The organism is Kribbella sindirgiensis (assembly GCF_004331435.1).
Taxonomy (GTDB): domain Bacteria; phylum Actinomycetota; class Actinomycetes; order Propionibacteriales; family Kribbellaceae; genus Kribbella; species Kribbella sindirgiensis.
Window position 1 is genome coordinate 169,828 of sequence record NZ_SJKA01000002.1, and the last position, 55,484, is coordinate 225,311.

A 55,484-nucleotide genomic window follows, 5' to 3' on the forward strand; every position below is an offset into this window, starting at 1 on the left:
CGTCGGACATGATCACGAGCAGGTCGTCCTTGCTCTTCACGTGCCGGTACAGCGCCATCGTCGAGTTGCCGAGCCGCTCGGCGACCCGCGCCATCGAGACGGCGGCGAGGCCTTCGGCGTCGGCGATCGCGATCGCCGACGCGACGATGTCGTCGAGCGTCAGTGACGGTTTCGGCCCGCGCCGCGGCGTCTCCCGCAGCCGCCACATCAGCGCGACGTCGGCCGGCAGCTCGTTGTTCTCCACCGGGTCAGTTTAGGCCTTGCCAACCCTTACTGCGTACCTGCTACGCTATTTAGCGTATTGGATACGCAGTAAGGAGGGGACGATGATCGTCAAGGCGACCGGCTTGCGGAAGTCGTACGGTGCGACCGAGGTACTGACCGGGGTCGACCTGAGCGTCGCGGAGGGATCGGTGCTCGCGTTACTGGGCCCGAACGGCGCCGGCAAGACCACCACGGTGCGGATCCTGACCACACTGACCCGCCCGGATTCCGGTACGGCGACGATCGCGGGGTACGACGTACTTCGCGAACCGGCCCGGGTCCGCGGCGTGATCAGCCTGACCGGGCAGTACGCCGCGGTCGACGAGAACCAGACCGGGCGGGAGAACCTGGTGATGGTCGGCCGGCTCATGCACCTCGGCCGGCGGACCGCGCGGCGGCGTACGACGGAGTTGCTGGAACAGTTCGGGCTCACCGACGCGATGGGCCGGCACGTGAAGACGTACTCCGGCGGCATGCGGCGCAAGCTCGACCTGGCGATGAGCCTGATCGCGCGGCCACGGGTGATCTTCCTCGACGAGCCGACGACCGGGCTCGACCCGGCCAGCCGGTTCGCGATGTGGGACGCGATCGCGGAACTGGTCCGCGACGGTACGACGATCCTGCTCACCACGCAGTACCTGGAGGAGGCGGACCGGCTCGCCGACCGGATCGTGCTGCTCGACCACGGCCGGATCGTCGCCAGTGGTACTGCGGACGCGCTGAAGACCCAGATCGGTGGCGAGCGGATCGAACTGCGCTTCACCGACGAGGTGCAGCTGCTGAAGGCTGCCGGCGTACTGAACGGAGTGGTCGACCAACTGGTGCTGAACGTGCCGTCGGACGGTACGGCGGCGCATCTGCACCAGGTCCTCGACGTACTGCGTGACAACGGGCTGATGCCGGAGCGGGTCTCGTCCCACCGGCCCACGCTCGACGACGTGTTCCTCGCACTGACCGCCTGAGAGGTTGCTGATGTCACACCAAGGAGTCGTCGCCGCCTGCTCGGACGTGGTGACCATGATCGACCGCAGCGTGCGGCTCGCACGGCGCAACGTCGACACGTTGTTCGTGTCGCTCCTGCTGCCGTTGCTGATGATGGCGTTGTTCGTCTACGTGTTCGGCGGCGCCATCAACACGGGGACCGAGTACGTGAACTACGTCGTACCGGGGATCCTGCTGCTCACCACCGGGTACGGCGCCTCGTCGACGGCGATGGTGGTCGCCGACGACATGCACAACGGGATGATCGACCGGCTGCGCTCGCTGCCCATCCACAGCTTCGCCGTACTGACCGGCCATGTCGTCGCGAGCGTGGCGCGCAACGCGACGTCGACGGCGATCGTCATCGTGGCCTCGCTCGCCATGGGGTTCCGCCCCAACGGCGGCGTGGTGGACTGGCTGGCGGCGATCGGGCTGCTGTTGCTGTACGTCGTCGCGCTGTCCTGGCTCGCGGCGGGACTCGGCGTGATCGCCAAGTCGGTGGAGTCGGCCAGCGCGCTCAGCTTCTTCATGCTGTTCCTGCCGTACCTGAGCAGCGCGTTCGTACAGCCGGAGACGATGCCGTCCTGGTTGCGGCCGATCAGCGAGCACCAACCGATCACACCGGTGATCGAGACCGTCCGCAGCCTGCTGATCGGAACGCCGATGGAGAACAACGGCCGAGTCGCACTCGCGTGGTGTTGTGGTCTGCTCCTGTTCTCCGTCGTCCTGGCGACTTCGCTGTATCGGAGACGTTCGAACCGCTGAACGCACTTCTGGTGCCGTTCGACGAAAAGCTGCCGAGAGTGACCCCTTCGTCGGGTTAACGTCAAAGTCCCCCCCAACGTGTGGTGGTCCCACTCCCCCCGGGACCCACACGGACGAGCGCCCCGGTCATCGATCGGGGCGCTTTGTTTTCCCCGAAATTCTTTTTGGGAGACGTGTCGAATCCGGCCCCTCTGGTCCGACGTATCAGTAAGAGCGACCAAAGGAGAGGGTCAGAATGAACATCACCACCGACATCCGGAACATGATCGTCACCATGCTGGCCTAGGGGAGCCCGGTCTGGTACGTGGCCGGCATGGTCAACATGCGCAGCCACGACGTGTACGTGATCGGCTGCGAGGCCGGTTACCCCGACAAGGCCAAGCTGCGCCGAGCCGTCTGGGCCGCGCGCAACCGCGTTCCCCAAGCCGCCTGACTTCCTGTCAGGTCGCTCCAGCCGCTGTCTGCCCCCGTGGCGGACAGCGGCTTTGTTCTGTCTAAGGTGACTGTGTGGAGGACGTCAGCGTGGTGGACTACCACACGGCCGGGGAGCCGTTCCGGATCGTGACCTCGGTCGACATCCCGGGAACATCCGTGGCCGACCGTCGCGTCACAGCGCAGTCCTCGGAGGCGATCGACGCCGTACGGCGGTTGCTGGTGAACGAGCCGCGTGGTCATGCGGACATGTACGGCGGGTTCGTCGTACCGGGTGACGACGACGGCGCCGACTTCGGCGTGGTGTTCTGGCACAAGGACGGGTACTCGACCGCGTGCGGGCACGGGACGATCGCGCTGGCGACCTGGGCCGTCGAAACCGGTCTGGTCCAGGCCGGTGACGTCGTCATCGACGTACCGTCGGGACGGGTGACAGCCCACGTCAGTAGCTCTGGAGTTGCCTTCCGCAACGTCCCGTCGTACGTGCTGAGCCGCGGCGTCCAGGTGTCGACTTCGCGCGGCGACGTGCTGGCGGACATCAGTTACGGCGGAGCGTTCTACGCCTCGGTCCCCGCTTCCTCGGTCGGTCTGTCGGTCACGCCCTCGTCGTACGCCGACCTGATCGCGATCGGCCGCGAGATCAAGTGGGCTCTGGACGCGGTCGCCGTCCACCCGACCGATCCGCGGCTCAGCGGTCTGTACGGCACGATCCTGTACGACGATCTCGGGCCCGCTCACCAACGCAATCTGGCGGTGTTCGCCGATGGAGAGGCCGACCGCTCCCCCTGCGGCTCAGGTACGTCGGCGCGCCTGGCTTTGCTGCACGACGAGGGCCGTCTGCACACGGGACAGGTCCTGCGCCACGACTCCATCGTCGGGACGACGTTCCTCGGCCGCGTCGTCTCCGAGACACCCGAAGGCGTGGTCACCGAGGTGCACGGCAGCGCGTACCGCACCGGGACGGCGACGTTCACCGTGGATCCGCGCGACCCGTTGGGCACCGGATTCACGCTGCGCTGATCTCAGATTGCGACTCCGCACCGCGGCGCCGGCCGCTAGGTTGGTGCTCATGATCTTCATCACCGCGAAGTTCCGCGTACGGCCCGAGCACGCCGACGACTGGCCGACCATCACCGCCGACTTCACCACCGCGACCCGCGCCGAACCAGGCTGCCTGTGGTTCGACTGGTCCCGCTCCGTCGACGACCCGAACGAGTACGTCCTCGTCGAAGCCTTCGCCGACGACGACGCCGCCACCCACCACGTCACCTCGGCGCACTTCAAGGCCGCCCAGGACCACCTCCCACCCCACCTGGTCGAGACCCCCCGCATCGTCAACTTCAAACTCCCCCAGGACAACTGGTCCGAACTCGGCGAACTCGCCGTCAAGTAACCGGATGAACGGACAGATCGTCTGGGACGCCACTGTGACCGGCTGGCGCCGGTTGGCCCAACTGCCGTCAGCAGCTCTGAAGAGCGAGCCCGACTGCTGCGGATGGTCGGCGGCGCTCCAATGACAGCCGAATAACTGAGAGCTGACTCGGTACTGGGAACAACCCCCCGGGGGCGGAGGACAGGTTATGTATTGTTCGCACGCCCCAGCGCCTGTCCCCAGTCACCGCATCGCGCGTCGCAAGTGAGGGTTTGACACCGCGGGTAGGAGCTGTCACTGTCCTGCGGTGCGGGAAGGGTAAGTATTCACAGCGGTGGCGGCTCCACTCGCCACGAGCGCTCGCGGTCGTCGTACTGGCGCGTGCGTTCCCACTCCGGTTTGCCTTGCTGCTCGGGTGCATCGTCCTCACCGCGATCTGGCCGGCGATCTTCGCGGCACTGGTCGCACACCTGATCACCGTCCTGCCGGCAGTGGCGGAGACGGGCCGCGCGCTCGCCGGGATCGCTCTGGTGCTGGCAGCGCAAGAGGTGACGCGCGCCGTGTACGAGGTAGCGCGCTGGGCGCTGTACCGGCGGTACGAGGAGTACTTGATCGGCCGCGTGATCCGAGCCGCTCTCGACGCAAGCACCTTGGACATCTTCGAACGCCCCGACTTGGCCGCCAAGACTGACCGTGCCGTCCGCATCGCGGGCCTCGAGCCCGGGGACCTGGTCGACGGCTTGACCATGAAGTGGCCCCTGCAAGCTCAGGGCATCGCGGCCGGAGTGTTGGTGGCGACGGTGTCCGTCCCGGCCGCCGCACTCCTTCTCGTGCTCTGGCTCCTCGTCGGCAACAGGCTGCAGGCGAACATGCGCCGCTCAGATCAGTTCTCCTGGGAGGACGCCGTACATGCCGCGAGCTACACGCACCGGATCGGACTGCGTCCGGAGTGGGCGAAAGAGGTTCGCATCTTCGGTCTCACCGGTTGGTTGTCGGATCGCTACGGCCGCCAGGCGGCTCGCATTCTCGCGGAGCTCGCCAAGGCCCGCAACGTCGGACAGCGCTCGCTGACCATGCTCTTCACCTTGGTTGTCGTGGCCAATGCGACCGTGGTCGCTGGAGCCCTGAGCGGAGATCTCGGCTTAGGCGCCATCGTCCTGCTGCTGCAAGGCATGCTCGGCATGAGCCTTCTCGCCGATCAATCCGGAGACGATCTCATCGAGTACGGCGCCAGCCGTGTCCCGGTCGTACTCGAACTGGAACGTCTCGTCGCCGACCACGCCACCCCGCACCCGGGCACCGCCAGTGCGTCAGGACGTCCGACGGAATCGATCGTGTTCGAGGAGGTGACCTTCGGCTACCCCGGATCCGGCAAGGTCATCTTCGATCGGCTGAACCTCGAGATCCGGGCGGGTACGTCGCTTGGCGTCGTCGGCCTGAACGGGGCCGGGAAGACAACGTTGATCAAGCTCCTCACCGGCCTCGAAGTACCGCAGAGTGGCCGCATCCTCGTCGACGGAACCGATCTCCGCGAACTCGATCAGGAATCCTGGCGGAAGTCCGTGGCGGCGATCTTCCAGGACTTCATCCGCTACGAGCTGTCCGCGCGGGACAACATCGGTCTCGGAGCAGTTGAGCAGTTGGCGCAGCCATCGACGGACGATCAGATCGAGCGCTCCGCCGTACGGGCCGGCGCCGACACCATCCTCGGCAGGCTCCCACAGGGCCTGGATACGACGCTCTCCCCGCGGCTCGACCACGGCGTCGACCTCTCGGGTGGACAGTGGCAGCGGATAGCTCTGGCCAGAACACTCATGGCGGTTCAAGGCGGCGCCCGCGTTCTCGTGCTCGACGAACCGACCGCTCAACTCGACGTGCGCGCGGAGTCGGACCTCTACAACAGGTTCCTCGACCTCACCTCCGGCTTGACCAGCGTCGTGATCAGCCATCGGTTCTCCACGATCCGTCGCTCCCGCCGGATCATCGTGCTCGACGGCGGGCAGGTCACCGAGGACGGCAGCCACGAACGGCTCCTCGCGGCCGGCGGAACCTACGCCCGCATGTTCCGCAAGCAGGCGATGCGATTCAGCTCCCATGCCGAGGAGAACATCGATGAGTGAGAACCTGCGCGTCATCACCACGATGCTGCAGATGGCCTGGCGCGCAGATCGCACAGCGGCGGTGCTTGCGTTCGCACTGGCCGCCCTGCAGGCCGTCACGCAGTCCGCCTACGGGCTGTGGCTGAAGTTCATCGTGGACGGCCCCCTTGCAATCGGCGCTGTTGGAGGTGTCATCTCCATCGCCGCCACAGTCGCCATCGCGTACGGCGGCCAGCGGGCCCAGTCTCGGCTGCGCGATCACACGCGGTACCTGATGAACGGGCAAATTCTCAACCTCGTCAGTGCTGCGCCGACACTGGAACTCCACGAGAACCCCGAGCATCTGAACGAGCTGTATGCGTTCCAGCGAGAGGGCTATCAGCTCAGCCAGGTCCTGCCGCGGATGATCGAACTCTGCGCAGTCACCGTGCAGATCATCACGACCGCGGTCCTCATGGTTCTGGTCGATCCGCTCCTCCTCGCACTCCCGTTGTTCGCGGTGCCGTCACTGCTCATTACCTTCAAGACCAGCCGCATCTTCCGCGAGAGTGGCGAGCGCGCGGCCGAACCCGGTCGGCTTGCTGAGCATCTTGTGGAGCTGACGGCCACCCCGGGCGGCGCGAAGGAGGTTCGCTTGTTCAGGTTGCAAGCGGAGATGCTGCGCAGGTTTCAGCGCGCACACCAGCAGATCCGACGCTTCCACGGGCAAGCCCAGCTCCAGGCCGCCGGCTGGAGTCTCGCCGGACGGTTGGTCTTCATCGCCGGTTACGCGGCTTCCATCGCCTTGGTGGTACGGCGCGTCGCCGTCGGCGAGGCAACTATCGGCGAAGCCGCGCTGATCGCGGTTCTGGCCGGTCAGGTACTCGGGCTGGTCAGCGGTTCCGGCGAGGTCCTGCAGCTCACGATCCGAGGTCTGGTCGCAGCCAACCGTTTCGTCCGCCTGCAAGACCTCTTCGGTCACGCGACGCACTCAGGTGACCGTCCCGTGCCGCAGCGGCTCGAGCACGGCATCTCACTCCGCGACGTTTCCTACCAGTACGACGGCGCAGCACAGCCTTCGCTCCGGAACATCGACCTGGACCTGCCCGCCGGCTCGACGGTCGCCATCGTCGGCGAGAACGGCGCCGGCAAGTCGACGCTGGTCAAACTCCTCGCCGGCCTTTACAACCCGACCACCGGCACGATCACGATCGACGCCGAAAATCTCGCCTCGATCGACCGCACCCACTGGCAGGACCGGATCTCCGCCGCGTTCCAGGATCACGCCCGCTTCGAACTCCTGGTCCGCGAGGCGGTGGCGCTAGGAGATCTCGAGAACGCTGACAACGATCCGAAGGTTCTTGACGCACTCGAGCGCGCTGCCGCCACCGACGTACTGACTGCCCTACCCCGCGGCCTCGACACCCAACTCGGCTCAGGCTGGCCCGCCGGCGTGGACCTGTCCGGAGGTCAGTGGCAGAAGCTAGCGATCGCCAGAGCAATGATGCGCCCAGCCCCCGCCTTGCTACTCCTCGACGAACCCTCAGCAGCCCTGGACCCCGAAACCGAACATCAACTCTTCGAAGCCTGGACGAACGCCGCACACGCTCTACGGGAACGCGCCGGCACTATCACCGTCCTGGTCTCCCACAGATTCTCCACAGTCCGCATGGCCGACACCATCGTCGTCCTGCACCACGGAAAGATCGCAGAACACGGCTCCCACAAAGACCTGCTCCAGAGCAACGGCCTCTACGCCGAACTCTTCAATCTCCAGGCCGCCGCCTACCGCTAAGCCAAACCCGCAGGTCAGCCCCACAAAAACGAAGGCCCGGACCTAATGGTCCGGGCCTTCTTTCGTAGTCCTGGGGTCGCTAAATCTCAACGCCCAGTTCTCGCTCCCAGCGCCTACCAGTCGCTCCCCGGAATCTAGCCGTTCGGCACGTAAACGGCGGATCACGCAGAGTGTCCGGGACGAGGCGGTTCGTCTCTACGCGTCGGGTCAGACGGCAGTGGAGGTAGCTGAGAGCCTGGCGATCGGGAAGACGACCGTCCTGAAGATCCTGAAGCAGGAGGGTGCGGTGGTGCGACGACAGGGTCAGCGTCGGCACTAGGCCGCCCGGTCGTCACCAACACAGGGTGAGCACTGAAAGCATCGACAGCGATGCTCTTCGTAGTTGGCGCGATGTGAAGTTGGACGCCCGCCGACACAACGGTTATGTTGTGTTGGTGATACCTGACTTCACAGCTTCGGGGCTCCTGCCGCCTGGGCTGCACCGTGCTTCGTGGTCTGAGCTGTGTGCGGGCCTCGGATGGAACGCCCGACGTCAGTCGCTCTTGGAAGGCCTCGGGCGCGCCGCATTGAACCTGCGCCAAGCCGGAGCGGTGGCCATGTGGGTGGACGGCAGCTTTGCGACCGGCGAGGAGGACCCGAACGATTGGGACGCCGCCTGGGATCCGATGCCAGCAGACTTGAATCAGGTGGATCCGATACTTCTCGACTCCAGTCCGGACGGTCGCCTCCGGCAGAAGGCCAAGTACGGCGGCGAGCTATTCGCACAGATCGAAGGGAAAACCGGCTTTCCGTTTCAACTATTTTTTCAACAAACTCGCGACGGAGAAGCCAAAGGAATTGTGTTGTTGAATCTCAGGACGGTGGCCCAATGATTCGTAATGAGCGGCAGTATCGAATCATCAGCTCTCAGCGGAAGCATCTTGCCGACGCACTCGACGAGTTGGTGGGCAGCACCTTGACTACTGTCGAGGATGGCACAGACATCGACCAAGCGGCCTGGAAAAGCAGGATCGCACGAGACTCCCTTGCTAGCGAGATAGCCTCGCTTGACGAGGAGCTGCAAGAGTACGAGCTGTTGCAACGGGGTGTCATGCACAGCCTTACAGTGTCATCAGTTCGCGATCTCCCAGATGCCCTTGTCCGGGCTCGCATCGCCAGCGGACTTACCCAGCGCGATCTCGCAGAACGCCTCGGGCTAAAGGAGCAGCAAATCCAGAAGTATGAGGCTAACAATTACGCGACCGCGTCACTTCGCAGAATCCAAGAAGTAATGGACGCGCTGGACGTCAGGTTGGCCGGCGGAATCGATCTTCCTCGAACCGCCACTCCTCTATCTCAACTAAAGACTCGTCTGCGGCAGCTTGGTTTCGATCGGCAGATGATCGACAGGCGCCTCATGCGCGACAGTAACGGTATTACAGGAGCTGCTGGAGTCGCACAGATCATTCAGCGTCTATCTCGGCTGCTCGATGTTCCGATGGCTGTATTGACATCCGACTCTGAACCGGCGCCGGCTCTAGCGACCGCTGGATGGTTCAAGACCTCACGTTCCGCAGCCCAGCCGGCCCTTGAGGCGTACTCGCGCTATGCCGAGGGACTCGCGAAGATCGTGGTCCGCGCCACGGAGGGTCTACAGATCCTTCCGAGGCCCGGCACGGCAAGAGAGATACGCGAAGGCATCGAGACTGCTCTTGATGAGTTCGATGTCGACGATGCCGAGCCCGCCATGTCGTCTGCGCTGCTCCTGAAGGCGACGCTGAGGTATGTCAACGGTCTCGGTATCCCTGTCATCGCTCTGCGCGATCCTGGTGCGTTTCATGGAGCGTGTTTCTTTCACGATGGCCGCCCCGTGATCGTGCTCAAACAGACCACAGACTCGCCGGCCAGATGGCTAGCCGACCTTCTACACGAACTCGACCACATCCGAAGTGAAACGGGAAGCGGTCTTCGTACATGGATTGAACTTGGTGAGATCAGCGCATGGAACGAAGCACCCGAAGAGCAGCATGCGAACGACTTTGCGGCCGATATCCTCTTCTCTGGTCGCGCCGAGCCGGTCGTTAATCAGTGTTTGAGGGCAGCAAACGGATCAGTTCAAAGGCTCAAGTCGGTTGTGCGCGACGTGGCTATGCAGGCCGAGGTCCCTCCGGATATCCTCGCCAATTACCTCGCTTACCGCCTCGGCGAACAGAGGATCAACTGGTGGGGTACGGCGTCGACCTTCCAAGAGTCGGCCAGTTCGTGGCGCATCGTCACCGATGAATTAATCCCACTACTAGATATTGGCTCCCTAGATGCCGTGGACCGAGAAATTCTGATTGATGCCCTTGCTAGTTAACAAGAAGCTACATCACTCAATAGACGAAGGACCGGAACAATGCGCGAGTTCGAAAGATCGAAACTGAACGATAGATACTGGACAGAGGTCGACCACGGCGACGAGACGCTGCCACTCCCCGCTGTTACTCTGCCGCCTCTCCCTCCAAAGTGGTCTGCCGAAAAGGCCGATGCGGCAAGGTCTGGTATTTGGAAGCAGCATGAGGAGATCGAAATCAAGTGCACGACCACGATCTGCGACGCCGATCTTCATTGCTTCAAATTGACAAAGAAGCTGACCAAGCAACTCGTACCGGGCGCCTGTCGCGATTGTGGTGTTCCCTTGGTCTCGCTCGCACGCACCGCTGAGCGGGACTTGAGCGACATCGACAGCACCTTTGCCGCGATGCAGTTGGAGTGCATTAGGCACTACTTCTGGCACGTGCCGTTCGGAGAGCGGGCTCTGAACTACGCTCTCCGCGCCGGCCGCGATCAACTCATGGAGCGGGTGGAGCCGCGAATTCGCTCAGGCATCGGACGGGCTGAGCATCCGCGGGAAGGACGACAGACGCCCGTAGCGCCTGATAAGGCCACCGCTCTGGACTACGCGATGCATGCCGTGGCTGCATGCTGTCGTAAGTGTGCCGAGTACTGGCATGGGATCCCGACTGGCCGCCCGCTCACTGATGACGAGGTTACCTACCTCGAGACGCTCGCAAAGCGCTACCTCGAGGTTCGGTTGCCTGACCTGCCCGCTGGTCCGACCAAGGTGCCGAGGCGACGAATCGGCGACAACGTTCACCTGCTCGCACCTGCGTCTCGGACCAACAGAGCCGACCAGATCCACCGGGGTCAAGCGTCCTGACCGCGAGCAGTCACGTAGCTGAGTACCTTCTGAGCCTCGCCTCTGGCATCTAGTTCACCCGACACTCGAATATCCGCAAGCTCAATAAGCAACGGGATCTCGCTCTCTACATCATGCCTAAGGATGGTTGGGTCTTCACCCCTCAGCCGAAGTCGTCGCAACTGTTCAGCGCTGGAGACGCGCACACCAACGAGCACGCACGAATCTCCACATTGGTCCCTGATACAGTCCAGCGCAGCTCGATGTCGGATGCCGTCCACGATACTTAACGTGGCTCTTGGCGCCATGCGAGCCAGCAGCAAGTTGACGAACCTCTCCCAACCTCCTCCTGTCAGCGTCTGGCCGGCGTCCTGCATACTCTGCCGCGACATCGGCATGCCCAGCCGACGGACCTCAGCGCGAACCACGTCACCAAATGACGCCAGCGTCGCGTGTGGGCACAGGTCTGCCAGTGCGCGGGCTAACGTGCTCTTACCGGACGCGATCTCACCCGTCAGGCAGACGAAGGAGCTCATATGAGTGTCAGCTGCTCATGCTCGTTGCTTGTTGAATGCACATCGAGTGGCACCCACCCGCGGCGATCGGCTTTTGCGATGGGCAGTGGCGGAAGCTCGACGGGGTTGTTAACTCCAATGAGGGTCGCATAGCGCTTGTCGGATCGCGCCTGCCAAAACTCCTCATCGGCGCAGATGGCGGTGCTGTAGTCTCGTCGAAGTCGATCCAGCTCGCGGTCGTGCAGCTCAACGAACTCCACCGAAGAAGCAATAAAAGCGCCGACAACTGGTCCGCCTGTCCGCTTTAGCAAGACAAGGTCACCGACCTTAATCTGCCGGTATGGGGCGATGGCGTGTGAGGAGAACCTCGACTCAATCGTCTTCTGGCCCTCGAAGATGTAGCTGAGAAATGGCTCAATCATCACAGCAAGATGAACATTCCGCTTCGACTCGCCAACGAAGGCGGACCACTCTTCGTGGGACCGAGCAGTTTCCAGAAACTGCTGCCAAGCCATACCAATCTTCACTGCCCCGACGTCCTTTCCTGATGCTCCTCTAGCTCTATTTCTAGAATATCATGAAGCTTCTTGGCAATCTCACGATCTATCGCAAGGCTACCTGCACGATTTAACACGGCACCCAGAGAGAATACGCCAGCATTTAGGTCGTCATTACACAGTCGGAGCAGTTGGCCGATATGTTCAACCGACACCAGGCCATAGACTCGGTTTCCACTCGTCCACATACCAACGCGCCCGCGATTGGGGTCGCGCCGGCTGACCGTCGTTAAGATATCCCCGGGAACAAGGGACTCTAGATCCGTTTGAGCGTCGCTCTGCCGCAGCTTGACCCGAACCGGTCCGAAGGTGACTTCTTCCCATTTCTCGGATCGCTGATCGCTCAACATCGGTATGTGCGTCGCCTCCGCCGTTCGACACAAGACCAAGAGGTCTCCTACTCGCCACGTTGCGGGGATCGTGAACCCTCCGAGCGCATGACGCAGCGATGTCGACTCAAAGTGCGGAGTGACGTATCGCACAGCACCGGACTCTACACTCACCAGGGCGAGTCCAAGCGCTGGCAACGCCGCGGTCAACCCGGTTCGCTCGGCCTCCACTCCTGGGCGCGTACCCATCGACGGCTGGCACAACAGTACGAGGCCACCGAGACGGCACGCGTCAGAAGCGACTCGCAGGAACTGAAGCGTTTCATCGAAGTACCATGGCGGATCGGCGATGACGGCGCAGGCATCTACGTGGAGTTGAGTAAGTTCGGCGACGTCCACACCGATTACGAGGCTCTGAGGTCCGACTCCGCGGTTGCGAAGGGCACCGATCATCGTCTGGTTTCGGTCAACAAGTATGTGCCGGTGCTGCGAGGTCAGTGCCGACCGCACGAAGGTACTTGGAGCGCCCAGGTGGACGATAGTCCCTTCCTCGCCAGCCAGCCTCAGAGCCCGACCCGCGAGCATGATTGTCGTTTGCTCGGCAAAGCGCCAATCCGCATCCAGGGGATGCTCTACGGGCAGATTGCTACCCTCAGCGGAAGGCTTCGCAATGTCGACAGGCGCCAGATTCACCACCTCCATCAAACCGCGACGCGCCAGCTCTTCGCGCCAAAGCTCAAGAAGTGTCGTTGGGTAGACACCAGGCGACACAGCAAAGACTTCCTCGATATCACGGATAACCACGTTGTCGAGTCCGGCCAGCCATGACGCAACCTCAGCACGAAATGTCTCATCTTGGAGATCGATTTGCATTCCACCCTCACTCGGCGTGAAGGTTGATCTCGGTCACCGGAAGCGATCGCTGCTTCTCCGAAAACCTTTCATGGACAATTCGGTTCCATTCCACTATGGCGGCATCTTGATCAATAAGTGCGCGCTGTTCGACCAGACCCACCCTACTGGAAACCACTCCGTAGTTTTCGATCCGTAGCGGGACCGTTCGTAGCGGCAGGTTAGGGTGAAGCGACATTAGGCGGTCGAGGAACCGCTCCATGCGACCTTCAATATCCACAAGCGTCGGCGTCGTGAACGTAACGTAAGCATAGAGGTCGATACCCAGAGACAGCAGTCTGCCGAACAGCTCGAACTGTCTCTGAAACAGAGATGGGTCCGCTTTCGTATTAAAGGCGAAGGAGGTTTCATCATAGCCCTTGAAGCAGCAGACCCGGCCATAGCTTCGATACTGTCTAATCAAGTCCAGCTGACTATCGTCCAGATAGCGCCAAAAGTAGTCATTGCTCAGGTTGTCATCAGACCAGAGATACGTTGAGTCCGCCAGGCCCGCATTGATGAGCGATTGCATCATCCATGGGACCCACTCCGGAACCAAGTCTGGTTGCCCGCCGGAGCAATCGATCATGCGCGGACGATTCGGCAGGCTCGCGTACATGTCGACCAATTCGTCTGAAGATACCCATTGTGACCGCGACTCGTTCGCAGACAGTAAGCTAAATGGCACAAAGCAATACCAACATCGCCAGTTGCACGCGGCGTTCTGGAACACCTGTGCCTCGATGCTGTCCTGGCCAGGCAAGCCGAGCCTCTGGAGCGCTGGGTCGATCGGTAGCGGGTTGTCTGGCCAACCATCCACTGTGGACCGCACAAAGTGCCGGATTCGGCCCAGGCCGCCGCAGTTGGAAGGTTCAGTTAGGTCATCTTCTTGGGCGCTGTCGCCGATGCGCGAGATCAGGATCCGGTTCGTCGCGACATCAATCGCCTTCTCACGAAGTCGTGTCGAGTACTCGTCCGTGTCGATGCTGTTCATACTTCCCCCGGTGATAGAACTTCTTCCCCAGTGAACAAGATGCACCCCGTCACGCTCAGTTGCCAACCCCACGGTCGCAATTGGTGATCGTCAAGAACGTGTCGTGACCTACATCAACGAGCCAGCACCAGTACCGGCTCGCCAACGCGCTTGGAGCCCTCAGGTCATCGGCTTCCAGTCGAGCCACGGTCGTGGCCCGTGCAGACCGTGCATCAAGCAACGCCGTCCACTGAGCCGCGATGGAGCACCTTCGGTAGTGTCGTGGCGTGACGGCTGATGGCGGTACAGAATCCACCCTGTGGAAAATCCACGGCGAGCGGCTGATAGACGACACGCGCCGGCTGCGGTTGAGCATCGCGTCGGTCGAGCTGCCCGATGGTGTCCGCTTCGAGCAGTACGTCCTGCGGATGCCCAAGGCCGCCATGATGGTGGTGCTGGATGACAAGCAAGAGAACGTGTTGATGATGTGGCGACACCGCTTCATCATCGACCGCTGGGTCTGGGAGCTGCCGGGCGGCTATGTCGATCCTGACGAGGATCCAGCCGTGACCGCAGCGCGGGAGGTCGAGGAGGAGACTGGGTGGCGCCCGCGGAACGTCAAACCGCTGGTGGCCCTGCAGCCCTCGGTAGGGACGACGGACGCCGAGAACCTGCTGTTCGTGTCGTACGGTGCCGACTACATCGGTGAGCCGGAGGACATCAACGAAGCGGAACGGATCGACTGGGTGCCGCTCGACTCGGTTCGCGAACGCATCGACACTGGCCAGATCATCGGCGCGGCGTCCCTTGTCGGTCTGCTGCACGTGCTCGCGTTCCAGGCCGGCTGACCTCGTCCAGGGGTGACACCCCGATCTCGATCATGCTCTCGAAGAGAGAGTCGACCGGTTTGACATTCTGGTACGGCGCTAGGTGCGTGCCGAGGTCCTGCAAATAGCTGGTGCCGCGCATTGATCGCACCGACGTGGCGAGTGTCGTTGCTTCCATGCCAAGGGCGCAGGACTCCTCGAGCCGACGTTGATCCGCCAGGATGGTAGCGAGCAAGGCCGTGTTGAACAGACGGCCACGTTCATACCCGTCGGTCATCTCGAGGGATCGGCGGGCGAAGGGTTCGGCATCCGCAGCTAGCCCGAGGTCGCGAAACGCGTGTGCGAACTTTGCCGCTAAGTACGCGTGGTCGAAGTAGGTGAGCCACTGTGGTCGCTCTTCAGCGTCCGACCTGTTGAACACGTCCTCCGCGCGGCTCAGCGCGGCCAGGCAACCGGTCTTGTCGCCCTGCAGCGCGAGACCATGGGCTTCCATGACGGCAGCCTCAGCCTGCAGGAGCCTCGAGCCAGATCGCTTCGCGCTGTGCTGAGCTGCGAGGGCCAGGTCGACAGCGCTGTCGGGCGCACCATGAAAGGCTGCTTGATGACTCATACCGGCCAACATCTCGCTGGCGAGCCGCTCATCGTCGGCTTCATGGCAGAGACGCAGCGCCTGACGTAGGTGAGTGTGGCCGTCTCCATGGTGGCCGGTGTCATACGCCATCCAGCCGGCCAAGTGGTGGAGTTCGGCGGCGGCCGCGAACAAGTCAGATCGGCCTCCGCCCGAGGTGCTCTCCTGCAACAGCGGTGTGACCGTCGAGTTCAGATACGAGGTCACAACCGAACGGCTGTGACCGCCGCCGTACCGGTTGTCGAGGCGACGGAAGACCTGGGTCATCTCGCGAATCTCGGTGCTGGCGTCTGGCCGTACACGGCTGAGGCGCCGGTTCGGGCTGGGCACTGTCCCTGCCAGCAGGCTGGCCCCTACCGCCGTGATGCCGGCGCCGGCCGACTTGATGAACTGCCTCCGATGCACTCCGTCTCCTTCGGCAGGTGATTGAGCCTGCACGATAGAGCGGCGGTCGGAGCGCGTGTATGCATCGATGCCATCCTGGCCGTCGTCGTAGTCGGCTTGCGCATGCGGCGCTGTCAGCTCGGCTTGCTCCCCAAAGGTGGCAGGCCGAGCTGTGAGACGAAACCACAGCAGCTGCTCGGGGATGTGCAGTGCCTGAGCCCAGCGATCGAGCTTGTCGAGGTCCCGCACCGGTGTCGCGCTGCGCTCTATCCGGCTGACCTGCCCCTGGGTCAGTCCGAGCCACTGGCCGACGAGCGCCTGCGTCGGTTCGGGCCGCAGCAGCTTGCGGTAGGCCACCAGCAGCTTGCCGAAGTGTCGCTCAGCCGCAGCCTCGGCAAGTGCGTCAGCCTCCCAAAAGTCGTCTGAGAGGCGCGGCGCTTCACGGGTGAGCTCGGGGGCGCGCCGCTGGCACGGTCCACACTGGTCACCGTTGTTGTCCGCCGCCACGTATGCACCGCATGAAGGACACAGCCGCCGCTGGGAGCGCGTCACAGGGCCAACACTACCCGTGACGACCTGCCGGTATGCATGGAACGCATATTCCCGGGCGCATATGTATCGCCGTCGTTTTCCACCACGCAACGTCATTGGATGGTTGTCCTCCGATAACCGACCCAATCGAACGGGGACGTGGGCTATGCATCACCTGATGTGGGGCTTATGGATCGCGGCAGCTGCCTGCTACATCGGCATCGTCCGCGACATCGCGCGGGAGGTGCGGGGCGAATGACGACGCTTGCTGATGTCCCGCGATCAACCGACCGCCGCGTGCGCGTCTGGTTTGGTGAGCATGTCATCGCGGACTACACCGCCGAGCCGGCGAAAGCTCTCCAATACCAGGCCGGGATGACGCGGCGCTTCGCCAGCCTTCGCATCACCATCGAGCCGGTCGCTCCCTTGAGAAGCCCAGATGCCGAAGACCGATGACGAACTCCCGTCTCAGCCGTTGGTGGGCGCGCGTCTGGCAGCGCCTCAACGACACCTTTCGCCGCTGGCGGGACGAGGGCTGAACGGCTTCTCGGAGGACTTCACCCGACCGCTGCTGCTGGGGTACATGCGCCGCGATCTGCTGGTCACGGACAGCCAGGTCGAGGAGCTCAAGCGGGAGATGGCCGCATACGCCGAAGTGGAACACTTCACGATGGGCCACATCTATGTCGAGCAGCCTGATAGCTGGCTCGCCGCATTCGAGGCACTGGCCCAGTCGATCAACCGCTACGACGTGACCGCCGTGGTACTGCCAAGCCTGCTGCACTTCGTAGGAATCGGCATGCCGACCGATCGACGCGGATGGTTCGAGGAAACCACTGGCGCTCGAGTCCTGGTGCTCAATCCATGAACCGGTGGGATTGGTGGGGAGTCGTCCTCAGCCCCTCTCATGTGCAGGGTGATCGCTGCACGCCCACCGGTCCCGTCATCCGGTCCTTGTCCGAGCCCTCTCCTCCCCTGTGGAGGGCTCGGCCAGGGGTCTCCAACAAGCCGGCTGGCGCGGGACGTGAAGCGAGTCCGTTCTGCGCCAGCCGTTCCAAATGCACCGAGGCCCGGACGGGGTCCTCGGTTCGGCTGGCCGGATGGCTAGGGCGCAGTGTGCCTGGGCGAGAAGCCGTCCGGTCAGCTTCCCTCTACCCATAACCATCACGAGTGAGGCAGGCGGAATATGTCCCAAGTCGAACAGATGAAGATGCAGCTGCACGGCTTGGCTGACCAGTCGAGGCAGGGCGCGGCCAGCTTGGCCGGGTTTAAGCAGCGCTTCGAGCAATCAAGCCAACAGGTGCAGGCCCTCATCCGCGGCACTGCGACGCGGGCCGACCAGGACATCGCGGCCATGTTGGAGGCCGCCGCGAAGTCGGTCGACCAAGCCGTCCAGTCCTTGCAGATCGCCGAAGCCGGATGCCGCAGCTACGCCGACCAGATTTAGCCGGCCGAGGCCGTAGGCATGCCCTCCGAGCTGCAACGCGTCGCGCAGGAACTGCTCGACGCGTTGAATCAGATCGAGCGCATCGTGCCCTACCTGCATGACCGGGCACAGAAGTACCGCGAGGCCGCAGGATGGGTTGGCAGTACCAGTAACAATCCGAGCGCCCGGATGGCGGCGATGCAGCTGGACGAAGCCGCCCGCCGCTGCGAGGAAGCGGCGCACTTCCTGTCTCAAGCACGCCAGCCAGGTATCCAATGGGTCCAGCAGATGGTCAGCGGCATCCGAACTACCGAACCAAGCGGCGGTTCGACAGGCGAACGGCCGCTCGGTCCAGGTGGCAGCACGCGGCCCGCGGAACGCCGGCCGGATGATCAGCACGAGAAGTCGGAAGCCGACAAGCCAGACAAGGCGACGGGCGATGGCGATGAGACGAGTCCGGAGGATGAAGTTCCGGACATCGATGACAAGGATGCCTGGCGACTGTTCGCCAAGCTGCCCGTTCGCCGCGATCAGCCCGGCCATCGTGAGAAGACCCGTGGCCTGTGGCGCAATGAGGACGGCACGGAAGATGAGTGGGTCAGTGGCTTCGACGAGTGGCGCGACAAGGCCGATCGGTTCGCCGTCGCCGAGAAGATTGGCGACGCGCCGCACCTGTTGCAGATCACCTCCCACGTCGAAATCAAGTTCGCCATGTTCATGCGCGAGCGAGGCCTACGACGGGCGACGCTGGTCGTCAACAAGCGGCCCTGCCCCGGTGAAGCCGGCTGTGATGAGATGCTGAAGGACTTCCTGCCCAACGGCGCCAAACTCACCCTCTTTGGACCGAACAACTTCAAAGAGACCTACCCCAAGTCGCCGAAGCCCGAAGGGACAGAGCCGGTATGACGTATTCGCTGAAGGCCTACTACAAGCACGAGCATACCGACGGCGGTCTGCTGGTGACCTCGGCCGCCGATGTCGATGCACTAGTCGACGCCATGCTGGCGGAGCCGTTTGAGAACTCGGTCGCCACGCTCTACATCCAAGAGCGACCGCGCAACGATCGCGGTTACCCCGATCACGAGCTGCGCGTCGGGCTCTACCCCGAGGGCAAAGTCGGCAGCCTGCGCTACGCCGGCAATGTCGACGGCGTGATCGGTGCCTGGTACGCGGTGGGACAGCAGAGCCAGCGTGAGGAAGTCTTCTATTACTACACCGGGCACGACGAGGGGTATCCGCAAGACTCCGAGCTGCCCATCGAGGACATCCGCAGGGCGATCAAAGGCTTCTTGGAGAGCGGCGGTGAACGTCCAGCTTCATTCGATTGGGCCGAGTGGCGGTCCGACGTCGGCTGATAGGCCCGTCTGATTGGATCAGGTGCCCCGGTCAGCACGATCGGGGCACCCGTCCCGTGTGGGTCTGGAGGGACGACACCACACGATGGGTGCCTTCTCACGGTAGGCGATGAGAGCCACGCCGATCGCCGGTCAAGCCGCTTGAACGGTAAGCATCGTTATCCACGCAGGGCTGATCGGCGGTGCGGAGTCCACGCAGTCAGCCGTCTGCAGCCAACAACGAGCTCTGGGGCTAGGCACGGGCCAAGTGCACCGCGTCCCGCCCAACTTGTCGGTGCTAACCCCTATGGTGTGGACCGAACGATTTGCACATGGGAGGTACGCGCGTGACCGAGGGACCGAACGAACCGGCCTACGAAGACAGGATCGACCTCAGCGAGGTGCGCAAGAGCGTTGACTCGCTCAATGTCGAGCCCGCTCAGCCGTACGACGGCCCGATCTCTTCGTTGATGAGTCCCTACGAGCCGCCGGCTGACCCACCGAGCCAGTCTGCGGCAGCCCAGGCGTCGAGCGAAGAGTAGCTGCTGATGCTGCCCACCAGCTGGCTGACGCTGGTGTTGTTCCTTCTGCTGGTTGCACCTGGCATGTTGTTCGACTTGCTGGCAGCGAAACGTCGAGTCGGCGCTCCGGAGTCGGCCTTCCGCGAGATTAGCCGCATCGCGCTCGGTTCGCTCGGCTTCAGCGCCATCGGCCTCGCGGTCGTCACGGTGCTGCACCTCAAGTGGGGTCGCGCCTTCGTCGCCCTCGACAAAGCGGTTACCGACAAGCCATACCTGACAAGTCAACTGCGCCATGTCGTTGTCACCGCCGTCGTAGCAACAGTGGTCGCCCTGCTCGCTGCACTGGCTCTGCACTGGTGGCTTGGGCGGGGGAAGGACAAGCCGCACCTCACACACGACTCGCTCTGGACGAAGGCCTTCCGTGAAGATCGGCCGACGAACACCGACCCTCATGTTTGGGTCAAGCTCAGCAGCGGCCCACGTTTCATCGGCAAGGTAGCCCACTACAGCGCGGACCTGGACCTCACGGATCGAGAGCTGATCCTCGCTCCGCCGCTCTACATGGAGATGCCTGGCCAAGCTGAGCTGATAGAGATAGGCAAGCAGGGCTGGCAGCGTCTGGTGATCCCCGGAAACGCGATTGAGGCTATCGGTGTGCAATACCGACCCACAACGGAGCCACCTGCCGCCAAGAGTGCAAGTCCGACCGAGCAGACGAGCTGATCGACGCCGTGAGCCAGCGCCGCTACCACACCGGCAAGGACTCGTCCCAAGGATGGCCCGGCGGCAAACCCGACTCGCTTCAGCAACGCTCTTTCACGCACCCATGACGGGAACAGCACAGGGACCCCTAGGAATTGACATCGCGAATGACTGAGCATCCGATCAATCTGGCGCAACTATACAAGTGGAATAGTTCCCTGTATTATGATAGGATGATAAGTCACGCATTTCGCCTGCGCGCTGGCGACGACCTGAAGAAGTCTGTCGAGCAGTACATAGCATCTCATTCGCTTCAGGCTGCCATTGTCGTCGCGTGTGTGGGAAGCCTCTCACATGCCGTGCTGCGACTTGCTGGAGCTAAGAACTACTTCAATTCTCCCGACGATTTTGAGATCGTCTCAGCGACGGGGACGGCGTCCACTGCCGGGATGCACATTCATCTCGCCGTATCCGACAAGGACGGCACGACGGTGGGTGGCCATCTAGCTGAAGGATGCCTCGTGCGAACAACCTGCGAAGTTGTATTACTGGAGTCACCCGGGCATCACTTCGAACGCGAAGACGACCCGGAGACCGGATTTACGGAGCTGGTTGTTAAGGCCATCGGCGAGCGTTAGCTCGGTTGAGAAACTGATTTGTCTAGCTGGTCCATCGCCAGCATCCAAGGACGTTTCTTCCGATCTGCTCGAGCGTGAACCTTTTGCTGTACCTCATTCGATACGATTCCAGACAGTGCGCCACTGCCGAAGCCCTCTAGTAACAAGAGGATGGGGTCTGCGTCAAACGGCATACCGCCGGCCGCCCCTGCAGCGGTGCCAATCAGTGATGACACCAGTGTGAAGACGCGAGCGTGACCAGTCCGCACGCCCCGCTGCCTTGCTAACTCTCTATCTAATTCGTGGCTCAGCGACTGTCCAGCATCTTTAAGGTGAGAAGCCTCAGCAATGTCGGCGAAGATCTGACGTGCCTCGGGTAGCGATCGGCGTACCTCGAGCAGCGCCTCACAGTAGTGTCGCGCCGAGGAGCTGATTGAGTCTGCGGGGATGGCAGTTTTCAACCTTTCAAACGCCGCCTCCGCCGGCGCGGCCCCTTCGAAAGGGGGTATGGCCTTGTCCAGCACACCACCTTTAATGAGAAGGCGAGCGGCCGAGTCAGGCACTTCTCTCGTGTTGACCCCGTCGTATAGCAGCGGGGTGACATAGTAACGCGCCATCGCCCAGCGAAATGCTACGTGCTTCAGCTTCGGTGCATGCTTCTCGACGATTCGAACGAACGTTTCCGGATTGCCATCACCATGGATCTCGTGGTCACCTCTTGCGTGAGACAGCGCAGCTGCAATTGCCCCTGTCCGCCCACCAACTACCACGCGGCGGAATGCTCCCGACTCCGCGAGGTCGGCCGTAAGAAGGTCCCGGTACGTGCTTGATAGCTCTGAGAAGCGAAAGATGCGGGCCCGCTTGGCGTGTTGATCAAGATACTCAGCTCGTCGCAAGCCCAACTCTGGTAGCTGGCGAAATCTGGCGAGGTCTACGAAGCTGCCCGGCCCAGATCGACGCTCTGGGACAATTAGCCCCTCTTCCAGAAGCGGAGACGCCCAGGTCATTGCCTGCGCCATTGCCTGGCCTTCCAGCATAAAGCGTGCAGGAATCGAGACCGCCTCGGCGAATGCCAGATACCCGATCAGGCGGAGGAATATAGATTCTGCCTTTGACAGCCCGATACCGCTGTCATCCGTGCCTCGATAGGCCGGATCCCCGTAGTTGAGGAGGACTAGGCCATCAATCGGCTCGCTCTCGCCAAGCTTGTCTGCATACACAGTCATCGATCACTCTCAGCAAGGTTTCCACCGTACAGAACTGCAGCGACCGCAGTGGCCAAATTGAGGCTAGAAACCCCGGGGCGCATCGGAATTGAGACCCGAGTATCGCAGATGCTAAGTAAGGCATCGCTGAGCCCGTATCGTTCCGTGCCAAACACCAGCACAGAATTGGCTGGAATGCTCGTATTCCACAGCTGCTCACCGATTGGATCGATGCCCACGATCGGCCGATCCTCCCTTTTCAGGGTCTTCATTTGAATTACCGGGAGAGCGTAGTGCAGACCGGCTGAACCGCGCACCGCCGTCACATGCCACGGATCGATTGCCTCGCCGATTGCGATCACGCCCGCGATGTCGCATGCCGCCGCGAGTCGTATCACTGCTCCAACGTTGCCCATATTTCGTGGATCTTCGAGACCGACAACTGGGCGGTCAGCGCGCCGGGCTATGTCTTGCTCGGAATATCGCGATTTGCTTGCGACAGCGACAATTCTGGTTCCGATCGGAGATCGGGTGGCTAGCCGGAATGTCTCGGGATCGACATGCACGCACTGACTTAGAATCGGGCCGGCAGTGTCGGGAGCGAGAGCAGCACCAAGTCGCTCGACCTGGGCAGGATCGTCGGAGATTACGGCAAGGATCCTTGCACCAAACCTCAGAGCGTGCTTAACCGCGTGAAATCCCTCAAGGACGACCAGGTCATCCTGCCGATAGGCGGCTTTGAATTGCTTGATCAGAGATGCATTGCGCTGTTGTGCTGTAGGTTCCGTGGCCACGCAGATTTCCGCCTTTGAGCGCGCGCTGAGTGAAGCGACAGTGTCACCGCTTATTGATTAGCATCCCGGCGGGTGACACCCCGGTCAAGATGCGTAGGGGCGAACTTGACTCCCTCTAAAGCGCCAGGCTCGGCAGTCATATGCCTGCAACTACAAACTGTCACCTGCCGCTCACTCATTGATCCGGGGCGCTTGCGGGACAACCGTTCTGTTCAGTGCTGCTCGCGCATCAAGGTCGTCCTCCACCCCAACCACAACGCCGAGTGCAAATGCAACAACGGCGTCGGCGAATAGACTGACGTCCGATCGAGCCGCTTGCATCTGCTCGCTTTGGATGCGCGTGCGCAGCAGAAAGCCGTCGAGCATGGCCTGAAGGGCCAAACCGAATCGTTCAATGGTCCAGCCGGGTCGCATTCTCACGCTAAACGCGGCGAAGAGGGAAGCATACCCTTGATGCCATGGAGCGAGCGCACGCTGCATGTCCTTGAGGATCGCGAATTTCAAGTCAGGGTGCTGATCTAGCAATGGGCCGATGTGCGCAAGAAGGAACGATCGAGGATACGACAGGAGGCTATTGAGCATCGCATCGCTAAACCGAGCGATTGCGTCTCCGACATCTATGGCATCTGCGATGGCTGCCATCTCCGCCTGTTGGAGCGCGGGATCAGCGTTAGGCGCATCCCGATAGAGCATCGTGTGAATCACGGCGTCGTTGACGAATGCTTCCTTTGTTGGCCAACGATTATTAAAGGCCTTTCGGCTAGCACCAAGGGCACCTTTCTCGCGAGCGAGAGCGATAACATCCTCGATGCGAAGCCATTCCAATGTGGCCGGAAAGTCGATTGCCCGGAGACGACGCGGCCTATCCTCTACCGACGCAACGAACATCGCGTCGATGAGTTGCGCGGCAGCATCAAGGAAGTGACGAGCGCTTGCGTCGTCGGTCGTCGCAGGCGGTCGCGGCGGTGTCATAGCCGCGTCGTCCCCATGGAAACGGAAGCGCTCAGCATGGGTCAGCGCCTTCTTCGGCCTGCGTCCAGATCGCGGAGATGAACGCCTGACGGTTCGCGTCAACATCGAAGCGCACCCATACCTTCGTCTTGGTGCCGACCATGTCGGATGTTTCCTGGCCCGACTTGAGACAGACGTTGTTGAGGATCTGCCCGGTCGACACGAGCACGACATCTGCGGAGTCGCGTGTCGGTCCAGCCTGCGTGCCAACGTCGACAGTTGGGTCAGGGAAGCAGCGGCCATCCACGACGACCTGACGCCTCGACCGGAGGTCCTTTGCTGCCTGCGAGTCTCGCGGCAGACTGGCACATGGTTTGACCTGGTCGACAATCTCCTGGCCGGCCAATGACGGCGTACTGCTCGACCCAGTTGAGGTGCTCGGCCCAGGAGTTGGGCCCCCACCTGGCCCCGAAGGCTCCTTGTCATCGAACAGGGCGATACCGCCCCAAATCAGTCCTGCGACCACGACCAATGCCGCTGCCGCCCATACGTACCACTTACGCCGCGACGCGGGCTCTGCCGGCTCAGGGCCGTTCGAGACTGGCGTATCGTCTCCAGACTTTCTGGTCGGCAGATCTTCGTCCAGCAGTGCCCGCAGTGTGCCGCGCTGTTCGCGCGCGTAGCTTGCCATCGCGGCCACCAGGACCGGGGACACCTTCTCCTCCAGCCGTTCCGCGGTCTTGGTGGCGGTTGCGCCGAGCCACAGCGCCGCCCGGAGCTTGGCTCGTTGTCGTGCGCTGCCTCTCGCGTAATCAGGAAGCTTCTTGGTTCGGCCCCTGTATTCCTGGATCGTCTCGAAGGTGTTCTCCGGGTCAGGGATGCGGAGTAGCTCGCCAGCTGCGGCGATCCGGAAGTCATGCTCGCGACCAGATTCCTCGTGCGTGAACTGCTCCTTGTTGGCCAGCGCCTCGCGTCGAGCTCGTTTCACCACTTCGGTCAGCACTGTTCGCAGGAGGACGATCTGCCCGCCGGTACTAAGCGGTTCATCAAGGCCGAGTTCGAGGCGCATCGCTTCGGCCAGCTCACGACATGATGCGAGGCGATCTTCGCTGATCCCGTCTGCGACCAATCGCTCGATGCATGCCGTTCCCTTTGGCAGATCAGACTCCGCATCTTCACGTGACTCGTCCATGTACCACCGCCCCAGCTCGCCTCACTGCCCCTTGCGCAGCGTAGCGATCTGGACCAGAAGTGACTAGCTGTCACAGGTCACGAATCGTGCTGAGCTGACCACGCCTCGCAAACGGTCGCTTGCATGAATCTTTAAGCAGTGTCATAACTAAAAGGGGGTCGGCCTTCACAACTTGGAGGCCACCATGTCGACTGAGTCGATACGCAGAGAAGTACTGGAGCTCTTCCGGAGCTTCTTCTATCGGGATGTCGCCGCGAGAATGCGGCAAGAAGGTATCGAGCCAACCACCTTGTCCGAGGTCATCTCGGTGTGGTTGGCCTGGGACGAGTCCGTCATCTCCACCTGCCTCGGTGACTACCGCAACTACCTGATCGGTGTCATCGCGATCATCGAGGCCTGGACCAGAGATCCCGACACACTGCTCGGTCACGAACTGAGCAGGCAGATCACCAGCGTCGCCGGTGATCTGGACGATCGGCGGATCGACGACATCCTCGATCCGCACCGCTTCGAGACCATCCGGTTCCGCCAGCTGTACCCGCACGCCGACAGTCCGACGCCGTAGCGTGTGCACGCCCTCTCGCACCACTTGTCCGCCTGCCCTCGCGCAGGATCCCACCCGGCCGGCCCCCCAGCCCCGTTCACCTGAACGGGGCTTCTTCACGTCTCGGAGTCGGTGTCGCTGACCTGTCGCGGGCGCGTCGCCAAGATGTCGGAGCCATGTCCCGAATCCGTCTCCGACCTGCGCATTCGCCGATCGGCAAGGACGGCTCGACGACTTTATTGGTCGTCTCGACAGGCGTTTGTTTCGGTGCTCTCATTCCGCCCGGTACATGGCTTGGGCAGATCGCTTGTCGGCCGGGCAACAGTCAACTAGCAGGAGAGTGTCATGGGTCAGGAAGTCGCGCGCTGGTTCGCCAACACCGAGGTCAAGCAGCACAGCAACGAGCTCGCTCGCATCGAGCGGCAAGAGGAGAAGGCCGCCGCTGAGGTCGGCGCGATCACGCGTACCACCGAGCGTGCCATGATGGCCGGCTTGCTCATTACGCGAACGCGGAACATGGCCGAGCAGGTCGCCCCGGATGCCGCCGAGAAGCTGGCCATGTTCGATATCGCCAGCACCGGCGCCCTCATGAGCGTCATCTCGAACGTCAGCAAGGGACGCTAGGCGATGGTCGAGTTCATCCTGTTCCTGTTCTGGCTCGTCATCGCCGCGCTCGCCGTGGTCGGCGCTGTCCAGACCTGGAATTGGCTCGCCAGCGATGAGCGCCGAGACGAGCTAGCCGAGCGGGAGCGTCAGGCCGAGCTGGAGATCCAGAACATCTCGTATCAGGCGCAGATGGCCATGCTCAACGAAGCACTCAAGCGATCGCGGCCCGACTTCGAACCGAGCCAGCCGTTGCACTTCGACGTGATCGAGGGCGAGGTAGCCCCGCCCGACGACGACAGCAACCGGCCGTCGTGAACAACGAACCGCAGCGGTGGTTGGACCGCCTCGTCAGTGCCTGCGTCAGCGTCTTCATGGGCGCGCTGGCGTTGTACGGGGCGGTCTGGCTGCTCAGCCAGGTCTGGACGGAGCTGCTGGTCATCGTCGTCGTGGTTGTGACCGCGGTCGTTGCGATAGCCGTCTGGCGGTTCCGGCAGTCGCGCTGGTGAGCCAAATTGTCCACTTCGGCTGAGCAGCTTTCGTATCCACTTAACAGAGAAGGCTCTGTTCCTTTCGGTGTTGTGGAATGAGTGATTCTTATTGAGCTTTGAATCAATTCAAGTACAACTAGTAGTACAGACTTTGAATTGATTCAAAGCATTCAATAGGCGAAAGGAGGGAACTTTATGAGTAAACGAAACCGCAAGCGCAGCAGGCAGCCGATAGGCAAGGATCGACGAATCTCTATCCGCTCGCAGTTACGCACCGAGCCGGACGTGCACAAGATCGCCAAGGCGGTAGTGGCGCTCGCGCTCGCCCAGGCAGAAGCCGAAGCGCAGAACCAGACAGCCCAACAAGCAGTAACGCCAGGACGTGAAGGACCCGATGATGCGCAGTCCTCGTCCTGAAATGAAGTGGGCCCGGCTGTTTCTGCCTCTCGGCCTGCAACCAGTCCAGGTCGTCAACGCCCTGAGCGCCATCGCGACCCTATACGGAGCTCCGCGCATCGTTCTGGAGACGGCCGGCGTCGCCGGTGAAGTGCAATGGCGGCTAGCCGCGCCAGCTCCCGCGCTGCGGGCACTTCAAGCACAGTTGCCGACGTACTTGCCAGGTGTGCAGCTCGTGTCAGATCAGCCGGCTAGAGCTCCTGGCCTCCAACACGCCGCCAAACTGGCGATTCAGGGCAACGCCGCTCGAGCCATCAACCTGTCCCGATCAGAGGCGACCTCGAGGGCCGTCTTGAACGTGCTCGCTCAGACGGGAACCAAAGAACAGCTCGTTCAACAGGTCATACTCGGTGAGCGCCTTCGGCCAACCGCCCCTGTTGTGCCCGCCAAGAGTCCAGCCGGGGCGGCCGAGCGTCGACGCCTACTTGCCGAGAAGACTGCTGTCCACGGCTTCGGCTGCACGGTGCGCATCGGCGTGACGGCCGCTAGTACCCCGCGGGCCCGCCAACTGATCGGCTCGTTGCTCTCAGCCCTCCGCGGTGCCGAGAGTCCCAAGGTAGCGATGCGGCTCAAGGCCGAGCGCACCTCAGCTATGGAAGCTCTCCGATCCCCTTGGCGATGGCCGCTCCAGCTGTCGGTCCGCGAACTGGCTGGTGTTATCGGCTGGCCTATCGGCGATCCTCCGATCGCCGGACTCCCAGCGCCTCATCCGCGGCCGATGCCGGCCCCTAAGGCGGTAGCCAAAGCCGGGCTCGTGCTGGGTGACAGCGCAGCTCCGGGTCCACCGCGGGTACTGGCATTGTCCGTCGAGGACAGCCTGCGCCACAGCCTGGTCGTCGGCCCAACCGGCACAGGGAAGTCGACGCTCATCGGCAGCATGGCCCTCCAATTTATGGCTGCCGGACACGGTGTTGTTGTCATCGATCCCAAGCGTTCACTTGTCGAAGACCTGCTCTGGCGAATCCCGAAGCAGCGGCGCCATGACGTCGTTCTGCTCGACGCTACTGACAGCGCGCCGATCGGCATCAACCCGCTCGTCGGCAAGAATCCCGAGCTGGCTGCCGATGCCCTGGTCCATCTGATCCACGAGCTGTACGCCGATAACTGGGGACCTCGCACCCAGGACATCCTGCACGCCAGCCTGCTCAGCCTGGCCCGACGCGGCGACGCTTCGCTACTGCACGTACCGCTGCTGCTGACGAACGCCGGCTTCCGCCGCTCGGTGACAGCCCGACTCGTGCGCAACGACCCGATGGGGCTCGGCAGCTTCTGGGCCTGGTACGAGTCGATCTCCGACGCCGAACGTCAGAGCGTCATCGCGCCAGTGATGAACAAGCTCCGCTCTGTGCTGTTGCGACCTGGACTCCGAGCGATCCTCGGCCAGGTCGAACCGCGGTTCGACATGAGCGACGTCTTCACGAAACAGCGCATCCTGCTTGTCAGCTTGAGCAAAGGTCAGCTTGGACCGGACGGTGCCAAGCTCCTCGGCTCGCTAGTCGTCAACCTGCTCTGGCAGGCCGCCATGCATCGGACCCCTGGAGCTGAGACGCGACCAGTCATGATGCTCATCGACGAGGTACAGGACTACCTGCGCATCCCGGGCGATCTCGGCGACGCCCTGGCCACAGCTCGCGGCTACGGTGTCGCCTTCACGCTCGCCACGCAGCACCTCGGTCAGCTTCCGCCACACCTCCGCAGCGCTGCTCTGGCCAATGCCCGTTCCAAAGTCATGTTCCAGCTCAGCCACGAGGATGCCGTCGTCATGGCCCGCGGTAGCGACCTTACGCCCGAAGACTTCACCGCACTCGGCCAGTTTCGGGCTTACGCCTCGCTCCTGTCGCACGGTTCGCCGACTGGCTGGGCCTCGCTCCAAACGAGACCGCTCCCCGCGCCATCCGGCACACCCGAGCGCATCCGCGAGCGCTCCAGGCGCCGATACGGCCAACCGCTCAGCGAGGTCGAGGCCAGTTGGGCCGACCTCGCCGGACAAGGTGCGCCACGCACTGAACCACTCGGTCGGGTGCGGACGGAGGACAACCGATGAGTCCTGATAACGAGCAGCAACCACGCCAACCGGAGCTACCGGTCGCACTACCTGTCGCGTGGTCGAGCGATCCCGTGAACCCGCAGGTCAACCGCCTGTTCGACTCATCCACGGAGACGAATAGGACGTCGTTCTCGACTCCGTCCCCAGCCGCCGGACCTCGCCGCCAAGTTGGCCGCCGTCAGCTTCATCGCCTTCAAGCATCGCTCAGTGATCGAGACCGCGAAGTCATCAACCTGATCGCCGTGCACCGCTACCTGACGACCCGCCAAGTTGAGGCCTTCTGCTTCCACGATCACGCAAGTCCCGTCTCAGGTGCTCGCTCGGCCCGACGCGTACTCCGCCGCCTCCAAGAGCAAGGACTACTAAAGCCGCTCGAGCGTCGCGTCGGCGGCATCCGCGCCGGTTCGGCCAGCTACGTCTGGCAACTCGGTTCCGTTGGTCATCGTTTGCTCCGTGCAGGCAGCAACGCCAAACGAACTCACGAGCCGTCGCCGCGCTTCCTGGCGCACTGCTTGGCCGTTGCCGATACCCACATATCGTTGCTGGCTACCGAGCGCAGCGGCGACGTCAGGTCGGTCTTCGTCGAATGTGAGCCAGAGTGCTGGCGTCCGTTCACAGGCCCCAGCGGTGAGCGGCGAGTACTGCAACCGGACCTGTTCCTGATCACCAAGCAAGACAGCTACCTCGACCGATGGTTCATCGAGGTCGACCTCGGCACTGAGAGCATCAACACGCTTCTTCGCAAGTGCGCACAGTATGAGGACTACCGCCGCACGGGAGTCGAACAATCCAGCGCAGGTGCCTTCCCCCTAGTTGTCTGGCAACTGCCGACGCAAGAGCGTATCTCCAGGCTGGCCGACGCCATAGCCCGCTCCACGACACCGCTGCCCGAACTGTTCCGTTTCGTCTTACCGGACGGGTTAGCACCACTGGTGATCAGGGGCGCCGCATGAACCACTTGCCTCGAAACACCATCCTCGTCGGCGACGCCCTCGACCAGCTCCGCCGCCTGCCCACTGAGTCCGTCGACATGGTCCTAACCAGCCCCCCGTACTACAACCTGCGCAACTACCAGGTAAGCGGGCAGCTCGGGCAAGAGCGGAACATCCACGAGTGGGTGAGCAACCTGGTCGCAATCGCCACCGAAGTCCGACGTGTCCTGGCGCCGACTGGGACCTTCTGGCTCAATGTGGCTGACCGCTACTCAATCCACGACCGCGAGGGCTCACCGATCAAGAGCCTCCTCCTGGGGCCGGCGCGACTGTCCACAGCACTCGCCGAGTCCGGCTGGCTGGTCAGGAATCAGATCATCTGGAGCAAGACCAACCCGATGCCGTCGAGCGTCCCAGACCGGCTGACGAATACCTACGAGGTCGTCTACCTGCTCACCAAGCACCGCAGCTACTTCTTCGACCTGGACGCCATCCGGATACCGCACAGGAGCAGGCCCAGCGCACCGCAGGCAACGGCGAAGGACGCCATCCCGAGGCAGTGGCGAGCTCGCACTACCGACAACATCCGCGGGCTGGTCGCGCTCAAGCAGCGGGGCATCGTCGGGCACCCGCTCGGCAAGAACCCGGGCGACGTCTGGCAACTGCCAACCTCGACGTACCGGGGAGCACACTTCGCCACCTTCCCAGAGCGACTAGCCGAACGGGCCATCCTCGCTGGCAGTCCGGAGGCGCGGTGCTCCAACTGCCTGAAGCCGCATCGGCGGGTGACCAGACGGCTCGGCGCTGCGGCTATCCGCGGGGCACTCATGGCGACGTGTACGTGCAACGCACCGAGTGAACCGGCCATCGTGCTCGACCCGTTCATGGGCGCCGGGACCACCGCTGTGAGCGCCGAGAAGCACGATCGCGACTGGCTCGGCGTCGAGCTGAACCCGGACTTCACCCAACTGGCGAACGAGCGTATCAACGCGGCAAGAGCATCCCCGGAGAGCAAGGCCGCATAGCGGCCGCACTCCAGAACCAACCAACTGACACGAAAGGAGGTGATGAATGAGTGAACACGAACCACCAACCCCACCGCCGTATCCAGACGGCCCTCGGCCAACTCCCGAAGGCGTCAACACGTACGGCACCGACGATCCCGCGCGACAAGCCGAGATCGAGGCAGCCCGGGCTGCTGCCAGCGAAGACCGCCGCGCGAAGCGAGCCAAGCTGGAACGCTACGTCAGCTACGGCCTCAACGAAGAGGACGCCCAGGCGCTCATCGAGCACGAGGACATCCTGGCGGCCCAACGCGAAGCAGGAGAAGCCAGCGAGACGGAGAAGCGCATCCATCCGCGCATCTACGTCCGCTCCCTGGTCGACTACACCGAAGGCCACGACATTGGGGACTGGATCGACGCCAGCCAAGACCTGGAGGACATCCATACGGATATCCGAAACATCCTGTCCCGCTCACTGCATGCCCACTGGACCGGGCAGCCGGCCGAGGAGTGGGCGATCCATGACCAGGACGGCTTCGGGCAGATCACGCTCTCGGAGTACGAGTCACTGGACGTCGTCTGCGCCCTCGGCAAGGGGATCGCCGAGCAGGGTCTCGCCTTCTCCGCGTGGGCCGAGATCAACGACGAACGCGACGTCTACACCCTGGCGCGATTCTCCGAGGCGTACCTCGGCCAGTTCGAGAACCGCGAGGCCTACGCCGACCACATCGTCGAGGAGCTGAACGGCGAAGACGAACTCGCCAAGCTCCCAGAGTGGCTGAGAGACGTCGTGCGCATCGACACCGAGCACATGGTGCACGAGATGGAGACCAGCGGCGATGTCCGCTTCGCCGATCACTCAGGCGGCGTCTGGGTGTTCAACGGCCGGGTGTGAGCCCTGTCGCTGTACCTTGACAACTAAATTCAGAAAAACGACTGGCGCTACGACCGATTAAGCTCTTCGCCGTCCGTCGTGTAGTTAGGGTCCGTACCACCTAGCTCGTCGTAGATCTTGTTCAGCATGATATCAATATGGCTGAGCTTCAGGTGAAGCAGACCAAATTCAGACTCGATCTTCTTGTCGAGATATTCTTTGATCTGTTGCGCTAGGTCGTCGGTATCAGATTGTCGCATATGTTTTCTATTATGCTACATCTACAGAATAAGGCAACGGGTAGCACCCCGCCCCGGCAATGGAACGGGGGTGCTACCGACAGTCAGGCTAGAGATAACCGCGCGCAGTCCTCACGGCGTCCTGAACCTCGTTGCCCGACGGATTACGCAGCGAGGTTCGCCATGCGTGATCATAGGAAGATCTGGATGCCACCACATCGACCTGACCGCTGCCGTGGTGGACAACATGGACGTGCGGATAATCGATGGTCGGCATACCACGGGAATCCTCGAAGTACTCCACGCCGTCTCCGGCGAGCATCCTCGAATGGAACTCATCCAAGCCGTTGGCTCGTCGCATTTAACCCCTCCAAGATTCGAGTCAACAAACATCCCCCAACTGCCGATCACACTAGGTGACACGTCCCGAGTCGTCTACAGGGGAAAGGCGCAATCTGAGTCCCTCTTCCTCGGTGCCGTGCAGCCGTCACCGTCATCTCACAGGAGATGGCCGGCTGCACCACCACCGAGGAGGTGAGCTCGCATGAGCGAGTTCAGCAACGGTGCCCCAGGCACCTACAAGACGATCGGGGTACAGATCCCCAACGACCTGCACTCGCAGGCCAGCATGATCGCCAAGCTCGACGACATCTCCCTGCGGGATGCCTGCATCCGGGGACTCCGGATCTACGTCGAGCAGAAGCAGGCCGAGCCGGACTTCAAGGCTCGGGTTGCCAAGGCGCTCGAGGACATCGAGCGCGAGGCCGCCGAACGGCGCGGTGCCATCGAATCGCTGTTTGGGTCGACGACTCAGGCAGCGGGCACCGCCGCCAAGAAGACGGCGGCAGCCAAGAAGGCTGCCCCGTCCCCCAAGCCGGAGAGCTAACCGCTCCTCGGTCCACCGTCCCGCTCCCCCAGCGGTAGAGCGGGACACCCCCTACGGGTAGGAGGCAGGAGCGCTGACGCGCCCGCCTCCTACCCAATAACCCCCAGAAAACAAAAGCAAGGGCAGGCTCTCCTGCGTTCGTCAATCTTCGTTGTAGAAACCGCCAATGCCGTTGAATTGATTCAAAGATGGGCTCATAATGAAAGGAATCGAATTAACCGGAGATGCGAAATGACACCAGAAAGAATTGAACAGCTTGCAGCAGTCCTCAAGCAGAAACGGCAAGAACTTGGCCTTTCGGCTAGCGAGGTCGCCCGGCAAACTGGTCTCGACGTCGGCACTATCAGCCGCATCGAACGCGGCCAGATTGCAGCACCACAAGCGGGCAACCTCAAAGAGATAGCCCGAGTACTACAGATCCCTGCAACCGACATCTTCGCCATCGCTGATCTGCTGCCTGAAGGAGAACTTCCCACCTTCAAGCCCTATCTGCGCGCCAAGTATGGCGACCTGCCTGACGACGCCATGGCCGAGCTTGAAGCCTCGTTCACCCGCATCGCGAAACAGCATGGCTACGACGGCAATGGCCCAGCGCCAGGAGAAGACGAAAACTAACCCGAGCACCTGCTCAACAGATAACCCCTAATCGAAAGGAGGACACCATGCACCAATACAACAACCCCGAGGCCCGGAGCGTGCTGGCGCGCCTCCGAGCTTTCATCCCGCAACGAGCCACTGACTTCGATGAAGCCAAGAAGATCGCCGAGCTCCAAGCCAACCGACTGCTCAGTCTCTTCAGCATCACCAGCGGCGCTGTCCCATCAGACATCGTCCGCTCACTGCCACGCATCCGTGTCGTGTTCGAGGATCTACCCGTCAGCGGCACCAGTCACTGGAGCGGCACGCACTGGATCATCACGCTCAACAAGGGCGAAGCGCCGGTGCGACAGCGGTTCACGCTCATGCACGAGTTCAAGCACATCATCGACCACGGCCGGGCCCACCTGCTGTACATCAGCAACAGCCGCTACACCGCAGCCGAACAGGCCGAGCGCGCCGCCGATCACTTCGCCGGCTGCGTCCTGATGCCAAAGCGGCTACTGAAGGGCGCCTGGACCAGAGGCCTTCAAACCTCCTCTGAACTTGCCCGGCACTTCGACGTCTCGATCCCAGCCGTTGAGGTTCGACTGTCGCAAACTCGGCTGAACGCCGATCGGGATACCACCACAGTCAGGCCTCTGACCGCACGACTTGCACGCGGTCGCAAACCGCTCTATCACCGCCAACTAGCGACACAAGGACTCTGCCCATGACGAGACGTATCGCAACCGCCGGACCTGTTCAGCTAGGGGCGTTGAAAACAGCGGTGACCTACGAACGCGTGAGCACCAAGGATCAGGCACAGCGCGGCGGCGGAGACGAAGGTTTCTCGATCCCGGCCCAGCGAGATGCCAACAACCGCAAAGCCGACAGCCTCGGCGCGACCGTTATCGCCGACTTCGTCGACGCCGGAGAGAGCGCTCGCTCAGCCAATCGACCAAAGCTCCAACTGATGCTGGAGTATCTGCGCGAACACCAGGTCGACTACGTCATCGTCCACAAGGTCGATCGCCTCGCTCGGAACCGAGAAGACGACGTCGAGATCAACCTGGCCATCAAGGCGGCAGGTGCCTCGCTCGTCTCCGCAACCGAGAACATCGACGAGACGCCGAGCGGCATGCTGTTACACGGCATCATGAGCACGATCGCTGAGTTCTACTCGCAGAACCTCGCCACCGAGTCACGCAAGGGCATGCTCCAGAAGGCCAAGGGTGGCGGCACCCCTGGCATGGCACCCTTCGGCTACCTCAACGTCCGGCAACGCACCGAGGACGGGCGCGAGATACGCACCGTCATCATTGATCCGGAGCGGGCTGCCATCGTGCCCGAACTGTTCGAGCGCTACGCCACGGGCGAGTGGACAGTGGTGATGCTGCGAGATGACCTCGCGGAACGCGGCATCACATCGCTCATCCGACCGAACAAACCACCGAAGCCGCTCGCCACATCGCACATCGACAGCATCCTCAAGAACCGCTACTACGTCGGCGTGGTCACCTTCGAGGGAATCGAGTACCCCGGTAACCACGAAGCGCTGATCAACGAAGATCTCTACCACCGCGTACAGGCAGTGCGGGCAAGCCGCATTCAAAGCCAGGAGAAGCCACGGGTCCGCACGCACTACCTCAAAGGCTCGATCTTCTGCGGTCGGTGCGGGGAGCCGTACAGCTTTGCCGTATCGAGGAACGGCCAAGGGAACTTGTACAGCTACTTCTACTGCCTCGGCCGGCAGAGCTTGAAGAACGGCTGCGACCAGCGTGCCATCCCCATCGAGCTGGCCGAAGACCTGATCGAGGCTCACTGGGAGACCGTGACACTGACCGAGAAGAAGTGCGATGAGATCCGACAGGTGATCTGGGACTACGTCGAGACCATGCTCCCGCTCTTCCACGGCAAGACCGAGGAAGCCCAGCGCCGGCTCGCTCAACTCGACAACCAGAGCCAGAAGGTGCTCCAGGCCCACTACGCCGATGCCATCTCTGTCGAGGTTCTGAAAGAAGAACAGGCGAACATCGCGCTGGCCAAGGCCACCGCCCAGAACATCTTGGAGCGCTACACCGCCGACGAAGCACGCATCAAGCAGCAACTGACCTACTGGGTCGGCCTCATGCACCAAGCATTCAGGCACTACCGTGCCGGCAACTCGGCCGTCCGGCGCCAGCTCAACCAAGGCGTGTTCGACAAGATCTGGCTCGACGACGATGAGGTGGTCGGCTTCGACTACACCCCGGCGTTCCGCCGCATGCTGGCCGACACGCTTCCGGCTGATCTTGCCGCCGAACAGGCAAGGGAGCAGAAGCGGCTGGTTAGAACACGCGACCTTTGGCTCGTCCCCGACTCTGAGTCTGTCCTAACAGAGGAAGACCTTGCCATCCCCAAAGATCTGCCACGGCGTGACCGACGCCACACGGTCCGTGCGCCCCTCAGCGCGTACCTGCGGCAGGAGAGGCCCCGTGGGCAGTTGTCTTGGGAAAGAAAGAACCCCGGTCCTTTTCAGGACCGAGGTTCTAACCATCATTTCTTGGTAGCGGGGGCAGGATTTGAACCTGCGACCTCTGGGTTATGAGCCCAGCGAGCTACCGAGCTGCTCCACCCCGCGTCGTTGTGTCTTTAGTTTAGAGGATCTGGGCTGAGCAACCAAATCGGTTCCTGGTGTGGCCCCGGACCTGCGAAAACCCGTGTCTGCCGGGGGCGTGGCGGCGTACCGTCCGAGTATGTCCCGACACGTCATTCGCCCGTTCGAGGAGGCGGATCTGCCGGCTGCGGCAGGCCTGCTCGCCGAGCGGCACTTGGAGCACCGCAAGCGTCACCCGCTGCTTCCCGCTGACTACGAGGACGCGCAGCTCGCGCTGGTCGAGGTGACGGCCGCGTGGGAGACCGAGGGCGCGTCCGGTGCCGTGCTGGTCGAAGGCGGCGAGATCACCGGCTATCTCCTGGCCGCCCCGAAGCAGTCCCCGGTCTGGGGTCCGAACATCTGGGTAGAGGCCGCCGGTCACGCCGTACGTGAGCCAGAACACATCCGCGATCTGTACGGCGCCGCCGCCGCGCAGTGGGTCGACGACGGCCGCATCGCGCACTACGTCCTGGTGCCCGACGACCCCGCGCTGCTCGACGCCTGGTTCCGGCTGGCGTTCGGTTCGCAGCATGCGCACGCCGTCCGTCCTGCGCCTGACTCCCCGCTGTCTCCGCCATCGGATCTCGTCGTACGTCGTGCCGTGCGCGCGGACATCCCTGTACTCGCGGAACTCGACCTCGAACTGCCCCGGCATCAGGGGTTGTCGCCGGTGTTCTCGTCGGGTGAGCTGCCGACGCTCGAGGAAGCCGTGGCGGACTGGGAGGAATCGATCGACGACCAGGACTACGCGACCTTCGTTGCCTCGTACAACGGTGAGGTCATCGGCTCGTCGGTCGGTTGCTCGCTGGACAAGTCGAGTGCGCACAGCGGGCTCGCGAAACCGGACAATGCGGGGTTCCTCGGGTTCGCGGCCGTGCTGCCGTCGGCCCGCGGACTCGGCGCCGGGCGGGCGCTGGGCGAGGCCGTGCTGCAGTGGTCGGCGGACACCGGGTACACGTCGGTCGTGACCGATTGGCGGGTGACGAACCTTTTGTCGTCGCGGGCCTGGCCGCGGCTCGGGTTCCGGCAGACGTTCCACCGGTTGCATCGGCTGATCGGGCACTGATCGGGCATTGATCGGGCATTGATCGGGCACTGACCGCGAGGTTGTCCACAGCTCCGAACTCGTCGGTTCAGACGAGGCACGATCACTGCACCTTCTTGGTCACGAAAGGCGTCTCGCAGCAGGCGGGGCGCCACCGTTTCCAGGAGGCAGCCATGTCGCGTTCATCGCTTCGTTCCCGAGCCGTGCCGTCCGCCCGCCGTATCGTGACCGGAAGCGCGGTTTTACTGGCCGCGCTCGGGCTCTCGGCGACAGTCCCTGCCTCAGCAACGGAGTTCACACCGTCGTCGACGTACTCCGCTGAACATCCATCGACCGAGCAAAGGGCTGGCACCTTGGACGGCTTCGTGATCGAGAACCTTCCCGACGGCCTCGGCACGCCGAGCGACTTCGAGTACGAGTGGGAGGACGTGTCGTTCCACAGCCGGGTCTGGGAGACCGGGCCGGATCCGGAGGGCGCGTTCAAGGTCGACCTGACCGTGAAGACGCTCCGCGGCGAGAGACTCACCGATCTCGAGGCCGTCAAGGACTTCCTGGTCGAGTACGAGGAGAAGGAGCCGGGCGACTGGCAGCTCGAACCGGTGAAGGTCGGCGGGTACGACGCGCTGTTCGCCGGCAACGAGGTGTTCTACTTCATCGAGCCTGGCGTCGCGGCCGAGGTCACGATCGATCACGAGCGCTTCACCGACGAGGACGTGCTCGACACCGCGGCCGGGTTCCACCCGGAGCCGACGACCTGATGCCATAGGCAACCAGCCGGCACGGCGCAGACGAACGGGGCGGCGACGCCGACTGATGTCGGTGTCGCCGCCCCGGGAACCACCCTGCGGCTCAGCCTGCCGGTGAGGTCGGTGGACTCGTCGGTGTCGTCGATGCCGGTGGGTTCGACGGATTCGGGGACGGCGTCGACGACGGTGTCGTCGTAGGTGTCTCCGCTGCCCCGGCAGCGGCTCGGTCGAGCGCGGCCTTCATCTGGTTGAGGTTCGTCTGATAGCCGGTCAGGTCGCCGTTCCTCAGCGCTGTCTGCGCCCGGGTCCAAGCGGCCTGAGCGTCGGCGATGGCCTGCTTGACCGTCTGGTTCGGCGTCTGTGTCGTCGGCGGTTTCTCGGTTCCTGGCGGCAGCTCGCCGGTGTCGACGCTGGTCTTGAAGACCTTGGTCAGGGCATCCTGCAACGTCCCGCCGTAGGCGACGCTGTCGCCGAAGGACACCAGGACGTACCGCAGGACCGGATAACTACCCTGCCCGCTGGTCCGCACCGAATAGACCGGCTGGACGTAGAGCAGACCACCGCCGAGCGGCAACGTCAGCAAGTTGCCGTACTGCGCTCTTGCCCCGCTGTTCGGCTGGTTGATGGGCAGCAACGCCTGTCTGATGCCTTCGTCGGTCTGGAACTTGTTGTAGACCTGCCCCGGACCAGGTATCTGCAGGTTCCCCGGCAATCGCAGCACCCGGAACTTGCCGTAGTCCGGCGAGGTGGCCTCGGCATCGACAGCCACGAACGCAGTCAGGTTCTCGCGTTCACCGTTCGGCACGTACACCGACGTCAGCGAGAACTTCGGCTCGGACTGATCGGGCATCCGCAACGAGAGATAGAAGGGAGGCTGGCTGATATGCGTCGCCGAGTCACCACCGGAGGAGACCGCGGTCGGGTCGTCCGGCACTCGCCACAGGTCGCTGTTCTGGTACCAGGTGCCGGCGTCCTGGACGTGGTACTTCGCGAGCAGGTCGCGCTGCACCTTGAACATGTCCTCCGGGTAGCGCAGGTGCGACATCAGGTCCGGCGAAATGTCCGAGCGCGGCTTGACCGTGCCCGGGAACGCCTTCATCCAGGTCTTCAGCACCGGGTCCTTGTCGTCCCAGGCGTACAGCTCGACCGAGCCGTCGTAGGCGTTGACGACAGCCTTGACCGAGTTGCGGATGTAATTGATCTTCTCGCTCGGTTGCTGAGCGATCGTCCCGCGGCCGGTCGTGGTGTCCCGGGTGCTGACGTCCAGGTCGACCTTCTCGGAGTACGGGTAGTTGTCCGAGGTGGTGTACCCGTCGACGATCCAGACCACCTGGCCGTCGACGATCGCCGGGTACGGGTCACCGTCCGGCGTCAGCCACGGGGCCGCCTTCTCGACCCGCTCGCGCGGGGTGCGGTCGTAGAGGATCTTCGAGGCAGAGTTCACGCGGCTGGACAGCAGGATGTTCGCATCCCGGAATTTCGTTGCGTAGAGCAACCGGTTGGCGAACGAGCCGACCGGGACGCCGCCCTTGCCGGCATAGGTGTTGAGCGTCGGGTCACCGCCCTTCTGCCCTTCCGGCGTGTCGAGCTCGACCTTTTGGCCGCCTTCGGGAGCGCCGACGATCGAGTAGTCCGGCGACTGCTCGCCGAAGTAGATCCGCGGTTCGTAGTCACCGAGATCGCCGGTCGGCGGCAGGTCCTTCTCGGTGAACACCGGAGTACCGCCCTGCGACTGGTTCCCGTTCGCGGCGACGACCCCGTAGCCGTGGGTGTAGACGGTGTGGTCGTTGTTCCAGTTGCGCTGACCGGCCGGCAGCCGGTCGACCTGGACCTCGCGGACCGCGATGACCGTGTCGTTGACCTTGCCCTTGATCTTGTACCGGTCGACGTCGAGATCCGTCGGGAACGAGTAGAAGCCACGGACCTGCTGGAGCTGCTCGAACGTCGGTCCGATCACCGTCGGGTCGATCAGCCGGATACCTGGCAGGACTTCGGCATCCGCCGTCAGGTCCTCCGGCTTCGCCGTACTCTTCGCCTGGTACTCGGTGACATCGGCGCCCTCGAGTCCGTACGCCTGACGCGTGGCCTCGATGTTCTTGGTGATGTACGGCGCTTCCTTCACGGGCTCGCTCGGTCGCACCCGCAACTGCTGGAGCGCGGCCGGCCAGAGCGCACCGAGGAGGATCGCCGAAAGGATCAGCACGACCGTACCCACCCCGGGAAGCAGCCAGGTCCGCCGGACCACGTTCGCGAAGAACAAGATCGCACACAGGACCGCGATGACGGCCAGGATCTCCTTGCTCGGCAGGATGGCGTGGTCACCGGTGTAGGAGACACCGGTGAAGAGCTTGGCGTCCGACGTCGTGAGACCGAACCGGTCCAGCCAGTAGCTGAAGGCCTTGAGCAGGACCAGCAGACCGAGCAGCACCGAGAACTGCACCTGCGCCGCGCCGGAGGCCTTCTGGCCCTTCGCGGACGGGCGGAAGCCGCCGTACAGGTAGTGCGTGATGATCGCGGCGACCAGCGACAGCAGGACGATCGAGTAGCCGAAGCCGAGCAGCACGCGCAGCCACGGGTAGTCGAAGACGAAGAACGCGATGTCCTTGTTGAAGTGCTTGTCGGTGACGCCGAAGGGGGTTCGGTTCCGCCAGGCCAGGAAGACCTTCCACTCCCCCGACGCTGCCGAGCCGCCGAAGACCAGCATCAGGGTCGCGACGACGCCGACCGCGATCTTGCCGTGCTGCTGCAGCAGTTCGCCGTACCGCTCGAATCCGGGACTCGGCGACGGGGCGAGGGCCACGCGGGGACGGGTGCGGAAAGCGACGATGATGTTCGCGACGACCGCGGCCGCCATCAGCAGACCGACGATCACGAACAGCAGCACGCGGGTGCCGAGCACAGTACTGAACACCGAGCCGAGGTCGACCGATCGGTACCAGAGCCGCTGGGTCCAGACGTCGGTGAAGATACTGAAGAGGATCAGCAGGACGATCAGCGTGGCGATCGTCGGCAGCAGAGCGCGGGGGCGCCCGCCTGTACGCCGGTTCCGGCGGGCCGGCGGCTCCTCGGGCATGTCATAGACGCCGTCGCTCATGGTCGCTTCTCCTCGTCGTCATTCATGCCGTCGACCCCAGGACCGTCGCCCGACCGGATGCCGGTCGAAGGTTCGAATGTCAAAGACAGTACTTCGCACAGCGTCGGGACCAAGTCGATACCGGTGAGCACCGCGCTGTCCTCGTCGTGGGCACGCAACCGGACGGCGCCGAACCGCGCGCCTTCCCGGAGCACCGCCGCGACCATCCGGACCTCGTGCCGGCGGGGATCACTCCCGGCCAGCCGGGCCAGTTCGGCGTCGGACTCGATGCTGGACAGGCCGGACTCGGACGCCGCCGGCAGCACGATCCGCTCGATCGCCAGTGCGCAGCCGGCGACGCCGTCCGGCCATTCGATCCGGCCGAGCGTGTCGGCCAGGCGGTCGTCCTCGACACCACCGGGAAGCTCGCCCTGGGCCACCGGGGTCAGCGGCTGCGATGCGTCCTCGGCGCCGAGTTCGGCGGCGAGGTTGGGTTCGGCGCGGAGCAGGTCCGCCGTCGGAACCAGCGCGAACAACTGCGCGGGCTGGTCCCAGCCCGCGCTGCTCACGTGCTTCTCGATCTCGACCACCGCGCGGCTGAGCGCGTCCGGTGGCAGCGTGCCTACGGAATCCATGCCGGCAGATCTTCCCCTCGGCTCACCAGTACGTACCTATCGCTCATTGGCTGCACGACGGGACCTCTCCCTTGCCGTCAGCGACCGCCTGCAGTGCGCTGATGGCGTCGGTCAGCGTGCTGATCTTCACCAGCTGGATACCTTTCACGCCCGCATGCAGCGCGGCCGCGCAGTTCGGCGCCGGGACCAGGAACACCGTCGCGCCGTCGTTCCGGGCGCCGGCGATCTTCTGCTGGATCCCGCCGATCGCGCCGACCTGGCCGAGCGCGTCGATCGTCCCGGTGCCGGCAACGTGCTTCCCGTTCAGCAGGGGGCCCGGGGTCAGCTTGTCGTAGATGGCCAGCGCGAACGCGGTGCCCGCGCTGGGGCCGCCGATGTCCTGACCGAGGTTGACCGTCACCTTGACCTGCGAGTCGACGCCGATCGTGATCCCCACCATCGGCCGGGTCTCGTCACCGGGCGTCGCGGCGGTCTTCAGCTCGACGGTCTGCTCGGCGGTGCCGCGGCGGATCAGGAAGACGACCTTCTCGCCGACCTTGTGCTTGCGGACGAACTCGCCGACCTGCGGGACCTGCGTCACCGTCTGCCCGTCGACGGCCAGCACGATGTCGCCGGCCTTCAGCTTGCCCTGGGCCGGCGAGTTGTCCGCGACCGTCGACACCTTCGTATGGAACGGAACCTTCGCCGCCTGCAGGGCGGCCGCGACCGCGCTGTCCTGCGAGCCGGTCATCTCAGCGGTGTTCTGCTGCTCGACCTCGTCGGCGCTCTGGTCCGGCGGATAGATGATCTCGCGCGGGAACAGGTCGTGGTGCGGGTCGAGCCAGTTCCGCATCGCCTGCGGCAGGGTCAGCTCCCGGTCCGGCGAGGTCACGGACACCGTCGTGAGGTCGAGCTGGCCCGTCGTCGGGAACGTGTCGTGGCCGGTGATCTCGACGACCGGCTTGTTCTTCGACGATCCCAGGGTGTCCTTGACCGGCCCGGGGCTGAACGAGACGAACGGCACCGGGAACGCGGTGACCAGCCCCAGCGAGACGACAAGCACGACGATCGAGGTGACCAATGTGGCGGTACGACGTGTCACGAACCCTGCCCTGCGATCTTGGAGCCGGAGCGACGGATCTCGGAAGAGACCGGCTGATGGTTACGACGACCCAGGCCGCGGCGACGTTCCGGAGTGGCCCGCGGGCCCGGCGCGGCGAGCGCGGCGTTGAAGCGGCGGAAGTCCTCGACCGAAGCGAAGGGGCCGCCGGACCGGCGGCGCTCACGGCTGCGCCACCCGCGCCACGCCGCCCAGCACATCGCCAGCAGCGTGGCGGCCAGCGGGAACGCCAGCCACGCCAAAACCTTCATCCGGCCACCTTCATGCGCCCAGCGTACGTGTCAGTGAGCGCCGACCCACTCGCTGCCACCGTCGCTGAAGCGCTGGTGTTTCCAAATCGGGACCTCGGCCTTGAGTTCGTCGATCAACTGCCGACAGGCAGTGAACGCCACATCTCGGTGCGAAGCCGCCACCGCGACGATCACCGCGGCGTCACCGATCACCAGATCCCCGGTCCGGTGCACGGCGGCCAGCGCGGTCACCGCGGGGTCGTCGCAGATACGCTGCGCAACCTTCCGCAGGTGCTCCAGCGCGTCCGGGTGCGCCTCGTAGCTCAAGCGGTCGACCGGCTTGTCCTGGTCGTGGTTGCGCACAGTGCCGATAAAAAGCGCAGTTCCGCCCGCCGTCGGGTCCGCGACAGCCGCGAGAACCTCGTCGCTGGACAACGCACTGTCGCGAATGTCCAGCAGTCTGATCGCGTCGCTCATCCGTTCCTCATTCCGGCCAGGTCCCCACGCTCACACCACACCATTCCATCCCCCGCACCGCAATTCTCCCTCCCACCCTCCCTTTCCAGGACATCCCCTCCCTTTCCGCTCACCGATCCGCTCGCCGATCGCTCGTCGGCACGGGGCGCTGCGGTGCGTGGTACGGCGTACACCGGGAGAGACTGTTGCCTTCCTCACCTACCTGCCGGACCGGGGTTCAGGCTCTGCCGGCGGCGAACAGCGACGGTTGTGCGTTCACCGAGCGAGGAACTGATCGACGGAACCAGTACGTTGGAGTTGTACGCCCCACCCGCACAGGAAGGCCCTCCGATGAGCGACGAACCGGACAACCCGGACAACCCGTTCAAGGGAACGCCGTTCGAGGCCATGTTCCAGCAGTTCTCCGGTGCGGCCGGCGCGGGCGGCGCCCCGGACCTGAACGCGATCTTCGCCCAGGTCCAGCAGATGCTGAGCGGGTCGACCGACGGCAAGCCGGTGAACTGGGACCTGGCCAAGGACATCGCCCGCAAGACCGTCTCCGCCGCCGGAGACCGATCGATGACATCCACCGACAGCGACCGGGTCGCGGACGCGGTCCGCCTCGCCGAGCACTGGCTGGACGACGCGACCACGCTCCCCGAGGTGTCCGCGACCTCCGCAGCCTGGAGCCGTGCCGAGTGGGTCGAGAACACGCTCCCGGTCTGGCAGACGATCGTCGATCCGGTCGCGGAGCACGTGGCCGGCGCGATGGGCAACGCGCTGCCCGCCGAGGCGCAGCAACTCGCCGGTCCGATGGCGGGGATGCTGCGGCAGTTGGGCGGTTCCGTCTTCGGAGCGCAGGTCGGTCAGGGGCTCGGCGAGCTCGCCGGCGAGGTCGTCAGCTCGTCCGACATCGGGCTCCCGCTCGGTCCGACCGGCCAGGCGATCCTGCTGCCGGACAACGTGGCGAAGTTCGCCGACGGGCTCGGGCTGACCGACGAGGACGTCCGGTTGTACCTCGCGCTGCGTGAGGTCGCACACCAGCGCCTGTACGCCGGGGTCCCGTGGCTGCGCCAGCATCTGCTGGCCGCGGTCGCCGACTACGCGGCCGGAATCGAGGTCGACACCGGCAAGATCGAGCGGGCGATGGCCGACATCGACCCGCAGAACCCGGAAGCCATGCAGGAAGCGCTGGCCGGCGGCTTGTTCGAGCCCGAGGACTCGGCGCAGCAGAAGGCAGCGCTCGTCCGGCTCGAGACCACGCTGGCGCTGGTCGAGGGCTGGGTCGACGACGTCGTGCGGCAAGCCACCAAGGACCGGATGCCCGCTGCGGTACAGCTCGCCGAGACGGTACGGCGTCGTCGGGCCGCCGGTGGCCCGGCCGAGCAGACGTTCGCGACTCTCGTCGGCCTCCAACTGCGGCCTCGCCGCCTGCGTGACGCGGCGAACCTGTGGGCCGCTGTCCGCGACGCCCGCGGCGTCGACGGTCGCGACAACCTCTGGTCCCACCCCGACCTGATGCCGAGCACCAGCGACCTGGACGACCCCATCGGCTTCGCCCAGCACGCCGGCGAGCTCTCCGACATCGACATCAGCGACTTCCTCACCGAAGAGACGTCCGACAAGCCCCAGGACGACGACGGCGACACCCCCACCAAGTAGGCAGTCGCCCTACCCCGCCTGAGAGTGTCCGGGCGGGGATGGGGAGACTTGCGGGATGCTTCATGGGGATGCGGTTGAGGTCTTGGAGCGGTGGCGTCCGCCCGATGCGGAGCAGGAGGAGCTGCGGGCGCACTACCTGCGGCACCTGGCGACGCACTCCGACGGGATGTGGCGGAGCTGCCGGCCAGAACATGTAACGTCCAGCGCGCTGGTCGTCGACGGCACGGGCAAGAACACCCTGCTCACCTTGCACAAGACAGTTGGCCGATGGCTTCAACTCGGCGGGCACTGCGAACCCGGCGACGCGACGCTGAGTGGTGCGGCACTGCGGGAAGCAACTGAGGAGTCAGGGCTCACGCGCCTGACAGTCAGCCGCGAACCGCTGCAGCTTTCACGACATCTGCTTGAGGCGGGTGGGTGTGCGGGTGCGTACCACCTCGACGTCCAGTTCCTCGTCACGGCGGCAGCGAGCACGGAGTACGTCGTGAGCGACGAATCCCACGACCTCGCCTGGTTCCCGCTCGACGACCTTCCTCCGGACACGGACGCCTCCGTCCAGGACCTGGCCTCTCGAGCACGCAGACACCTCGCGCACAACTGACCTCGCGGCTCCAGGGCTGAACCGCCTACTGGGCAGGCGATCCCGCTCCAGGTGGTGATCCTGTGGGCCGACCAGAGTTGGCCGGCCCACCTCCCCACAACAGGGCATTCCTCAACCCCTCAGCCCCGCCGCACCGCGTCCCCCGCGATCCCCGTGTCGTGCATCCCCGTGTCCCCGCTGTCCCCCATTGGTGCTCCCCCCGTACTGCGGATTCGTGCAGCGTGCGCAGTCCCCCGACTGCGGCACTTCCCCGTGGTTTTACTGTCCCCGTGGTTTTACTGTCCCCGTGATGTTGCTGTCCCCCGTGGCGATCCCCCGTGCTGATCCCCCGTGCGGTCCCGTCGGATGGTGCTCCCGGGCCGCATCCCCCGATGCGGGCCGGGTTTCTCGTCGGGTGCCGCCCCTGAACGGCATCGGCGATCGGTGATGTTCCCCGTTGCATGGTGAACGAGCGGATCCGGAGAAGGTGACGGATCAGGAGTGACGAAGTAGGGATCTTGTCGCATCCCAGCCTTCAAGCCCGGGATCCAGTCGCGCTAGGTCAGCATTCGATCGCAGACGGTGCCATCCGGGGCCGATCGCGACGGCGTGACGGCGGGGTTTGCGGGCCTCGAGGAGTTCGAGTGGGGTGTCGAAGGTCGGGGCGAGTTCGACGAGCCAGTCGGCGATCGGGAGCTTCACACCGACGGCCGCGAGTGAGCCGTCCTCGGCGGGCGTGACGGCGACGTCGGCATTGCTCAGCGCACGGAACAGTTTGCCGATCAGCAGCCCAGGCAGGTCCGGTACGTCGTGCGACACCGCGACCACCGCCGCGGCGGGCCCGGCGAGCTCCACCGCGTGCAGGACGGGCCTAGCGGGATCGACGGCGTACGTCGGTGTTCCGGGCCAGGTCAGCGCGCGTACCTCGGCCACAGCACGCTCGTCGCCGGAGACCGCGACCGCGACGTCGACCCGGTCGAGCGCGGCGATCACTTCGTACGTGTCCTCGGCCATCGCCAACCGCCACGCCCCTGGGTCCCTCCCCGGTGGAGCCCAGGTTCCAGCCTCCGGCACAACAACCACCACAACTCGCCGATCGGCCCCGTCCGCGGTTGTCATGCTGGGGAGCCCTCGTTGTCGTAGGTGGCGCGGGCGGTGGCTACTTCGGTCATGTGCGACTCGGCCCACGACTTGATGGCCGAGATGAGTGGCATCAACGTGCGCCCCAGCGGGGTCAGTTCGTAGTCGACGCGCACCGGGACGGACGGGGTGACCGAGCGGGTCAGGAGACCGTCGCGTTCCAAGGAGCGGAGGGTCTGGGTCAGCATCTTCTGGCTGACGCCGGCGATGCGGCGCGACAGATCGGAGTAACGCTGCGGACCATCTGCAAGAGCGCTCAACACCAAAGTCACCCACTTGTCGCTGATCCGGTCGAGGAGCTGCCGCGCGGGACAAGTCGCCAGGAACGCGTCGTACTCGCGCGCTGCCTCTTCGCGGCGCTGGGCTGCGGTGCGGGTGGGCATGGCTCTCCTCGTCGTGCGGTACGCACTCCGAAGTGCGTACTTCCCATCAGAGAGTAGCTCTCCAAGAGTGGTGCATGTTCCAGACACCACGAAGAGGAGAAAGATATGCGCGCACTCGTTGCCCGGCGGCTCGACGGGCCGGACGCGATCGAGTTGATCGAGACCGGCGTACCTGAGCCGGCTGCGGGTCAGGTACGGATCAAGGTGACCGCGGCCGCGGTCAACCCGGTGGACGTGGCGGTCAGCACTGGAAAGGCCGTCCAGTACGGGGTAACCCGTGCCCGCGACCAGTTCGGCCTCGGCTGGGACGTCGCGGGCACCATCGACGCGACCGGCCCCGGGAGCGACCTCGAGCCGGGTACGCCGGTGATCGGGCTGGCGGATCTGCTCGGGCGACCCCTCAAGACACATGCGGAGTACGTCGTCCTGAATGCCGAGGCGGTCGCGCCCGCGCCGAGGAACCTCGACCTCACCGCTGCGTCCACGATCGCCCTCAACGCCCTGACCGCGTTGCAGGCGCTCAAGGCCCTCCAGCTCACCCCCAGTGAGACAGTCCTCGTCACAGGCGCAGCCGGTGGGGTCGGAGGGTACGCCGTCGAGCTCGCCAAGCACTTCGGTCTGACCGTCATCGGCACCGCGGCAGCAGAAGACGAACACCTGGTACGGCGTCTTGGCGCGGATCACTTCGTGTCACGTGCAGAGGACCTGGCGGCTGCGGTAGACGCGATTGCGTCCGGAGGCACCGACGGTTTGGTGGACGCGGCTGTACTCGGCATCGGTGCACAGGAAGCGGTCCGCAACCGCGGCCGGCACGCGCACGTCCAGGCGGGTCCCACCCCGCCGCATCTCCGCGGCATCACCGTGCATCAGATCTTCGTACACGCGAACCGTTCGGAGTTGTCGGAGCTGATACAGCTGACCGAGGCAGGGGTCATCTCCACCCGGATCGCCGACACTTATCCACTGGAGGACGCGGCAACGGCCTACCGGCGATTGGCCAAGGGCGGCGTCCGCGGCCGCCTGGCCCTCATCCCCTAAGCGGAGACCTGCAGTTCCGGGGTGATCAGGCCGAGCCGAAGGGCGGTCATGATCGCGTTGGCGCGGTTGGTGGCGCCGAGCTTGTCGTACAGGCGCGAGACGTAGGTCTTGGCCTGTACGCCAGGCTGACGAACATCGTCCCCGCGATCGCCGGAACCGACCCCGCAACGAACGCGATCATCCCGGCCCCGACCAGCTGAGCACCGTCACCTGACGATGCCCGGGACTCGGAGCTATCGGATTGCTGTCGACCAGAGCCACCGTCCTTGGCCGCGAAAACTGTGCTGATGCGCCCGTCGGGCATCTCGACACCCCCTGGCGCCGCTCTGTGTCACCGTAATGCGCGTTGACTTCGCCTAAAGAGTGGCGGTGGAGCGGACTTCGTCAAGCGGGTGAACGGAGGACAGAAGCTGTCGTTCGGTCGACACCCTGTCGTCCGAACGGCTGACAGGGTCAGCCGAGGGTGGTGTGGAGGCGGAGGGCCACCTGTACGTCGAGGGCGCGGTCCGGGGACTGCCAGCCGTCGCCCAGTAGGGCGGTGATGCGGTCGAGGCGTTGCTGCACCGTGTTCGGGTGGATGTGGAGGGCGGTGGCTGCGCGGGTAGGGCTCTGGCCGGCGGCGAAGTACGCGTGGAGGGTGCCGATCAGGTCAGTGCCTCGCTGGGTGTCGTAGTCGAGGACCTTGCCGAGCACCTGGTGCACGTGGCTGCGTACGTCGACCTCGGTAGCGCCGACCAGGCCTGCCACACCCAGGTCGTCGGGCGTGGCCGCTTCGCAAAGGCGGTTCAAGCGGACCATGGTGGTGACGAGGCGAGACGCCTGCCGGTGTGCCTCGACCAAGGGCTCGCCCCAGGTCGCCGGGCCGGTGACAGCAATCGTCACGCCCGTGCGCTTGGCCAGCTCGGACAGGTCGCGTGCGGTGGACACAGCGCTGGTGCGAGCAAACAGCAGCACCAGGTCCCCGCCGTACGGACCAGACAGCACCAGTCTGTCTTCCAGTGGTGCGGACAGCCGAGCGCGTACGGCGGTGTGGTCGCCACGGCACACTGCGACGACCAGGCGATCGTGCCGGTAGTTGGGCGCGAGTAACCGGAGCCGATCGGTGAGAGCGCGCGGATCGGTGCTTCCACTCAGTACGTCGGCCAGCAGGTCGGCCTGTGCACGTTGGGATTGCTCAGCGGCCTGTCGGCGGAACAGCAGAACCAGTGCGGTCACAACGGCTGCTCGCTCGACGATGCGCTGGTCTGCACCGGACAGGTCGTCGGCACCGCCAATGACCAGCGCACCGAGCCGTTCGCGCTTCGCGGTCGCCGCCACGACCCAGCAGTCGCCGATGCGAGTCAGTCGACCGGACTCGGACTCCTGCCAGGGCACCGGCGTACCAGGGACGCTTCCGGCCACTGCCAGCTCGTTGCCGCTGGCATCGACCAGTACGACCCACATGTCGAGCAGCTCGGCCAGCGCGGCAGCGATGGCGTCCACATCCCCGCCGGACAACACGATCTCGGCAAACCGGTCATGGGCGGCGGCTGCGTGTTCGACGCCCGCGTGTGCGGCGGACAGCTGGTCCAACGCCGCAGCGGTCTCGGCCGCCGCCCGTACCTGAACCAGCGTCACCGCGGCCAGCGTGGCCAGTGAACCGAGCAGCGACACCTCGTCACGGCTGAACGGGCGTCGGGTCCGGTTGGACGCGAACAACACACCGACGAAGGCACCATCGACCACCAACGGCGTACCGCAGATCGCTACCAGCCCCTCCTCGCCCACCGCGTCGTCGATGGGTGTGGTGTGCCGGAAACGGTGGTCGGACGGGTAGTCCGCGGTCCAGTAAGGCTTGTAGGTCTCCGCGACCAGTCCGCCGAGTCCTGCGCCGAGGGGCAGCCGCAACTGCTGGAACGCGGCCGACACGGAGCCGTCGGTGGCCCGCATGTACGTGTCGCCGCGCGTCTCGTCGTACAGGGTCAGGTACGCGACGTCCGTGCCGACGAGTGTGCGGGCACGGTGGACGATGGTGTGTAGTACGCCGCCCGGGTCGCGGGCGGACGCCAGCTCGCGCGCCACGTCGACCAGTGCGGACAGTTCGGCCTCACGCTTCTTGCTGGCGTCCATGCCGGCCCGGATCCGCAGGGCGAGGTCGCGTGCCACCGCGTCCTCGCCCGCCGCCCGGGCCAGCTCGCTCCCGGACGCATCCTCGGCCAGCAGCCGCAGAAGCTCCTCCATGGTCCTACAGCGTAGTGAGGTCCCGGCGACGTGTTTCGGAGTACGACGTCACCGCGACGATGGAGATGACCGCACAGGCCGCGACGTAGACAGCGATCGCGTACCCGGAGTCGTACGCCTTCAGCAGGGCGACCGCGATGAAGGGCGCCAGACCGCCCGCGACGATCGACGCGAGCTGGTAGCCGACCGAGACACCGGAGTACCGCACCCGCGTCCCGAACAGCTCGGTGAAGAACGACGCCTGCGGTCCGTACATCGCACCGTGCAGCACCAGACCGACCGTCACGGCAAGTGTCGCGAGGGCGAAGTTGCGCGTGTCCACCAGCGCGATGAACAGGAACACCCAGACGCCGACACCGACCGCACCGATGAGGTACACGGGCTTGCGGCCGATGCGGTCCGACAGCGCGCCCCAGAGCGGAATGGCGAAGAAGTGCACGGCCGCGGCGATCAGTACGGCGTTCAGGGCGAACGACTTGCCCATACCGAGGTGTTCCTTCGCGTACGTCGCGATCACGATCGTGAAGATGTAGTAGCTGACGTTCTCCGCCATCCGCGCGCCCATCGCGGTCAGCACCTCACGTGGGTACCGCGTGATCACCTCGAGGATCGGCAGCTTCTCCGCCGGCTCCTCCTGAGCCCGAGTACGCGCCTCCTGGAACACCGGCGACTCCTCGATCCGCAGCCGCACCCACAGCCCCACCAGGACAAGCACTGCGGACAGGAGGAACGGGATACGCCAGCCCCACGAGTCGAACGCAGCGTCCGACTGGAACGCGGCCAGCCCAGCCAGTACGCCGTTTGCGATCAGCTGACCCGCCGGCGCACCAGCCTGCGGCCAGGACGCCCAGAACCCGCGCCGTGCCGGATCACCATGCTCCGACACGATCAGCACGGCCCCTCCCCACTCACCGCCCAGAGCGAAGCCCTGGATGAGGCGGAGCACTGTGAGCAGGATCGGGGCGAGCGCACCGACCTGTGCGTACGTCGGCAGGAGACCGATGGCGAACGTGGCGATACCCATCATGAGCAGTGAGAGCACCAGCAACTGCTTGCGGCCCAGCCGGTCACCGAAGTGCCCGAACACGACGCCACCGATCGGACGGGCGAAGAAGCCGACCGCGAACGTGGCGAAGCTCAGCAGCGTTCCGGTGAGCTCCTCGCCTTTCGGGAAGAACAGGTCGCCGAACACCACCGATGCGGCGACCCCGTACAGGAAGAAGTCGTACCACTCGACCGTCGTACCGACGAGACTCGCGCCGACCACCCGGACGATCGACGAGCGGGTGCGCACTGGTTCTGTAGCTGTCATTGGGCGGGCTCCTGAGTTAGTGGGCGGTCCAGCCGCCGTCGAGTACGAACGAGCTCCCCGTGATGGAGGCGGACGCGGGGCCGCACAGCACGGCCACCAGCTCCGCCACTTCGGCCGGTTCGATCAGCCGCTTCACCGCGACCGGCTCGAGCAAGACCTTGTCCAGCACCTCTGACTCGGACAGGCCATGAGTCGCGGCCTGGTCCGCCAGTTGCGCGGTGACCAGCGGAGTGCGGACGTACGCCGGGTTCACACAGTTGCTGGTCACACCGTGCGCGGCACCTTCCAGTGCGACGACCTTGCTGAGTCCTTCCAGCCCGTGCTTCGCAGCGACGTACGCCGCCTTGAACGGACTGGCCCGGAGCCCATGGACCGAGCTGATGTTCACCACACGACCCCAGCCGGCGCCGTACATGTGTGGGAGCGTCTGGCGGATCAGCCGGAACGGCGCCTCGAGCATGAGCCGCAGGATGTAGCTGAACCGCTCCGGCGGGAACTGCTCGACCGGTGCGACCTGCTGGACCCCGGCGTTGTTCACAAGGATGTCCACGTCGCTAGGGAGGTCAGACAGCCGCTCCAGGTCGGACAGGTCGGCCACGACCGTCTCAACGCCGTCCAGCGCGTCCAGACCGGCTTGGTCGAAGTCGACGGCCACCACGTGGACGCCGTCCGCGGCCAGGCGCTGGGCGCAGGCGGCGCCGATACCGGACGCGGCGCCGGTGACGAGGGCTCGACGGGTCTCCATGGCCGATGACTGTAGGAATCCAGGCCCCGGCGCACTATGGGATCCGGGCACATAACCCTGCCCGAAGACGTGGAGCAAGGGGCCACTTGTCCACGACCCCGGCTATCAAAGCAGCGCGTCACGATAGGTGGACCTATTGTTGAAACATGGTCGATATCGAACATCCGAAGAAGAAGGCCGCCGGCGTCCCCGCGGTGCTCTCGTCGTTCAAGTTCGGTTTCCGGGAGATGGGTCCCGCGCGGACCGGCAAGGTGTTCTTGAAGATGAACCAGGACGGCGGGTTCGACTGCCCGTCCTGCGCCTGGCCGGATCCTGACCACAAGCGCAAGCACGCGGCCGAGTTCTGCGAGAACGGCGCGAAGGCGGTGGCCTGGGAGGCGACCCGTAAGCGGGTCCCGCGGGCGTTCTTCGCCGAGCACCCGGTCGAGGCGATGAACGAGATCTCGGAGTTCGACCTCGGCAAGCTCGGCCGGATCACCGAGCCGATGCTGCTGCGGGCCGGTGCCACGCATTACGAGCCGGTCGGCTGGGACGAGGCGTTCCAGGTCGTCGCCCGGCATCTGAAGGCCCTCGTCGACCCCGACGACGCCGTCTTCTACACCTCCGGCCGGACCAGCAACGAGGCCGCGTTCCTCTATCAGCTCTTCGTCCGGGCCTACGGCACCAACAACCTGCCCGACTGCTCGAACATGTGCCACGAATCGTCGGGTACGGCGCTGTCGCGGGTGATCGGCAGCGGGAAGGGCGCCGTCACCCTCGAGATGCTGGAAGAGGCCGAGCTGATCGTCGTGGTCGGCCAGAACCCGGGCACCAACGCGCCCCGGATGCTCAGCCATCTCGAGATCGCCAAGCGCAACGGCGCCGAGATCGTCGCGGTCAACCCGCTGCCCGAGCCCGGCCTGATGAACTTCAAGAACCCGCAGGCCGCGCGCGGCTGGGTCGGCAAGGGCACCAAGCTCGCCGACCAGCACCTGCAGATCCGGATCGGCGGCGACCAGGCGCTGTTCCTTGCCATCGGCCACCTTCTGCTCGAGGCCGAGGCGGAGAACCCGGGAACCGTGCTGGACAAGTCCTTCATCGACTCGCACACCAGTGGGTTCGAGCTCTACGCCAAGCACGTCACCGAGATCGACTGGCCCGCGGTCGAGCAGGCGACCGGGCTGCGGCGCGCCGAGATCGAGGAGCTCACCCAGCGGTTCATCAAGTCCAAGGCGACGGTGATCTGCTGGGCGATGGGCCTCACGCAGCACCGCGAGGCCGTCGCGACGATCAGCGAGATCGTCAACGTCCTTCTCCTGCAGGGCAATATCGGCAAGCCGGGCGCCGGCCCGTGCCCGGTGCGCGGCCACTCGAACGTGCAGGGCGACCGCAGCATGGGCATCTGGGAGAAGATGCCGGACGCGTTCCTGGACCGGCTCGATCACGAGTTCTCGTTCACCTCTCCGCGGGCGCACGGTATCGACGCGGCGGAGACGGTGAAGCGGCTGCGGGACGGCGCCGTGCGGGTGTTCGTCGCGATGGGCGGAAACTTCGCGTCCGCGACGCCGGACACCGAGGTCGTGCTTCGCGGTCTGCGGGCCTGCGACCTGACCGTGCATGTGTCGACGAAGCTCAACCGGTCGCACACGGTCACCGGGCGCGAGGCGCTGATCCTGCCGACGCTCGGTCGCACCGACCACGACCACACAGCGGCCGGTCCGCAGTCGGTCACGGTCGAGGACTCACAAGGCGCCGTACACCTCTCGACCGGGAACCTGATCCCGCCCGGTCCGGAGATGAAGTCGGAGATCGGCATCATCTGCGGGCTGGCGCAGGCCGTCGTACCTTCGGTCGGCGAGATTCCGTGGGCCGACTTCGCGGACGACTACAGCCTGATCCGGCAGCGGATCGGCCGGGTCGCCGACGGGTACGAGGACTTCGAGAATCGGCTGCGCGCCAACGAAGGCGGATTCCTGCTCGCGCATGCGGCGCGGGACAAGCGGGAGTTCAGGACGTCCGACGCGCGAGCGCAGTTCACGGCGAACGAGCTGACCTGGTTGCCGACCGAGCCCGGCCGGTTGCTGCTGCAGACGTTGCGCAGTCACGACCAGTTCAACACGACGATCTACGGCCTCGAGGACCGCTACCGCGGCATCCACGGGACCCGCGAGGTCGTCTTCGTGCACCCGGACGACCTGGCCGAGCTCGGCCTGCAGGACGGCGGGTACGTCGATATCGTGAGCGAGTTCCAGGGAGTCGAACGGCGCGCCTCGCACTTCCGGCTGGTGTCCTACCCGACGGCTCGTGGTTGCGTGGCGGCGTACTACCCCGAGACCAACGTCCTGATGTCGGCCGACGACCTCGCGAAGGGCAGCAACACGCCCGTGGCGAAGGGCATCACCGTCAGGCTAGAAGCTTCCTGAACCACGGTTGGAGTACGGCGAGCACGGCCGCGACACCCGCGGTCGTGAGCCAGAGCCCGGCCGGGCCTGCGGACTTGAGCAGTTGAGTCACGGTGATCGGCGCGATCGTGGTCGCGATGCCCCAGCTCAGGCCGAAGACCGCGAGGTAGCGGCCGCGGGCCTCGTCGGGCGCCAGGCCGGACGCCTGGGTCAGGTAGCGGGTCA

Annotated in this window: 61 protein-coding genes and 1 tRNA gene (2 of these 62 only partly in view); 38 read left to right on the forward strand and 24 right to left on the reverse strand. The window is 64.4% G+C overall.

Going from position 1 to position 55,484, the window contains the following annotated elements; genetic code table 11:
* Positions 1-244: the 5' end (the start) of a TetR/AcrR family transcriptional regulator gene (locus E0H50_RS05285; RefSeq protein ID WP_238150782.1), read on the reverse strand. It extends 494 nt beyond the left edge of the window; only the first 244 of its 738 coding nucleotides appear in the window; the start codon lies at positions 242-244; its stop codon lies off the left edge, out of view.
* Positions 245-326: 82 nt separating this feature from the next.
* On the opposite strand from E0H50_RS05285, the gene E0H50_RS05290 reads away from it, so the two are divergent.
* The 10 genes from E0H50_RS05290 (at position 327) to E0H50_RS05340 (ending at position 10,868) form a co-directional block, all read left to right on the forward strand.
* Positions 327-1,226, forward strand: a complete 900-nt coding sequence (locus E0H50_RS05290) for an ATP-binding cassette domain-containing protein (protein ID WP_131285392.1) — start codon at positions 327-329, stop codon at positions 1,224-1,226.
* Positions 1,227-1,236: 10 nt separating this feature from the next.
* Positions 1,237-2,010, forward strand: coding sequence for an ABC transporter permease (locus tag E0H50_RS05295; RefSeq protein ID WP_131285394.1), 774 nt, complete (start codon positions 1,237-1,239; stop codon positions 2,008-2,010).
* A gap of 507 nt (positions 2,011-2,517) precedes the next feature.
* Entirely contained in the window at positions 2,518-3,462 is a 945-nt protein-coding gene (locus E0H50_RS05305; protein ID WP_131285396.1) for a proline racemase family protein, read from the forward strand.
* A gap of 49 nt (positions 3,463-3,511) precedes the next feature.
* Positions 3,512-3,835: a putative quinol monooxygenase gene (locus E0H50_RS05310; RefSeq protein ID WP_131285398.1), complete on the forward strand. Its 324-nt coding sequence runs from the start codon at positions 3,512-3,514 to the stop codon at positions 3,833-3,835.
* Between the two features lie 251 nt (positions 3,836-4,086).
* A complete protein-coding gene (locus E0H50_RS05315) occupies positions 4,087-5,934 on the forward strand; it encodes an ABC transporter ATP-binding protein (protein ID WP_238150783.1) in 1,848 nt (615 codons plus the stop codon).
* The gene (locus tag E0H50_RS05320) at positions 5,927-7,687 is read left to right on the forward strand and encodes an ABC transporter ATP-binding protein (protein WP_238150784.1); all 1,761 of its coding nucleotides are present in this window, start codon (positions 5,927-5,929) and stop codon (positions 7,685-7,687) included. The genes E0H50_RS05315 and E0H50_RS05320 overlap by 8 nt, the downstream gene beginning before the upstream one ends.
* Positions 7,688-7,847: 160 nt before the next feature.
* Positions 7,848-8,006, forward strand: a complete 159-nt coding sequence (locus E0H50_RS44440) for a helix-turn-helix domain-containing protein (protein WP_420323236.1) — start codon at positions 7,848-7,850, stop codon at positions 8,004-8,006.
* A 25-nt stretch (positions 8,007-8,031) separates the two neighbouring features.
* Positions 8,032-8,559 (forward strand): DUF6932 family protein, encoded by a 528-nt coding sequence (locus E0H50_RS05330; protein ID WP_202868026.1) that lies wholly within the window; start codon positions 8,032-8,034, stop codon positions 8,557-8,559.
* Positions 8,556-10,025: a helix-turn-helix domain-containing protein gene (locus E0H50_RS05335; RefSeq protein WP_131285402.1), complete on the forward strand. Its 1,470-nt coding sequence runs from the start codon at positions 8,556-8,558 to the stop codon at positions 10,023-10,025. Before E0H50_RS05330 ends, E0H50_RS05335 begins: the two co-directional genes overlap by 4 nt.
* A 39-nt stretch (positions 10,026-10,064) precedes the next feature.
* Positions 10,065-10,868, forward strand: coding sequence for a DUF4186 family protein (locus E0H50_RS05340; protein ID WP_131285404.1), 804 nt, complete (start codon positions 10,065-10,067; stop codon positions 10,866-10,868).
* Here E0H50_RS05340 and E0H50_RS44445 read toward each other — a convergent pair.
* From E0H50_RS44445 to E0H50_RS05355, 4 genes are read right to left on the reverse strand one after another with little or no spacing between them, the layout of a single operon-like run.
* Positions 10,856-11,383, reverse strand: a complete 528-nt coding sequence (locus E0H50_RS44445) for an AAA family ATPase (protein WP_420323233.1) — start codon at positions 11,381-11,383, stop codon at positions 10,856-10,858. The genes E0H50_RS05340 and E0H50_RS44445 overlap by 13 nt on opposite strands.
* The gene (locus E0H50_RS05345; RefSeq protein WP_165547005.1) at positions 11,380-11,889 is read right to left on the reverse strand and encodes an ASCH domain-containing protein; all 510 of its coding nucleotides are present in this window, start codon (positions 11,887-11,889) and stop codon (positions 11,380-11,382) included. The genes E0H50_RS44445 and E0H50_RS05345 overlap by 4 nt, the downstream gene beginning before the upstream one ends.
* The gene (locus E0H50_RS05350; RefSeq protein ID WP_131285408.1) at positions 11,886-13,121 is read right to left on the reverse strand and encodes a hypothetical protein; all 1,236 of its coding nucleotides are present in this window, start codon (positions 13,119-13,121) and stop codon (positions 11,886-11,888) included. Before E0H50_RS05350 ends, E0H50_RS05345 begins: the two co-directional genes overlap by 4 nt.
* A gap of 7 nt (positions 13,122-13,128) precedes the next feature.
* Positions 13,129-14,133 carry a radical SAM protein gene (locus tag E0H50_RS05355; RefSeq protein ID WP_131285410.1) on the reverse strand — a complete coding sequence of 335 codons (1,005 nt, stop codon included), beginning with the start codon at positions 14,131-14,133 and terminating at the stop codon, positions 13,129-13,131.
* Between the two features lie 266 nt (positions 14,134-14,399).
* Here E0H50_RS05355 and E0H50_RS05360 point away from each other — a divergent pair, with 266 nt between their 5' ends.
* Positions 14,400-14,960, forward strand: coding sequence for an NUDIX hydrolase (locus E0H50_RS05360; RefSeq protein WP_131285412.1), 561 nt, complete (start codon positions 14,400-14,402; stop codon positions 14,958-14,960).
* Here the strand turns inward: E0H50_RS05360 and E0H50_RS43390 are convergent.
* On the reverse strand, positions 14,902-16,458 hold the full coding sequence (locus E0H50_RS43390; RefSeq protein ID WP_202868027.1) for a helix-turn-helix domain-containing protein: 1,557 nt from the start codon (positions 16,456-16,458) through the stop codon (positions 14,902-14,904). The genes E0H50_RS05360 and E0H50_RS43390 overlap by 59 nt on opposite strands.
* A gap of 279 nt (positions 16,459-16,737) precedes the next feature.
* Between E0H50_RS43390 and E0H50_RS05370 the strand changes: the two genes are divergently transcribed.
* From E0H50_RS05370 to E0H50_RS05405, 8 genes are all read left to right on the forward strand, one after another.
* On the forward strand, positions 16,738-16,938 hold the full coding sequence (locus E0H50_RS05370) for a hypothetical protein (protein WP_131285414.1): 201 nt from the start codon (positions 16,738-16,740) through the stop codon (positions 16,936-16,938).
* A complete protein-coding gene (locus E0H50_RS05375) occupies positions 16,922-17,350 on the forward strand; it encodes a hypothetical protein (protein ID WP_238150785.1) in 429 nt (142 codons plus the stop codon). The genes E0H50_RS05370 and E0H50_RS05375 overlap by 17 nt, the downstream gene beginning before the upstream one ends.
* 318 nt (positions 17,351-17,668) lie before the next feature.
* Entirely contained in the window at positions 17,669-17,929 is a 261-nt protein-coding gene (locus E0H50_RS05380; protein WP_131285416.1) for a hypothetical protein, read from the forward strand.
* Positions 17,930-17,947: 18 nt separating this feature from the next.
* Positions 17,948-18,814 (forward strand): DddA-like double-stranded DNA deaminase toxin, encoded by an 867-nt coding sequence (locus E0H50_RS05385; protein WP_238150786.1) that lies wholly within the window; start codon positions 17,948-17,950, stop codon positions 18,812-18,814.
* Complete coding sequence (locus tag E0H50_RS05390; protein WP_131285418.1) at positions 18,811-19,263, forward strand: Imm1 family immunity protein; 453 nt, start codon at positions 18,811-18,813, stop codon at positions 19,261-19,263. The genes E0H50_RS05385 and E0H50_RS05390 overlap by 4 nt, the downstream gene beginning before the upstream one ends.
* Positions 19,264-19,589: 326 nt before the next feature.
* The gene (locus tag E0H50_RS05395) at positions 19,590-19,784 is read left to right on the forward strand and encodes a hypothetical protein (protein WP_131285420.1); all 195 of its coding nucleotides are present in this window, start codon (positions 19,590-19,592) and stop codon (positions 19,782-19,784) included.
* 6 nt (positions 19,785-19,790) lie between these two features.
* Positions 19,791-20,486, forward strand: coding sequence for a DUF6338 family protein (locus E0H50_RS05400; RefSeq protein WP_131285422.1), 696 nt, complete (start codon positions 19,791-19,793; stop codon positions 20,484-20,486).
* A gap of 146 nt (positions 20,487-20,632) precedes the next feature.
* On the forward strand, positions 20,633-21,103 hold the full coding sequence (locus E0H50_RS05405) for a PPC domain-containing DNA-binding protein (RefSeq protein WP_131285424.1): 471 nt from the start codon (positions 20,633-20,635) through the stop codon (positions 21,101-21,103).
* Here the strand turns inward: E0H50_RS05405 and E0H50_RS05410 are convergent.
* The 4 genes from E0H50_RS05410 to E0H50_RS05425 all read right to left on the reverse strand — a co-directional run bounded on the left by E0H50_RS05410 (position 21,100) and on the right by E0H50_RS05425 (position 25,224).
* Positions 21,100-22,308, reverse strand: coding sequence for a hypothetical protein (locus E0H50_RS05410; protein ID WP_131285426.1), 1,209 nt, complete (start codon positions 22,306-22,308; stop codon positions 21,100-21,102). The genes E0H50_RS05405 and E0H50_RS05410 overlap by 4 nt on opposite strands.
* Positions 22,305-23,081 (reverse strand): TrmH family RNA methyltransferase, encoded by a 777-nt coding sequence (locus E0H50_RS05415; protein WP_131285428.1) that lies wholly within the window; start codon positions 23,079-23,081, stop codon positions 22,305-22,307. The genes E0H50_RS05410 and E0H50_RS05415 overlap by 4 nt, the downstream gene beginning before the upstream one ends.
* 171 nt (positions 23,082-23,252) lie before the next feature.
* Entirely contained in the window at positions 23,253-24,053 is an 801-nt protein-coding gene (locus E0H50_RS05420) for a hypothetical protein (protein WP_131285430.1), read from the reverse strand.
* A 31-nt stretch (positions 24,054-24,084) separates the two neighbouring features.
* The gene (locus tag E0H50_RS05425; protein WP_131285432.1) at positions 24,085-25,224 is read right to left on the reverse strand and encodes a hypothetical protein; all 1,140 of its coding nucleotides are present in this window, start codon (positions 25,222-25,224) and stop codon (positions 24,085-24,087) included.
* 184 nt (positions 25,225-25,408) lie between these two features.
* On the opposite strand from E0H50_RS05425, the gene E0H50_RS05430 reads away from it, so the two are divergent.
* The 9 genes from E0H50_RS05430 (at position 25,409) to E0H50_RS05470 (ending at position 32,196) form a co-directional block, all read left to right on the forward strand.
* Positions 25,409-25,789, forward strand: coding sequence for a hypothetical protein (locus E0H50_RS05430; protein ID WP_131285434.1), 381 nt, complete (start codon positions 25,409-25,411; stop codon positions 25,787-25,789).
* Between the two features lie 324 nt (positions 25,790-26,113).
* Entirely contained in the window at positions 26,114-26,392 is a 279-nt protein-coding gene (locus E0H50_RS05435; RefSeq protein WP_131285435.1) for a hypothetical protein, read from the forward strand.
* Positions 26,393-26,395: 3 nt separating this feature from the next.
* Positions 26,396-26,689, forward strand: coding sequence for a hypothetical protein (locus E0H50_RS05440; protein ID WP_131285437.1), 294 nt, complete (start codon positions 26,396-26,398; stop codon positions 26,687-26,689).
* Positions 26,686-26,880: a hypothetical protein gene (locus tag E0H50_RS05445; RefSeq protein ID WP_131285439.1), complete on the forward strand. Its 195-nt coding sequence runs from the start codon at positions 26,686-26,688 to the stop codon at positions 26,878-26,880. Before E0H50_RS05440 ends, E0H50_RS05445 begins: the two co-directional genes overlap by 4 nt.
* Before the next feature lie 177 nt (positions 26,881-27,057).
* Positions 27,058-27,279 (forward strand): hypothetical protein, encoded by a 222-nt coding sequence (locus E0H50_RS05450; RefSeq protein WP_131285441.1) that lies wholly within the window; start codon positions 27,058-27,060, stop codon positions 27,277-27,279.
* A complete protein-coding gene (locus E0H50_RS05455; protein WP_131285443.1) occupies positions 27,245-29,362 on the forward strand; it encodes a type IV secretory system conjugative DNA transfer family protein in 2,118 nt (705 codons plus the stop codon). Before E0H50_RS05450 ends, E0H50_RS05455 begins: the two co-directional genes overlap by 35 nt.
* Positions 29,359-30,318, forward strand: a complete 960-nt coding sequence (locus tag E0H50_RS05460; protein ID WP_131285445.1) for a replication-relaxation family protein — start codon at positions 29,359-29,361, stop codon at positions 30,316-30,318. Before E0H50_RS05455 ends, E0H50_RS05460 begins: the two co-directional genes overlap by 4 nt.
* On the forward strand, positions 30,315-31,322 hold the full coding sequence (locus tag E0H50_RS05465; protein ID WP_131285447.1) for a DNA-methyltransferase: 1,008 nt from the start codon (positions 30,315-30,317) through the stop codon (positions 31,320-31,322). The genes E0H50_RS05460 and E0H50_RS05465 overlap by 4 nt, the downstream gene beginning before the upstream one ends.
* A 46-nt stretch (positions 31,323-31,368) precedes the next feature.
* A complete protein-coding gene (locus E0H50_RS05470; protein WP_131285449.1) occupies positions 31,369-32,196 on the forward strand; it encodes an antirestriction protein ArdA in 828 nt (275 codons plus the stop codon).
* Positions 32,197-32,243: 47 nt separating this feature from the next.
* On the opposite strand, the gene E0H50_RS05475 is transcribed toward E0H50_RS05470, so the two are convergent.
* Complete coding sequence (locus E0H50_RS05475; protein WP_131285452.1) at positions 32,244-32,435, reverse strand: hypothetical protein; 192 nt, start codon at positions 32,433-32,435, stop codon at positions 32,244-32,246.
* Positions 32,436-32,523: 88 nt separating this feature from the next.
* Positions 32,524-32,775 carry a hypothetical protein gene (locus E0H50_RS05480; protein WP_131285454.1) on the reverse strand — a complete coding sequence of 84 codons (252 nt, stop codon included), beginning with the start codon at positions 32,773-32,775 and terminating at the stop codon, positions 32,524-32,526.
* A 183-nt stretch (positions 32,776-32,958) separates the two neighbouring features.
* Here E0H50_RS05480 and E0H50_RS05485 point away from each other — a divergent pair, with 183 nt between their 5' ends.
* The 4 genes from E0H50_RS05485 to E0H50_RS44450 all read left to right on the forward strand — a co-directional run bounded on the left by E0H50_RS05485 (position 32,959) and on the right by E0H50_RS44450 (position 36,466).
* Positions 32,959-33,300, forward strand: coding sequence for a hypothetical protein (locus E0H50_RS05485; RefSeq protein WP_131285456.1), 342 nt, complete (start codon positions 32,959-32,961; stop codon positions 33,298-33,300).
* Between the two features lie 231 nt (positions 33,301-33,531).
* Complete coding sequence (locus E0H50_RS05490) at positions 33,532-33,915, forward strand: helix-turn-helix domain-containing protein (protein WP_131285458.1); 384 nt, start codon at positions 33,532-33,534, stop codon at positions 33,913-33,915.
* A 47-nt stretch (positions 33,916-33,962) separates the two neighbouring features.
* Positions 33,963-34,613: an ImmA/IrrE family metallo-endopeptidase gene (locus E0H50_RS05495; protein ID WP_131285460.1), complete on the forward strand. Its 651-nt coding sequence runs from the start codon at positions 33,963-33,965 to the stop codon at positions 34,611-34,613.
* Positions 34,610-36,466, forward strand: coding sequence for a recombinase family protein (locus tag E0H50_RS44450; protein WP_420323237.1), 1,857 nt, complete (start codon positions 34,610-34,612; stop codon positions 36,464-36,466). The genes E0H50_RS05495 and E0H50_RS44450 overlap by 4 nt, the downstream gene beginning before the upstream one ends.
* Here the strand turns inward: E0H50_RS44450 and E0H50_RS05510 are convergent.
* Positions 36,423-36,499 (reverse strand) — tRNA-Met (locus tag E0H50_RS05510). The genes E0H50_RS44450 and E0H50_RS05510 overlap by 44 nt on opposite strands.
* A gap of 115 nt (positions 36,500-36,614) precedes the next feature.
* Here E0H50_RS05510 and E0H50_RS05515 point away from each other — a divergent pair.
* Positions 36,615-37,580: a GNAT family N-acetyltransferase gene (locus tag E0H50_RS05515; RefSeq protein ID WP_165547006.1), complete on the forward strand. Its 966-nt coding sequence runs from the start codon at positions 36,615-36,617 to the stop codon at positions 37,578-37,580.
* A 344-nt stretch (positions 37,581-37,924) separates the two neighbouring features.
* Positions 37,925-38,317 carry a hypothetical protein gene (locus tag E0H50_RS05520; RefSeq protein ID WP_238150788.1) on the forward strand — a complete coding sequence of 131 codons (393 nt, stop codon included), beginning with the start codon at positions 37,925-37,927 and terminating at the stop codon, positions 38,315-38,317.
* Positions 38,318-38,408: 91 nt separating this feature from the next.
* On the opposite strand, the gene E0H50_RS05525 is transcribed toward E0H50_RS05520, so the two are convergent.
* Genes E0H50_RS05525 through E0H50_RS05545 form a run of 5 tightly spaced genes read right to left on the reverse strand, consistent with a single transcriptional unit; the run spans position 38,409 to position 43,819 of the window.
* Positions 38,409-41,399: a UPF0182 family membrane protein gene (locus tag E0H50_RS05525; protein ID WP_131285463.1), complete on the reverse strand. Its 2,991-nt coding sequence runs from the start codon at positions 41,397-41,399 to the stop codon at positions 38,409-38,411.
* On the reverse strand, positions 41,396-42,013 hold the full coding sequence (locus E0H50_RS05530) for a PPA1309 family protein (protein WP_202868028.1): 618 nt from the start codon (positions 42,011-42,013) through the stop codon (positions 41,396-41,398). The genes E0H50_RS05525 and E0H50_RS05530 overlap by 4 nt, the downstream gene beginning before the upstream one ends.
* 43 nt (positions 42,014-42,056) lie before the next feature.
* Positions 42,057-43,094 (reverse strand): YlbL family protein, encoded by a 1,038-nt coding sequence (locus E0H50_RS05535; protein ID WP_131285465.1) that lies wholly within the window; start codon positions 43,092-43,094, stop codon positions 42,057-42,059.
* Positions 43,091-43,363: a hypothetical protein gene (locus E0H50_RS05540; RefSeq protein WP_238150789.1), complete on the reverse strand. Its 273-nt coding sequence runs from the start codon at positions 43,361-43,363 to the stop codon at positions 43,091-43,093. Before E0H50_RS05540 ends, E0H50_RS05535 begins: the two co-directional genes overlap by 4 nt.
* A gap of 30 nt (positions 43,364-43,393) precedes the next feature.
* Positions 43,394-43,819 (reverse strand): molybdenum cofactor biosynthesis protein MoaE, encoded by a 426-nt coding sequence (locus tag E0H50_RS05545; protein WP_131285467.1) that lies wholly within the window; start codon positions 43,817-43,819, stop codon positions 43,394-43,396.
* A 330-nt stretch (positions 43,820-44,149) separates the two neighbouring features.
* Here E0H50_RS05545 and E0H50_RS05550 point away from each other — a divergent pair, with 330 nt between their 5' ends.
* Together E0H50_RS05550 and E0H50_RS05555 are read left to right on the forward strand one after the other, a co-directional pair.
* The gene (locus E0H50_RS05550) at positions 44,150-45,460 is read left to right on the forward strand and encodes a zinc-dependent metalloprotease (protein ID WP_131285469.1); all 1,311 of its coding nucleotides are present in this window, start codon (positions 44,150-44,152) and stop codon (positions 45,458-45,460) included.
* Between the two features lie 55 nt (positions 45,461-45,515).
* The gene (locus E0H50_RS05555) at positions 45,516-46,061 is read left to right on the forward strand and encodes an NUDIX hydrolase (protein ID WP_131285471.1); all 546 of its coding nucleotides are present in this window, start codon (positions 45,516-45,518) and stop codon (positions 46,059-46,061) included.
* 474 nt (positions 46,062-46,535) lie between these two features.
* Here the strand turns inward: E0H50_RS05555 and E0H50_RS05560 are convergent, their stop codons facing one another.
* Complete coding sequence (locus tag E0H50_RS05560; protein ID WP_202868029.1) at positions 46,536-47,054, reverse strand: DUF2064 domain-containing protein; 519 nt, start codon at positions 47,052-47,054, stop codon at positions 46,536-46,538.
* Positions 47,055-47,155: 101 nt separating this feature from the next.
* Positions 47,156-47,563, reverse strand: coding sequence for a winged helix-turn-helix transcriptional regulator (locus E0H50_RS05565; protein WP_131285475.1), 408 nt, complete (start codon positions 47,561-47,563; stop codon positions 47,156-47,158).
* 105 nt (positions 47,564-47,668) lie between these two features.
* Here E0H50_RS05565 and E0H50_RS05570 point away from each other — a divergent pair, with 105 nt between their 5' ends.
* On the forward strand, positions 47,669-48,601 hold the full coding sequence (locus tag E0H50_RS05570) for an NADP-dependent oxidoreductase (protein ID WP_131285477.1): 933 nt from the start codon (positions 47,669-47,671) through the stop codon (positions 48,599-48,601).
* 453 nt (positions 48,602-49,054) lie between these two features.
* On the opposite strand, the gene E0H50_RS05580 is transcribed toward E0H50_RS05570, so the two are convergent.
* The 3 genes from E0H50_RS05580 to E0H50_RS05590 are packed head-to-tail and all read right to left on the reverse strand — an operon-like array spanning position 49,055 to position 52,878.
* Positions 49,055-50,821, reverse strand: coding sequence for a helix-turn-helix domain-containing protein (locus E0H50_RS05580; protein ID WP_131285479.1), 1,767 nt, complete (start codon positions 50,819-50,821; stop codon positions 49,055-49,057).
* A 4-nt stretch (positions 50,822-50,825) separates the two neighbouring features.
* Positions 50,826-52,133: an MFS transporter gene (locus tag E0H50_RS05585; RefSeq protein WP_131285481.1), complete on the reverse strand. Its 1,308-nt coding sequence runs from the start codon at positions 52,131-52,133 to the stop codon at positions 50,826-50,828.
* Positions 52,134-52,149: 16 nt separating this feature from the next.
* Positions 52,150-52,878, reverse strand: a complete 729-nt coding sequence (locus E0H50_RS05590; protein WP_131285483.1) for a 3-hydroxybutyrate dehydrogenase — start codon at positions 52,876-52,878, stop codon at positions 52,150-52,152.
* Between the two features lie 146 nt (positions 52,879-53,024).
* On the opposite strand from E0H50_RS05590, the gene E0H50_RS05595 reads away from it, so the two are divergent.
* Positions 53,025-55,280, forward strand: a complete 2,256-nt coding sequence (locus E0H50_RS05595; RefSeq protein WP_131285485.1) for an FdhF/YdeP family oxidoreductase — start codon at positions 53,025-53,027, stop codon at positions 55,278-55,280.
* Here E0H50_RS05595 and E0H50_RS05600 read toward each other — a convergent pair.
* On the reverse strand, positions 55,261-55,484 hold the 3' portion of the coding sequence (locus E0H50_RS05600) for an MFS transporter (RefSeq protein ID WP_238150790.1). 928 nt of this gene lie beyond the right edge of the window; the window shows 224 of its 1,152 coding nt (coding positions 929-1,152); its start codon lies off the right edge, out of view; it ends in the stop codon at positions 55,261-55,263. The genes E0H50_RS05595 and E0H50_RS05600 overlap by 20 nt on opposite strands.

Bases quoted from the DNA above. Each gene is read 5' to 3' on its own strand.
- E0H50_RS05290 (WP_131285392.1), top strand. From the start codon at position 327: ATGATCGTCAAGGCGACCGGCTTGCGGAAGTCGTACGGTGCGACCGAG.
- E0H50_RS05295 (WP_131285394.1), top strand. From the start codon at position 1,237: ATGTCACACCAAGGAGTCGTCGCCGCCTGCTCGGACGTGGTGACCATG.
- E0H50_RS05310 (WP_131285398.1), top strand. From the start codon at position 3,512: ATGATCTTCATCACCGCGAAGTTCCGCGTACGGCCCGAGCACGCCGAC.
- E0H50_RS05320 (WP_238150784.1), top strand. From the start codon at position 5,927: ATGAGTGAGAACCTGCGCGTCATCACCACGATGCTGCAGATGGCCTGG.
- E0H50_RS05335 (WP_131285402.1), top strand. From the start codon at position 8,556: ATGATTCGTAATGAGCGGCAGTATCGAATCATCAGCTCTCAGCGGAAG.
- E0H50_RS05340 (WP_131285404.1), top strand. From the start codon at position 10,065: ATGCGCGAGTTCGAAAGATCGAAACTGAACGATAGATACTGGACAGAG.
- E0H50_RS44445 (WP_420323233.1), bottom strand. From the start codon at position 11,383: ATGAGCTCCTTCGTCTGCCTGACGGGTGAGATCGCGTCCGGTAAGAGC.
- E0H50_RS05350 (WP_131285408.1), bottom strand. From the start codon at position 13,121: ATGCAAATCGATCTCCAAGATGAGACATTTCGTGCTGAGGTTGCGTCA.
- E0H50_RS05355 (WP_131285410.1), bottom strand. From the start codon at position 14,133: ATGAACAGCATCGACACGGACGAGTACTCGACACGACTTCGTGAGAAG.
- E0H50_RS05370 (WP_131285414.1), top strand. From the start codon at position 16,738: ATGACGACGCTTGCTGATGTCCCGCGATCAACCGACCGCCGCGTGCGC.
- E0H50_RS05375 (WP_238150785.1), top strand. From the start codon at position 16,922: ATGCCGAAGACCGATGACGAACTCCCGTCTCAGCCGTTGGTGGGCGCG.
- E0H50_RS05380 (WP_131285416.1), top strand. From the start codon at position 17,669: ATGTCCCAAGTCGAACAGATGAAGATGCAGCTGCACGGCTTGGCTGAC.
- E0H50_RS05385 (WP_238150786.1), top strand. From the start codon at position 17,948: ATGCCCTCCGAGCTGCAACGCGTCGCGCAGGAACTGCTCGACGCGTTG.
- E0H50_RS05390 (WP_131285418.1), top strand. From the start codon at position 18,811: ATGACGTATTCGCTGAAGGCCTACTACAAGCACGAGCATACCGACGGC.
- E0H50_RS05400 (WP_131285422.1), top strand. From the start codon at position 19,791: ATGCTGCCCACCAGCTGGCTGACGCTGGTGTTGTTCCTTCTGCTGGTT.
- E0H50_RS05405 (WP_131285424.1), top strand. From the start codon at position 20,633: ATGACTGAGCATCCGATCAATCTGGCGCAACTATACAAGTGGAATAGT.
- E0H50_RS05410 (WP_131285426.1), bottom strand. From the start codon at position 22,308: ATGACTGTGTATGCAGACAAGCTTGGCGAGAGCGAGCCGATTGATGGC.
- E0H50_RS05420 (WP_131285430.1), bottom strand. From the start codon at position 24,053: ATGACACCGCCGCGACCGCCTGCGACGACCGACGACGCAAGCGCTCGT.
- E0H50_RS05425 (WP_131285432.1), bottom strand. From the start codon at position 25,224: ATGGACGAGTCACGTGAAGATGCGGAGTCTGATCTGCCAAAGGGAACG.
- E0H50_RS05430 (WP_131285434.1), top strand. From the start codon at position 25,409: ATGTCGACTGAGTCGATACGCAGAGAAGTACTGGAGCTCTTCCGGAGC.
- E0H50_RS05435 (WP_131285435.1), top strand. From the start codon at position 26,114: ATGGGTCAGGAAGTCGCGCGCTGGTTCGCCAACACCGAGGTCAAGCAG.
- E0H50_RS05440 (WP_131285437.1), top strand. From the start codon at position 26,396: ATGGTCGAGTTCATCCTGTTCCTGTTCTGGCTCGTCATCGCCGCGCTC.
- E0H50_RS05450 (WP_131285441.1), top strand. From the start codon at position 27,058: ATGAGTAAACGAAACCGCAAGCGCAGCAGGCAGCCGATAGGCAAGGAT.
- E0H50_RS05460 (WP_131285445.1), top strand. From the start codon at position 29,359: ATGAGTCCTGATAACGAGCAGCAACCACGCCAACCGGAGCTACCGGTC.
- E0H50_RS05465 (WP_131285447.1), top strand. From the start codon at position 30,315: ATGAACCACTTGCCTCGAAACACCATCCTCGTCGGCGACGCCCTCGAC.
- E0H50_RS05470 (WP_131285449.1), top strand. From the start codon at position 31,369: ATGAGTGAACACGAACCACCAACCCCACCGCCGTATCCAGACGGCCCT.
- E0H50_RS05475 (WP_131285452.1), bottom strand. From the start codon at position 32,435: ATGCGACAATCTGATACCGACGACCTAGCGCAACAGATCAAAGAATAT.
- E0H50_RS05480 (WP_131285454.1), bottom strand. From the start codon at position 32,775: ATGCGACGAGCCAACGGCTTGGATGAGTTCCATTCGAGGATGCTCGCC.
- E0H50_RS05485 (WP_131285456.1), top strand. From the start codon at position 32,959: ATGAGCGAGTTCAGCAACGGTGCCCCAGGCACCTACAAGACGATCGGG.
- E0H50_RS05490 (WP_131285458.1), top strand. From the start codon at position 33,532: ATGACACCAGAAAGAATTGAACAGCTTGCAGCAGTCCTCAAGCAGAAA.
- E0H50_RS05495 (WP_131285460.1), top strand. From the start codon at position 33,963: ATGCACCAATACAACAACCCCGAGGCCCGGAGCGTGCTGGCGCGCCTC.
- E0H50_RS44450 (WP_420323237.1), top strand. From the start codon at position 34,610: ATGACGAGACGTATCGCAACCGCCGGACCTGTTCAGCTAGGGGCGTTG.
- E0H50_RS05515 (WP_165547006.1), top strand. From the start codon at position 36,615: ATGTCCCGACACGTCATTCGCCCGTTCGAGGAGGCGGATCTGCCGGCT.
- E0H50_RS05525 (WP_131285463.1), bottom strand. From the start codon at position 41,399: ATGAGCGACGGCGTCTATGACATGCCCGAGGAGCCGCCGGCCCGCCGG.
- E0H50_RS05530 (WP_202868028.1), bottom strand. From the start codon at position 42,013: ATGGATTCCGTAGGCACGCTGCCACCGGACGCGCTCAGCCGCGCGGTG.
- E0H50_RS05540 (WP_238150789.1), bottom strand. From the start codon at position 43,363: ATGAAGGTTTTGGCGTGGCTGGCGTTCCCGCTGGCCGCCACGCTGCTG.
- E0H50_RS05545 (WP_131285467.1), bottom strand. From the start codon at position 43,819: ATGAGCGACGCGATCAGACTGCTGGACATTCGCGACAGTGCGTTGTCC.
- E0H50_RS05550 (WP_131285469.1), top strand. From the start codon at position 44,150: ATGAGCGACGAACCGGACAACCCGGACAACCCGTTCAAGGGAACGCCG.
- E0H50_RS05555 (WP_131285471.1), top strand. From the start codon at position 45,516: ATGCTTCATGGGGATGCGGTTGAGGTCTTGGAGCGGTGGCGTCCGCCC.
- E0H50_RS05560 (WP_202868029.1), bottom strand. From the start codon at position 47,054: ATGGCCGAGGACACGTACGAAGTGATCGCCGCGCTCGACCGGGTCGAC.
- E0H50_RS05565 (WP_131285475.1), bottom strand. From the start codon at position 47,563: ATGCCCACCCGCACCGCAGCCCAGCGCCGCGAAGAGGCAGCGCGCGAG.
- E0H50_RS05570 (WP_131285477.1), top strand. From the start codon at position 47,669: ATGCGCGCACTCGTTGCCCGGCGGCTCGACGGGCCGGACGCGATCGAG.
- E0H50_RS05580 (WP_131285479.1), bottom strand. From the start codon at position 50,821: ATGGAGGAGCTTCTGCGGCTGCTGGCCGAGGATGCGTCCGGGAGCGAG.
- E0H50_RS05585 (WP_131285481.1), bottom strand. From the start codon at position 52,133: ATGACAGCTACAGAACCAGTGCGCACCCGCTCGTCGATCGTCCGGGTG.
- E0H50_RS05590 (WP_131285483.1), bottom strand. From the start codon at position 52,878: ATGGAGACCCGTCGAGCCCTCGTCACCGGCGCCGCGTCCGGTATCGGC.
- E0H50_RS05595 (WP_131285485.1), top strand. From the start codon at position 53,025: ATGGTCGATATCGAACATCCGAAGAAGAAGGCCGCCGGCGTCCCCGCG.